The sequence below is a fragment of the Paraburkholderia piptadeniae genome (assembly GCF_900007165.1).
Lineage (GTDB): Bacteria > Pseudomonadota > Gammaproteobacteria > Burkholderiales > Burkholderiaceae > Paraburkholderia > Paraburkholderia piptadeniae.
In genome coordinates this window covers 1-41,250 of sequence record NZ_CYGY02000031.1, presented here as the reverse complement: position 1 = coordinate 41,250, position 41,250 = coordinate 1, and the positions used below count along the sequence as shown (strand labels likewise).

The window sequence follows — 41,250 nt, the reverse complement described above, 5'->3', positions numbered from 1 at the left end:
GAAACACCTGAAACACCTGAAACGCAGAACGGCGACGCTGCGCGCAAGCCCGCGCCGCGCACCCCGAACGGCGCGATCGTTCCGCCGCCCCCCGCCGACAGCATCGGCCTGCCGAGCACGCTGCTCGACATCACGCCGCAGCAGGCGGGCACGCAGACACTGCTGCGCGGCCTCGCGATTCTCGAAGCCGCCGCAGCGGGCGTGCGCGACCTGCGCACCTTCGGCGCCGCGCTCGGCACGACGCGCAGTACGACACACCGGCTCGTCAGCAGTCTCGTGCAGGCGCGTTATCTGCGCCAGGTGCAGGGCGGCTACCTGCTCGGTCCGAAGCTGATCGAGCTCGGCACGATCGCGCTCGAACAGATGCCGCTCACGACGGTCGCACGTCCGCATCTGGAGTCGCTCGCCGAACTGACGCACGACACCATCCATCTCGGCGTGCGCGACGGCGACGACGTGCTGTACATCGACAAGATTCCCGGCACGCGCGGCCTCGAAATGCGCTCGCGCGTCGGCCACCGGATGCCGCTCGCGTCGACGGGCATCGGCAAGGCGATGATGCTCGACCTCGTGCCCGATCAATGGCAGTCGCTGTTCGACGCGTCGCGCCGCGCGCTCGCGGGCGTCAGCTTCAAGCCCGACAACCGGCCCGACCAGCAGACCTTCATGCAGCGCATGACGAACTACGCGGCGGGCGGCTTCACGTTCGATCTCGAAGAGAACGAAGCATCGATCCGTTGCGTGGCCGCGCCCGTGCGCGACGCGTCGGGTTCGATCGTCGCGGCGCTGTCGGTGGCGAGCACGATTCCGTACATGTCGCTCGAGCGCATGGACGAGCTGATTCCCGTCGTGCAGCGCGAAGCGCGCGCAATCTCCGAAGAACTGGGCTGGCGTGTTCCGCAACCGACTACGCGCAGGATCAAACGATGACTCAGACGGGTTCGCCCCTGTCCACGCAACGCGCCGAGCCAGCCCAGCCGGTAAGCGACGCCGCGCTGATCGCGCTCGACTGGGGCACGACCTCGCTGCGCGCTTATCTGTTCGACGCAAACGGCGCGGTGCTGGAGACGCGCGCATCGACGGCCGGCATCATGAATCTGCCGCGTCCCGCTGCGGAAGGCGGCTTCGATGCCGCGTTCGACGCCGCCGTCGGCGCGTGGCTGGACCGCTCGCCTGAACTGCCCGTGATCGCGGCGGGCATGGTCGGCAGCGCGCAGGGCTGGAAGGAAGCGCCGTATGTGAATACGCCAGCGAGCGCCGATGCGCTCGTCGACGGCATCGTGCGCGTGCAGACGGCGCGCGGCGTGCCGCTCAACATCGTGCCCGGCGTGCTGCAGAACGGCGAGTTGCCGAACGTGATGCGCGGCGAGGAAACGCAGATTTTCGGCGCGCTCGCCTGCGCGGATGCGTCGGGCGCCGATGCGTCGGGCACCGCTGCGTCGGCAGCCAACAAGGGCGTGCTGATCGGCCTGCCCGGCACGCACGCGAAATGGGTGATGGTGCGCGACGCGAAGATCGAGCGCTTTCACACGTTCATGACGGGCGAGGTGTTCGCGGCGCTCACCGAGCACACGATTCTCGGCCGCACGATGGTCACGCCCGATCGTCCCGACACGGATGCATTTCTGCGCGGCGTACGAGTCGCGCGTGACAGGGGCCAGGCCGGCGTGCTCGCGACGATCTTCAGCACGCGCACGCTCGGCCTGACAGCTCAGCTGACGCGCGAGCAGCAGCCCGACTATCTGTCCGGTCTCCTGATCGGCCACGAACTGGGCGGCCTCGAAGCCGCGCTCGCGCAACGGCAATCGACGCTCGCCGGCCGCTCGTTGCAACTGATCGGCAACGAAGCGCTGTGCGAACGCTATCGGCTCGCGCTCGAACGGTTCGGCTGCCATCGGGCGGAACTCGTCAGGCACGCGACGGAGCGCGGCTTGTGGCGCATCGCGGCGCAAGCGGGCCTCGTCAGCGCGGCGTCGGGGGCCGCGCGGGCGACCTGAAGCAACCTGAAGCGGCGCGCGACAAACAGCAACTGACACAGCAAGCGACATAGGAACCGACATGCAACTCGATCTGAATCTGCCCGCACCCTATCAGCCGCACGCCGGCCTGATGGCCGCTTTCGAAGCGTGTCCGCTGATCGCGATCATGCGCGGCATCACGCCCGCCGACGCCGCCGATCACGGCCGCGCGCTCTACGAAGCCGGTTTCCGGATCATCGAAGTGCCGCTGAATTCCCCGAATCCGTTCGACAGCATTTCGGCAATTCGCCAGGCCATTCCCGTCGATGCGATCGTCGGCGCGGGTACGGTGCTGCGCGGCGAACTCGTGCACGACGTGAAGGCGGCGGGTGGCGAGCTGATCGTGATGCCGCACAGCGACCCTGAAGTGGTGACGACGGCGAAGTCGCTGGCGATGGCCTGCGCGCCCGGCGTCGCGACGCCGACGGAAGCCTTCCTCGCGCTGAAGAACGGCGCCGACGTGCTGAAGATGTTCCCGGCCGAACAGCTCGGCTGCCAGGTCGTGAAGGCGTGGCGCGCGGTGATTCACAACGACGTGCCGTTGCTTCCCGTGGGCGGCATCGCGCCGGACAACATGGGCCCGTTCCTGAGCGCGGGCGCGAACGGTTTCGGGCTGGGCTCGGCGCTGTACAAGCCGGGCCAGCCGGCGACCGCGACGGCTTCGAACGCGAAGGCGTTCATCAACGGCCTGCGCATCGCGCGCGCGGGCGTGAAGAAATGAACCGGCTTGCAGGCAAAGTCGCGCTGGTGACGGGCGCGGGACGCGGCATCGGCGCGGCGATCGCGGCGGCGTTCGCGCGCGAAGGCGCGGCCGTCGTGCTGGCGGAACTCGATATCGAAACAGCACGAAAAACGGCCGCCGACATCGCGGCACAAACGGGCGGCAAGACGCTCGTCGTGCAGACGGACGTCACGCAACCGGCTTCCGTGCAGCGCGCAGTGAGCGAGGGCGAAAAGGCGTTCGGCCCGATCGGCGTGCTCGTGAACAACGCGGGCATCAACGTCTTCTGCGACCCGCTGACGATGACGGACGACGACTGGCGTCGCTGTTTCGCCGTCGATCTGGACGGCGTGTGGAACGGTTGCCGCGCGGTGCTGCCGGGGATGGTCGAGCGCGGCGAGGGCAGCATCGTGAACATCGCGTCGACGCACGCGTTCAAGATCATTCCGGGCTGCTTTCCGTACCCGGTCGCGAAGCACGGCGTGATCGGCCTCACGCGCGCGCTCGGCATCGAATACGCGCCGCGCAACGTGCGCGTGAATGCGATCGCGCCCGGCTACATCGAAACGCAGCTGACGCACGACTGGTGGAATACGCAGTCCGATCCCGCCGCCGCGCGCCAGGCGACCCTCGACCTGCAGCCGATGGGACGCATCGGCAAGCCGGAGGAAGTCGCGATGACCGCCGTTTTTCTCGCGTCGGATGAAGCGCCATTCATCAACGCGAGTTGCATCACGGTCGATGGCGGGCGCTCGGCGCTCTATCACGACTGAGCAGTACCGAAGAAAGCGGAACGAAGCAGTAGCGAAGGAACAGAAGAAAAGCAGCAAAGCCGCCTCGCAAGAAGAGGCGACGGTGTCGACCGCTTGACGCGCTGGCCGCGTGTGTCAAAGCCGGTACAAGAAGACGCGGCCAATACCTTCTCGTTACTCACTAGTCAGGAGACACGCATTATGAAACGCAGAATTTTCCTCACGCTGGCAGCGGCGGCGACGGCGGTGCTCTTCAACGCACCCGTCGCGCAAGCCGCCGACCCGGTCAAGATCGGCTTTCTCGTGAAGCAGCCGGAAGAGCCGTGGTTCCAGGACGAGTGGAAGTTCGCCGAAACGGCCGCCAAGGAAAAGGGCTTCACGCTGGTGAAGATCGGCGCGCCGTCGGGCGAGAAGGTGATGAGCGCAATCGACAACCTCGCTGCGCAAAAGGCGCAGGGCTTCGTGATCTGCACGCCGGACGTGAAGCTCGGACCGGGCATCGTCGCGAAGGCGAAGGCTGACGGCCTGAAGATGATGACGGTGGACGACCGTCTCGTCGACGGCGCGGGCAAGCCGATCGAATCGGTGCCGCACATGGGCATCTCGGCTTACAACATCGGCAAGCAGGTCGGCGAAGGCATCGCGGCTGAAATCAAGAAGCGCGGCTGGGACATGAAGGACGTCGGCGCGATCGACGTGACCTACGAGCAGCTGCCGACGGCGCACGACCGCACGACGGGCGCAACCGATGCGCTCGTCGCAGCGGGCTTCCCGAAGGCCAACGTGATCGCCGCGCCGCAAGCGAAGACCGACACGGAAAACGCGTTCAACGCGGCGAACATCGCGCTGACGAAGAACCCGCAGTTCAAGCACTGGGTCGCCTACGGCCTGAACGACGAAGCCGTGCTCGGCGCGGTGCGCGCAGCGGAAGGCCGCGGCTTCAAGGCCGACAACATGATCGGCGTCGGCATCGGCGGCGCGGACTCGGCATTGAACGAGTTCAAGAAGCCGAACCCGACGGGCTTCTTCGGCACCGTGATCATCAGCCCGAAACGCCACGGCGAAGAGACGTCGGAACTGATGTACGCATGGATCACGCAAGGCAAGGAACCGCCGAAGCTCACGCTGACGCAGGGCATGCTCGCCACGCGCGACAACGTCGGCGAAGTGCGTGAAAAGATGGGCCTCGCAGCGAAGTAAGCGGGCAGCGGGACGCAGGCGCGTGAATGCCGCCGAGGGCATTCACGCGCCGCGCGCGGGACGGAACGGATCGGAAGCAGGCGAAGGCAAGCCGCCGTGCGGGCGAACAAGAGACGACTGCGCAGACGACTACGGCCAGCACGAAGGATCAATCGAAGCAACAGGGGGCAAAGTGTCAGCGACGCTGCGTTTTGACAATATCGGCAAGGTGTTTCCAGGCGTGCGTGCGCTCGACGGAATTTCTTTCGACGTGCACGCCGGCCAGGTGCATGGCCTGATGGGCGAAAACGGCGCAGGGAAATCGACCCTGCTGAAGATTCTCGGCGGTGAATATCAGCCGGATTCCGGCCGCGTGCTGATCGACGGCAACGAAGTGCATTTCGCGAATGCCGGCGCGTCGATTGCCGCGGGGATCGCGGTGATCCACCAGGAACTGCAGTATGTGCCGGACCTGACGGTATCGGAAAACCTGCTGCTGGGCCGTTTGCCCAGCACGATCGGCTTCGTGAAGAAGGCCGATGCGAAGCGCTACGTGCGCGAGCGGCTCAAGGCGATGGGCGTCGATCTCGATCCGAACGCGAAGCTGCGCAAGCTCTCGATCGCGCAACGGCAGATGGTCGAAATCTGCAAGGCGCTGATGCGCAACGCTCGCGTGATCGCGCTCGACGAACCAACGAGTTCGCTGTCGCACCGCGAGACGGAAGTGCTGTTCAAGCTGGTGCGCGATCTGCGCGCCGACAACCGCGCGCTGATCTACATCTCGCACCGGATGGACGAGATCTATCAACTGTGCGATGCGTGCACGATCTTCCGCGACGGCCGCAAGGTCGCGTCGCATCCGACGCTCGAAGGCGTGAGCCGCGACACGATCGTCAGCGAAATGGTCGGCCGCGAAATCTCGGACATTTACGGCTACCGGCCGCGCGAGCTGGGCGAAGTGCGCTTCTCGGCGAAGAACATCGAAGGCCATCCGCTCGCCGAGCCTGCGAGCTTCGACGTGCGGCGCGGCGAGATCGTCGGCTTCTTCGGGCTGGTCGGCGCGGGCCGTAGCGAACTGATGCACCTCGTCTATGGCGACGATCCGAAGAAGGGCGGCGAACTCGTGCTCGACGGCAAGCCGATCAAGGTGAAGAGCGCCGGCGAAGCGATCCGCCAGGGCATCGTGCTGTGCCCGGAAGACCGCAAGGAAGAAGGCATCGTGGCGATTGCGTCGGTCGCGGAGAACATCAACATCAGCTGCCGCCGCCACTATCTGAAGGCGGGGATCTTTCTCGACCGCAAGAAGGAAGCCGAAACGGCCGACCGCTTCATCAAGCTCCTGAAGATCAAGACGCCGAGCCGCCGTCAGAAGATTCGCTTCCTGTCGGGCGGCAACCAGCAGAAAACGATTCTGTCGCGCTGGCTGGCCGAGCCCGATCTGAAGGTGGTGATTCTCGACGAGCCGACGCGCGGCATCGACGTCGGCGCAAAGCACGAGATCTACAACGTGATTTATCAGCTGGCGGAGCGCGGCTGCGCGATCGTGATGATTTCGTCGGAGCTGCCTGAAGTGCTGGGTGTGTCCGACCGTATCGTCGTGATGCGGCAAGGGCGCATTTCCGGCGAGCTGCCGCGCGGCGCCGCGACCGAGCAATCGGTACTGAGCCTCGCGTTGCCGAAGAGTTCGTCGACGGCGCAAGCGGCGTGAGTTTGCGCAGGACGTTTGCGCGCGTCGCGAACGAATACTGCGAACGAGCACTGAACGAGATCTGAATCCGACCGGGACGACAGCCCCGATAGACCGATAGCCCGTGGGGAACGGGAGGAGTGAACCAAATGCAAGCCAGAGAAAACCTCGCGCAACAGGCCGCCAAGAGCGCCGCCGAAGCGCTGATTCCGCAAGCCAGCGACAAGCAGAAGTGGTGGCAGCAGATCACCGAGTACAGCCTGATCGTGATCTTCGCGGTGATGTTCATCACGATGTCGCTGACCGTCGATCACTTCTTCTCGATCGAGAACATGCTCGGCCTCGCGCTGTCGATTTCGCAGATCGGCATGGTCGCGTGCACGATGATGTTCTGTCTCGCGTCGCGCGACTTCGACCTGTCCGTCGGCTCGACGGTGGCGTTCGCGGGCGTGCTGTGCGCAATGGTGCTGAACGCGACGGGCAACACGTTCATCGCGATCTTCGCGGCTGTCGTGGCCGGCGCGGTCATCGGCTTCGTGAACGGCGCGGTGATCGCATACCTGCGCATCAATGCGCTGATCACGACGCTCGCGACGATGGAAATCGTTCGCGGCCTCGGCTTCATCGTGTCGCATGGCCAGGCAGTGGGCGTGTCGTCGGATACGTTCATCGCGCTCGGCAGCCTGTCGTTCTTCGGCGTGTCGCTGCCGATCTGGGTGACGCTGGTCTGCTTCATCGCGTTTGGCGTCATGCTCAACTCGACGGTGTACGGCCGCAATACGCTCGCCATCGGCGGCAATCCGGAGGCATCGCGTCTCGCCGGCATCAACGTCGAACGCACGCGCGTCTTCATCTTCCTGATTCAAGGCGCGGTGACGGCGCTGGCAGGCGTGATTCTCGCGTCTCGCATCACGTCGGGTCAGCCGAACGCGGCAGAAGGCTTCGAGCTGAACGTGATCTCCGCGTGCGTGCTGGGCGGCGTGTCGCTGCTCGGCGGCCGCGCGACGATTTCGGGCGTCGTGATCGGCGTGCTGATCATGGGCACTGTCGAAAACGTGATGAACCTGCTGAACATCGATGCGTTCTATCAGTACCTCGTGCGCGGCGCGATCCTGCTCGCGGCCGTGCTGCTGGACCAGTTGAAGAATCGCGGCTCGCGCGACTGATCGCGTGCAACAACCAACGTCAGAAGGAAACCGAACGATGTCGTCTCCGGCCAACGCGAACGCGCGCGACGAACACAGCGTCTACGCGCGCTATCCAAGCCTCGTGGACCGCACGGTGCTGATCACGGGCGGCGCGACGGGTATCGGCGCGTCGTTCGTCGAGCACTTCGTCGCGCAGGGCGCGCGTGTCGCGTTCTTCGATATCGACGAAACAGCGGGCGATGCGCTCGCCGACCAGCTCGGCGATTCGCGCCACAAGCCGCTCTTTCTGTACGTCGATCTGACGGATATCGACGCGCTGAAGAAAGCGATCGCCGACGTGCGCGCCGCGATGGGTCCCATCGCGGTGCTCGTCAACAATGCGGCGAACGATCAACGCCACAAGATCGAGAACGTCACGCCCGAATCGTTCGACGCGGGCATCGCCGTGAACATCCGTCATCAGTTCTTCGCGGCGCAGGCCGTCGCCGACGACATGAAGGCGGCGAAAAGCGGCTCGATCATCAACCTCGGCTCGATCAGCTGGATGCTGAAGAACGGCGGCTATCCCGTGTACACGATGGCGAAGTCGGCCGTGCAAGGGCTCACACGCGGTCTCGCGCGCGATCTCGGTCCGTACAGCGTCCGCGTCAATTCGCTGGTGCCCGGCTGGGTGATGACGGAAAAGCAGAAGCGCTTGTGGCTCGACGATGCGGGGCGGCTCGCGATCAAGCAGGGCCAGTGCATCGACGCCGAACTGCTGCCCGAAGACCTCGCGCGGATGGCCCTCTTCCTCGCCGCCGACGACAGCCGCATGATCACCGCGCAGGACGTGATCGTCGATGGAGGCTGGGCATGAGCGACAGGACGCTAAACGCGACGAAAAGCGCGACGGAAAGCGCGGCGAACGACGCGGCGGTGAACGTGCAGGCGTCGCCGCTCATCGATTCGCAATGCGCGCTCGGCGAAGGCGCGACGTGGGACGCGCGCGGCGGCTTCTTCTACTGGACCGATATTGAAGGCGCGCGTCTATGGCGGTACGATCCGCGCGATGGACGCAGCACGTTCTGGAACATGCCCGAGCGGCTTTCGACGTTCGCGCTGTGCGCCGATCCGCATTACATGCTGTTGGGTCTCGCGTCGCGGCTTGCTTTCTTCGACCTTGCAACGGGACAGATCGAGCACATCGCCGATGTCGAAGCGGGCATGAACACGCGCGTCAACGACGGACGCTGCGATCGCCAGGGACGCTTCGTGTTCGGCACGAAGGACGAAGCGTCGCCTGTGCAGCCGATCGGCGGGTTTTACCGGCTGAATCACGATCTGTCGCTGGAGCGTTTGGCGTTGCCATCGCCGGCGATTTCGAACAGTATCGCGTTCAGCCCCGACGGCGCGACGATGTACTTCTGCGATTCGCCGACGCGCGAAATTCGCGCGTGCGATTACCACGCGGACGATCGCGTTTCGAACGAGCGCCTGTTCGCGAAGCTGACCGACGAGACGGGCGAGCCGGATGGCTCGACAGTCGATAGCGAAGGTGGCCTGTGGAACGCGCAATGGGGCGGACGACGCGTCGTGCGCTATGACGCGAGCGGCGTCGAGACGGAACGCATCGATGTGCCGACCGCGCAGCCCAGTTGCGTCGCGTTGGGCGGCGCGCAGCTCGGCACGCTGTATGTGACGAGCGCGCGTGTCGGGCTCGAAGAGCAGGCGCTCGCCGCCGATCCGCGCGCCGGCGGCGTGTATGTCGCGACGCAGGGCCGGCGCGGCTTGCCGGAGCCGCTGTTCAACGGCTCGCCGTCGGCGCTCGCGGCAAGACGGGGCGCGTAGCCGGTTGGAGTGCGATGCGCGCTGCGCGCGTCAGAGTGGTAGCCGGTAGTCGAAGCAAACACGCGTAGCAAGCACGCAAAGCACGTGATCGAACGAAGCATTCTGGAGCAGGGCAGTCCGCGCCCCGAAGGAAGTCCGCGCGAGGGGCAGCATGCAGCAAAGACCCAAGAGGCGGCCGCTACGCCGCGCCGCCCGCATAAGCCGCCATCTGCCGTCCGAAGCGCCGATGGCGATGTTCGATGCCTCTCATGGGAGCCTGATATGACTGTCGCGAATTCCGCTGTTCCGTCATCTCCTCAGTCTCGCGCGCGGCGAGCGCGGCTTGCGGCCGCCGTGCAGCAGCCGGTGCTGGCCGGGCCGAGCACGTCCGCGGTGGCGGTCGGCGCGGCGAGCGCCGGCGACGTCGCGTGCGTGACGCTCGCCAATTCCCTGTTGCGGCTCGACGTGGCGCCAACGCTCGGCGGCGGCGTCACGCGCTTCGACTTCCGCAACGAAGGCACGCTCGTGCCCGTGTTCAGGCGCTGCCGCCATCTCGATGCGGACACCGACGCGAACGATCTCGCATGTTATTCGCTGTTGCCGTATTCGAACCGGATCGGCGGTGGACAATTCACGCTGGGCGAGCGTGTGATCGACGTGCCGTGCAATCGCGCCGGCGAGCCGCTCCCCATCCACGGCGACGGCTGGCTCGCGAAGTGGGACGTCGCAGCCGCCGATCACGACAGCGTCACGCTGACGCTCGACCGGCGCGACGGCAAGCCCTACGCTTATCGCGCGAAGCAGACTTACGCGCTCGAAGGCGCGACGCTTGTCATTACGCTCGAAGTCGAAAACACGGGACGCGAAGCGATGCCGTTCGGCGTCGGCGTGCATCCGTTTCTCGTGCGCGACGGCGACACGCAACTGTCGGCGGCGGCGGCGGGCCTGTGGCTTTCCGGTGATGACTGGCTTCCCGTGCGCCACGTGCCCGTGCCGCCCGCGTGGCAGTTCGGCGTTGCGTATCCGCTGCCGCGCTCGATCGTCAATCACGCGTTCACCGGCTGGAGCGGACACGCGACGGTGGTATGGCCGAAGCGCCGGCTGTCGCTGACGATGTCGACGAGCACCGAGTACTACATTCTCTACACGCCGACATCGAAGGACTTTTTCTGCTTCGAACCCGTCGATCATCCGATCAACGCAATGAACCTGCCGGGCGGCGCGGCCGCCAACGGTATGACGATGCTCGCGCGCGGCGAGCGGCTCGCGCGCTCGTTCAGCTTCACCGTCGAGCGAACGGGACTGCGCGCGATGGCGGGCGGACGCGGCGCGAAGCGCGGGCAATGAGCGCGGGCTCTTTCGTGATTGCCATGTGACCGCTGCGTGGTCGCTTTGCAATGGCTGCGCGCGGAGCTGCTGCGTCTGCATCCGGCGGCGCGAGTAAAATACGCGGCTCATCAGTCATTGACGCGCCGCGAGATTTTCTATGTCCACATTCATCCAGACGCTCGACCACGCATGGCAGACCACGAACTCGCTGCTGTGCGTCGGGCTCGACCCTGAGCCGTCGAAATTTCCAGGCGCGTATGCCAACCGCTCGGACGCGATCTTCGATTTCTGCAAGAAGATCGTCGACGCGACGGCACCTTACGCATCGTCGTTCAAGCCGCAGATCGCGTACTTCGCCGCGCATCGCGCCGAAGAGCAACTGGAGCAGCTGATCGCGCACATCCATCTGAAGCATCCGGGCCTGCCCGTGATTCTCGACGCGAAGCGCGGCGACATCGGCAGCACGGCAGAGCAATATGCGCGCGAAGCGTTCGACCGTTATCGCGCCGATGCTGTCACGGTGAATCCCTATATGGGTTTCGATTCGATCGAGCCCTACCTGGAGCACGAGGGCAAGGGTGTGATCGTGCTGTGCCGCACGTCGAATCCTGGCGGCTCGGACCTGCAGTTCCTGGAGACGGGCGGCCGTCCGCTGTATCAGACCGTCGCGCGCCTCGCGGCGGAAAAGTGGAACGCAAACGGCCAACTGGGCCTCGTCGTGGGCGCGACGTTCCCGAAGGAAATCGAAGTGGTGCGCGGGATCGTCGGCGAGATGCCGCTGCTGATTCCGGGCATCGGCGCGCAAGGCGGCGACGTCGAGGCGACGGTGAAGGCCGGCCGCACTGCGGCGGGCACGGGGATGCTGATCAACTCGTCGCGCGCGATCCTTTACGCGGGCAAGGGCGACGACTGGGCGGACGCGGCGGCGCAGGCGGCGAAGGATACGCGCGATCGTATCAACGCGTTCCGGCACGCGTAGGCGAAAGCAGTGCCTTTGATGGGGCGGCCGGTCAACCCTGGCCGGTCGTCGGACCCAGCTTCACAATCAGATCGCGATGCTGCGGAAACTCGATTAGCAACGCCTCGACGCTGGCGATTTCGAATTCGCTGAACTCGAATCCCGGCGCGACTGTACAACCGACGAGCGCAACGCTCGTCGCATCGTCGCACTGGGCGGCGAACCAGCGGCCGGATCGAACGACGGCCTGAAACACGCAATCGGCGTTGGCGAGCGCATTGCCAAGCCGATGAACGGTGAGCGCGCCGTCGTCTTCGAGCACGTACACATTGAGCGGATCGCCGGCGTAGAAGTGCCAGAGTTCGTCGGACTTGATCCGGTGCCACGCGGAGTGCGCGCCATCGCAGAGAAGGTAGTAGATCGCGGTCGATGCCGAGCGGCGCGCCGTCGAGTTGTCGCGACGAACGGAGTCGACCGCCCGGTAGGTCTCGCGGAAGAAGCCGCCTTCGGGATGCGGCTGGAGATCGAAGCGGCGGATCAGTTCATCGCGGTCAATATTCGAGGCCATGATCTTCCGAAGAGCGCAAGGCGTGGACTGCGTGTGGATGATGTGACGGGGAGACGGCGCGAGAACCAAAAAGAAGCTAGCGATTCAGTCCGCTTGTCTCGCAAGGAACCAGGAAAGAAAAAATCAACGCTCGCGCTCGTCGAGCAAAATCAAAAGCCCGCGCAGCGCATGCGTTGCGGCCTGCACTCTGACCCGTTCCCGATCGCCTTTGAAAACCAGCGTTTCGACGACGGTATGCAGCCGGTTGCTCCAGCCGAAACACACCATGCCGACAGGCTTGGACTCCGTTCCCCCGCCGGGCCCCGCCACGCCCGTAATCGACAGCGCGACCTGCGCGCGGGAATTCCTCAACGCGCCTTCGACCATCGCCCGCGCAACGGGCTCGGACACCGCGCCATGCTTGTCGATCAGGTCTGACGGCACGCCGATCATTTCGATCTTCGCCTGGTTCGAGTAGGTCACGAAGCCGCGCTCGAACCATCCGCTGCTGCCCGAAATGTCGGTGATGGCCGTCGCGACCATCCCGCCCGTGCAGGATTCAGCCGTGGCAAGCATCAGCCGCTCGTCACGCAGACGATTGCCGGCGCGAATCGCGAGTTGATGAACGACGGAATCGGTAGCCATGCTGGACTCCGGTAAGAGGGACGCCAGATGCGTCAGGAGCACAAGGAGAAATTCAGACCGACATCCGCCAGAGCGCAATCACCAGCAACGTGAAAAACGCCGCGACGAGATCGTCGAACATGATGCCAAAGCCGCCTTTCAGTCTGCGGTCGAAATACCGGATGGGCGGCGGCTTCACCATGTCGAAGAAACGGAAGACGATGAACGCCCACAACTGGCCGGTGAAAGTGGCAGGCGTGACCATCAGCAGCACGAGCCAGAACGCGACGATCTCATCCCACACGACCGACGACGGATCGTCGACGCCGAGCCTGTTGGCCGTAAAGCCGCAGATCCCGATGCCGGCGATGAAGCCGCCGACGATCAGAATGCCCCATTCGATGACCGTGAGCTGCGCGCTGAACGCCGCGAACGACGCCCACGCGAACAACGTTCCGAAAGTGCCCGGCGCGATGGGCGACAGGCCGCTGCCGAAACCCAGTGACAAGATATGCAGCGGATGTGACAGCATGAAGCGCGCATTCGCGCGTCGCGGCCTGGGCGCGCGCGGCTCGCCCTGGTCGGAGCCGTTCGGCGATCCGCCCGGTCGTCCGTTCGTTGGCGCGTCGGAAAAATGGCCGGCGGAGCCAAGCGAGGTTTCATTCTGCATGGAAATGGTCGAAGCCTTGCAACGTCAAAGTGAGGGGGGCGCCCGACGCGTCGTGCCAGGAGATGGTGGGCACCGCGCCGGCTGAGTCGAGTGGAGTTATTGTACCGACGCGCGTCACGGGTACACTCGCCTGTTGACCCGCTGCAACGACTGCGCCACGCGCGGACGCCGGCGCGGTGAAGCACAGCTCGTAATCGTCGCCACCCGCGATCGTGCAGCGGCGCTGGATGTCGGTGGAAAGGCGGCGCAGCGCATCCGAGCGCGGCAGCGCATCGGCGTCGACCGTTGCGTTCAGGTGCGAGCGTTCCAGAATGTGCATCAGGTCGCCCGCGAGACCATCCGAAATGTCGAGCGCCGCGCGCGCCACGCCGCGCAGCGCGAGGCCGAGCGCGATGCGCGGCTCGGGCAGCTCCATCGCGCGGCGGAATGTTGCGGTGTCGCTTGCATCGGCGGACCACTCGCCGCGCTGCACGCCAAGACTCGCGCGCGCGTCGCCCAATGTGCCCGACACCCAGATGTCGTCGCCGCGCTGCGCGGCATCGCGGCGCAGCGCGCTCTGCGTAGGCACCGAGCCGAACACGGTGATGCACAAATTCAGCGGCCCGCCCGTCGTATCGCCGCCGATCAATTCGCAGCCGTGGCGTTCGGCCAGATCGAAGAGCCCGTCGCTGAACGCGGATAGCCAGTCGGCGTCGGCCTTAGGCAACGAAAACGCCAGCGTGAACGCCAGAGGTTTCGCGCCCATCGCGGCGAGATCAGACAGATTCACCGCGAGCGCCTTGTGACCGAGCGCTTTCGGATCGACATCGGGAAGGAAGTGACGGCCTTCGACCAGCATGTCCGTCGAAATGGCGAGCATCTCGCCGGCGGGCGGGGCGAGCAGCGCGCAATCGTCGCCGATTCCAAGCGCGGCGCGCTGCGGGTAAGTCGAATCTGACGCGCGGCGCGCGAAGAAGCGTTCGATGAGCGAAAACTCTGAAAGCATAAATGGGCGTGGCAGTGCGAAAGGGCGGCCGAAGGGGATGAATCGACAGGCTCAAGAAACGCGAACAGGAAGCGAACACGACGCTAAACGCGCGCATTGTAGTCGCCGTGAGACCCGGGACGAAACCGCGCGCTTTTCCTTTCACGCTGTTTCAGTCGCGGCACCTGCACCCGGATTGCAGGCTTCGATTTGTGGGATTGGCGCTACAATGCCGTCGAACATCTATTCTAATCCGCACTTTCACGTCCGCTTATGTCGACTCCCGTCAATACCAAACTCCGTGAAGCCGCTCTCGATTATCACGAATTCCCGACCCCCGGGAAAATCGCGATCGCCCCGACGAAGCAGATGATCAACCAGCGCGATCTGGCGCTGGCGTACTCGCCGGGCGTTGCGTTCGCGTGTGAAGCGATCGTCGAGAATCCGCTCAATGCCGCACGATTCACGGCACGCAGCAACCTGGTCGGCGTCGTGTCGAACGGCACCGCGGTGCTCGGCCTCGGCAATATCGGGCCGCTCGCGTCGAAGCCCGTGATGGAAGGCAAGGCCGTCCTCTTTAAGAAGTTTGCCGGGATCGACGTGTTCGACATCGAATTGAACGAGACGGACCCGCACAAACTGGTCGAGGTGATCGCCGCGCTGGAGCCGACTTTCGGCGGCATCAACCTGGAAGACATCAAGGCGCCCGACTGCTTCATCGTCGAGCGCGAGTGCCGCAAGCGCATGAAGATTCCCGTCTTCCACGACGACCAGCACGGCACGGCGATCGTAGTCGCGGCGGCGTTCACGAACGGGCTGAAGGTGATCGGCAAGGACATCCGCGAAGTGAAGCTGGTCGCGTCGGGTGCGGGCGCGGCGGCGCTCGCGTGTCTGAACCTGCTCGTCGATCTCGGCCTGCCGCTCGAAAACATCTTCGTGACCGACCTGGCCGGCGTCGTCTACAAGGGCCGCGTGGAACTGATGGACCCGGACAAGGAGCGCTTCGCGCGTGAAACCGACGCGCGCACGCTGTCGGACGTGATCGCCGGCGCGGACGTGTTCCTCGGACTGTCGGCGGGCGGCGTGCTGAAGCAGGAAATGGTCAAGCAGATGGCGGACAAGCCGCTCATTCTCGCGCTCGCCAATCCGACGCCGGAAATCCTGCCGGAACTCGCGCTGGAAGTGCGCCCTGATGCCGTGATCGCGACGGGCCGCACCGACTATCCGAATCAGGTCAACAACGTCCTGTGCTTCCCGTTCATTTTCCGTGGCGCGCTCGACGTGGGCGCGACGGTCATTACGAAGGAAATGGAAATCGCCGCGGTCAACGCGATCGCGGAACTGGCGCGCCAGGAGCAGTCTGACATCGTCGCGACGGCGTACGGCATTCAGGACCTGTCGTTCGGTCCGGAATATCTGATTCCGAAGCCTTTCGATCCGCGCCTGATCGTCAAGATCGCGCCCGCAGTCGCGCAGGCCGCGATGGATTCGGGCGTCGCCACGCGTCCGATCGAGGACATGGAGGCTTACACGCAGCATCTGCAGCAGTTCGTCTACCACAGCGGAACGACGATGAAGCCGATCTTCCAGCTCGCGCGCGGCGTCGAGCCGGAGAAGAAGCGCATCGTGTTCGCGGAGGGCGAAGAAGAGCGCGTGCTGCGGGCGGTGCAGATCGTCGTCGACGAGAAGCTCGCGAAGCCGATCCTGATCGGCCGTCCCGCCGTCATCGAGCAGCGCATTGCGAAGTACGGCCTGCGCCTCGTCAACGGCCAGGATTACACCGTGGTCAACACCGATCACGACGAGCGCTATCGCGACTTCTGGCAGGCGTACCACAAGATGATGTGCCGCAAGGGCTTCACCCAGCAGATGGCGAAGCTCGAAATGCGCCGCCGCACGACGCTGATCGGCTCGATGCTGGTGAAGAAGGGTCACGCCGACGGCATGATCTGCGGCACGGTCAGCACGACGCACCGCCATCTGCACTTCATCGACCAGGTGATCGGCAAGAAGGAGGGCGCGAAGGTCTACGCGGCGATGAACGCGCTGGTGCTGCCGGGCCGGCAGATTTTCCTCGTGGATACGCACGTGAACGTCGATCCGACGGCGGAAGAACTGGCCGAAATCACGATCATGGCGGCGGAAGAAGTGCGCCGCTTCGGCATCGAGCCGAAGATCGCGCTGGTGTCGCATTCCAATTTCGGTTCGAGCAATGCGCCTTCTGCGCAGAAAATGCGCGATGTACTCGCTATCTTGCAGGAACGCGCGCCGCAACTTCAGGTGGATGGCGAAATGCACGGCGACCTCGCGCTGGATGCGAACCTGCGCCGCGAAGTGCTGGCGGATTCGACGCTGGAAGGGGACGCGAACCTGCTCGTGATGCCCAACATCGACGCCGCGAATATCTCGTACAACCTGCTGAAGACGGCGGCGGGCAACAACATCGCCATCGGGCCGATGCTGCTGGGCGCGGCGCAGCCGGTGCACGTGCTGACGCCTTCCGCGACGGTGCGCCGGATCGTCAACATGACGGCGCTGCTGGTCGCCGACGTGAACGCGTCGCGTTAAGTCTGTCGTTTGTCTCGCGCGGGCTGGCGTTTGTTAGCCTGCGCAGGCAAAAAAAGAGGCGTGCCCGCAATGGGCACGCCTTCGAGCAGTGGCTGGGGATTAGCCATCCCGCAAAAGGTCGACGCATGACATGATTCCGGCGTGCAGACTGTCGGGACGACGAGGCATGAGAGTCGTCCAACATCGAACCTCAAAGATAAGCTTATCTCGATCGAGATAAAGTGTGCGTCAAGATTTGTCAAATCTGGCGTCGGCGGCCGGCGTGTGCCACCTGGACGACCTTTCGTCCGACCAATGAACATTGATTCCAAAAGACATTAGCGATACCCTTACGACTTTCATGGTCGTCAAACTCGTTATTCAACAGCGGGAATCCTGATTCATGGCACGCAAGTGGCTCCGCGACGGCGTGCTGATCGCCGCCTTGACGGTCGGCGGTCTTGTCGGCAGCAGCTACCAGACGGGCGTCTTCGCCCGTGAAGCGCAACAGGCGCAGGCAGGCGGCATCGTCGCGTTGGCGCAATTGCCGCCGGAAGCTGTCAGGACATTGAACTCGATTGCGGCTGGCGGGCCTTACCCGTATGAAAAGGACGGCGTCGTATTCGGCAATCGTGAACGGTTGCTGCCGCCGCACCGTCGCGGGTATTACCACGAATACACCGTCCCCACGCCACACGCCCGCGATCGCGGCGCACGCCGCATCGTCTGTGGAGGACCGCTCAGGCGGACCGACAATTGTTATTACTCAGACGACCACTACGCCAGTTTTAATCGCATTATTGATTGACATCGGGATAATCGGCATGAGCGACAACGTCTACGCGCACGACTCGAAAGTCGCGACGGATTTTTTCGCGGCCGGCGACGGCAATATGTTCCAGCGCGTCATGCAGATGCGCGATGCCGGCCAGGCCCGTGACGTCCAGAACGAAGCGAGCACGGGACCTTCATCGGAAGAGGGACGCATGAGTCTTTTCCAGACCGTACGACCGAACATCGTACAGTCGATCCGCGCATTCCGCGTGCAGGATCTCGCTGACGAAGCGAATCGGCTCGGTCAGCATTTTCTCTACGCTTTTGTCGGCAATGCGCAGTCCAAACAAGAAGTGATGGAGACGATTGCCACGTCGTTCCTGTTTCCCAAGCACTTCGGCAAGAACTACGACGCGCTGTACGACTCGCTGACCGATCTCGTCCACAAGGCTGGCGCCCAGCCGGGCTTCGTCATCGTGCTCGAAGCACTACCGATCGCAACCAAATTCGACAAGGATGCGCGTGAGACGCTGCTCGACGTGTTCCGCGAGGCCGCGGAATTCTGGGCCGAGCGCAAGGTCGCGTTCCGCGTGTTCTACTCGTTTGCTTGAAATGTTCGAGGTCAGGAGAGCGTCGCCAGGGATCGTTCGACGCGGATCGGTTCAGCACTCAAAATAGGACCAACAAAAAGGCCCGCCGTCCGGCGGGCCTTTTCATTTTCAACGGACGTTTCCTGTTTTCTAAACGTCGTTTGTCGTAAGCGCCTACCAGCCGCCCCAGCGCGCCGCGAGTGCTGACAGCACCGCGATCCCGGCCGTTTCGGTGCGCAGCACGCGCGGTCCGAGGCCGACGGCCATAAATCCGTGGCTTGCGGCGGCGGCCTCTTCGGCAGCCGAGAAGCCGCCCTCAGGGCCGACCAGCACCAGCGCGCGGACTTTCGGCGGCTCGGCCGGCAGCGCGGAGAACGGCACGCTCGCCCGTGGCGACAGCAAAAGCCGCAATTCGCCTTCGATCGGTTCCTTCGGCATCGAGCCGAGCCACGTCGCAAGCTCACGAGTCGGCATCACTTCCGGCAGGCGGTTGCGCCCGCACTGCTCGCACGACGCCTGCACGATCCGCTGCCAGTGAATCTGGCGGCGCTGCGCGCGCTCGCCGGCAAGACGGACGACGCTGCGCGTCGTCGTCAGCGGCACGAATTCTGATGCACCCAGTTCCGTCGCCTTTTCGATCAGCCAGTCCATCTTGTCGCTGCCGGCGATGCCTTGCGCAAGCGTGAGCTGGTAAGGCGGCTCTGCCTCGATGTCGCGATGTGCGCCGATCCGGGCGATGGTCCCATGCCGATCCATATCGACGATTTCGGCGCTGTACTCGCCGCCATTTCCGTTGAACAGGCTGACAGTGTCGCCCGGCTGCAAACGCAGGACGCGGACGTGCCGGTTGACTTCGTCCGGCAGGGAAACGATGTCGTCGGTCTTGAACGGGGTGCCGACGAAAAAGCGAGGCATAAGGAAAGTTCTCATTCACTCAAGACAGATGGCAGGCCAACGCCCAGCGGTAGCCGTCGAGATCTTCGATCTGGGCGAAACGATCGCCCCAAAACTGATCTTGCGGTTCGCTCAGCGACCTGGCGCCGGCCGCGATGGCCCGCGCATAAACCGCGTCGACATCGTCGACATAGAGATAAAACGATTGGGGGGCCATCGCGCCCGCGCTTTTCGGCGTTTTGGCCGTCGAGCCGAACGCGCCTTCCGGCGCGAACATGACAATCAACTGGTCCTGATACGTCATCTCGACATGCATCACGACGCCCTCGTCGTGCACGCTGTCGCGGACGCGGAAACCAAACGCCGCCTCGAAGAACGCGATCGCAGTGCGCGCATCGCGAACCGTCAGATACGGTGTCAGCCACGGCACTCCGGCTGGGCGTGGGGCAGTCATCGAACTCTCCTGAACCAATGTGTCGCTTATGCCATCGCCGCCGCGACCAGCCTTGCCTTGCGGCAGACGGCCGGTGCCAAAGAGGCGATGCATTTTGCAGCAGTCTCAAAGCCAACGCTTTAAGAATCGGCTTAGTTTACCGCCTGATGCGCGATGAACGGCGAACTATGGATCGTGCGGCGATATTTCCGTGCGTCACGTGCCGGCGAATTTGCCTCGCACGACGAGACGAAAATCCGACTGTTCGCGTTCAATTTGCGGCTTCGTCGATGGTCGCGCGCAAATTCGGTAGATCGCGTGCGGCATCTGCACGGAAAGATCCATTCGACGTCCCAAAAGTTCTTTGAGTTTGCGCGTCATCAAACGCGGAAACGAGGGATCAATGGAAACTGCGGGCCTTACTGACGACCTCGCCTGATCGTCAGCGGACGGCGCGAAAACCACGGCAAATGACGCGAACATGCGCGCCGGATCTCCCCGAAACGCCCGCCGATGGCGGAAGCCGCGTCCGGCTATCTGTTAGAATATCCCGCTTTGCAGCCCTGTCCGTTTGTTCAGCCCGCCTCGCGTCTTCCGGCGCCGCACCGTGCGCCAAAGCAGACCGGCCGCCGCGCTTCCGGACCATCAACGGCGCCCCCGCTTTTTGGACCAATCCCCGGACCCGACATGACGATCTCGTCTCCCGCCCCCACTTCTCTGATGGCCAACGCGATTCGCGCGCTTGCCATGGATGCCGTTCAACAAGCGAATTCCGGACACCCCGGCATGCCGATGGGCATGGCCGAAATCGGCGTTGCACTGTGGTCGCGCCATCTGCGCCACAACCCGAGGAATCCGCATTGGGCGGATCGCGACCGCTTTGTGCTGTCGAACGGCCACGGCTCGATGCTGCTGTACTCGCTGCTGCATCTGACGGGCTACGATCTGCCGATGGAAGAACTGAAGAACTTCCGTCAACTGCATTCGAAGACGCCGGGACACCCGGAACACGGCATCACGCCGGGCGTCGAGACGACGACGGGCCCGTTGGGTCAAGGCCTTGCGAACGCGGTCGGCATGGCGCTCGCCGAGTCGCTGCTCGCGAACGAATTCAACAAGCCTGACGCGAAAATCGTCGATCACCACACGTATGTGTTCCTCGGCGACGGCTGCCTGATGGAAGGCATTTCGCACGAAGCCTGCTCGCTCGCCGGCGTGCTGAAGCTGAACAAGCTGATCGCGTTCTACGACGACAACGGCATCTCGATCGACGGCGACGTCGTTCACTGGTTCCACGACGACACGCCGAAGCGCTTCGAAGCGTACGGCTGGAACGTGATTCCGGGCGTGATCGGCCACGACGTCGAGGCCGTCGACGCCGCCATCAAGAAGGCCAAGCAGTCCGACAAGCCGACGCTGATCTGCTGCAAGACCGTGATCGGCGAAGGCTCGCCGAACAAGGCGGGCACTCACGACGTTCACGGCGCGGCGCTGGGCGACAAGGAAGTCGCGGCCACGCGCGAGAAGCTCGGCTGGAACTACCCGCCGTTCGTGATTCCGCAGGAAGTCTACGCAGCGTGGGACGCGAAGGAGCTGGGCGCGAAGATCGAAGGCGACTGGAACCACGCGTTCGCCGCGTATCGCGCGAAGTATCCGCAAGAAGCCGCCGAATTCGAGCGCCGCATGGCGAACAAGCTCCCCGCCGACTGGGCGGAAAAGGCGCAGGCGATCATCGCCGGCGCGAACGAGCGCGCCGAAACCGTCGCGACCCGCAAGGCGTCGCAGCAGGCAATCGAAGGTCTCGCGGCCGTGCTGCCCGAACTGTGCGGCGGCTCCGCTGACCTGACGGGCTCGAACCTCACGAACTGGAAGGCGGCGAAGTACGTGCGCGTCGGCGAGACGGGCGCGGCGGGCAGCTACGTGAACTACGGCGTGCGCGAATTCGGCATGAGCGCGATCATCAACGGCCTCGCGCTGCACGGCGGCCACAAGGCATTCGGCGGCACGTTCCTGACGTTCTCGGACTACAGCCGAAACGCGCTGCGCGTCGCCGCGCTGATGAAATCGCCGTCCATCTTCGTGTTCACGCACGATTCGATCGGCCTTGGCGAAGACGGTCCGACGCACCAGTCGATCGAACATGTCGCGAGCCTGCGTCTGATTCCGCACATGCAGGTGTGGCGTCCGGCGGATACCGTCGAGACGGCCGTCGCATGGACGCAAGCCGTCGAGCATCAGGGCCCGTCGTGCCTGATCTTCAGCCGCCAGAACCTCGCGTTCAACCCGCGCACCGATGCGCAGATCGCCAACATCGCGAAGGGCGGTTACGTGCTGCAAGACTGGAACGACGAGATCGTCGCACGCAAGATCATCCTGATCGCGACGGGCTCCGAAGTCGAACTGGCGATGAAGTCGGTCGAGGCGCTCGCGCGTGAAGGCATCGCGGCACGCGTCGTGTCGATGCCGTCCACCACGACCTTCGACAAGCAGGACGCCGAGTTCCGCGAGCGCGTGCTGCCGCACGGCGTGCGCCGCGTCGCGATCGAAGCGGGTGTGACGGATTTCTGGCGCAAGTACGTGGGTCTGGAAGGCGGCGTCGTCGGTATCGACGTGTTCGGCGAGTCGGCCCCGGCAGGCGTGCTGTTCAAGCATTTCGGCTTTACCGTCGAGCATGTGGTCGCGACGGCCAAGGCGGCGCTCGGCTGACGCGAATCGCCCGCCGCGCGCTGCCGCCATCAAGTGCGCGCAGCGGGCTTCGTGTCGCAGCCGGTGCATCAGGGAAGAATTTTTTCAGCCATCAGGAGATAGAACATGACGATTCGTGTCGCAATCAACGGCTATGGCCGGATCGGCCGCAATACACTGCGCGCCTTTTATGAGAACGGCAAGAAGCACGACCTCGAGATCGTCGCGATCAACGACCTTGGCGACGCCAAGACCAACGCGCATCTGACGCAGTACGACACGGCGCACGGCAAGTTCCCGGGCGAAGTGACCGTCGACGGCGAGAACCTCATCGTCAACGGCGACAAGATCCGCGTGCTGGCCAACCGCAACCCGGCTGAACTGCCGTGGGGCGAGCTGGGTGTCGATGTCGTGATGGAATGCACGGGCTTCTTCACGACGAAGGAAAAGGCAAGCGCCCACCTGAAGGGCGGCGCGAAGAAGGTGATCATCTCGGCGCCGGGCGGCAAGGACGTCGATGCGACGATCGTCTACGGCGTGAACCACCAGACGCTGAAGGCCGATCACACGGTCATCTCGAACGCATCGTGCACGACGAACTGCCTCGCGCCGCTCGTCAAGCCGCTCAACGACAAGATCGGTCTGGAAACGGGTCTGATGACCACGATCCACGCGTACACGAACGACCAGGTTCTGACCGACGTGTACCACGAAGACCTGCGCCGCGCGCGCTCGGCCACGCACAGCCAGATCCCGACGAAGACGGGCGCGGCATCGGCTGTCGGCCTCGTGCTGCCGGAACTGAACGGCAAGCTGGACGGCTACGCGATCCGCGTCCCGACCATCAACGTGTCGATCGTCGACCTGTCGTTCATCGCCAAGCGCGACACGACCGTCGATGAAGTCAACGCGATCATGAAGGAAGCGTCGGAAGGCGCGCTGAAGGGCATCCTCGGCTACAACTCGGCGCCGCTGGTCTCGATCGACTTCAACCACAACCCGGCTTCGTCGACGTTCGACGCGACCCTGACCAAGGTGTCGGGCCGTCTGGTGAAGGTGTCGAGCTGGTACGACAACGAGTGGGGCTTCTCGAACCGCATGCTGGACACGGCGGTTGCTCTCGCGAACGCGAAGTAAGCGCTCCTCGCTGCGTTCATGACGCGAAAAAGCCGCTCTTCGGAGCGGCTTTTTTCATGCTTGCGGCTTTGAGAGCGAGCTGTTCAGGCGCGTTTCACGCTCACGCATGCGGCGTCGGAAAATACACGCCCGCGCGCTGCGCAGCGTTCGCGATGTGCTTCTCGATGGCCTTGCCGGCCGCATGCGGATCGCGTGCCTTCAGCGCATCGAGAATCGCGCGATGCTCGTGATAGGTCGAAAGCACCAGTTCGCGCCGATAAAACGGCATGCGCTGACTCTCCTTCATGATGTCGGCGCTGCTGCGCAGAATCGATTCGATGGCCGCATTGCCGGCGATATTCACGATGCGCATGTGAAAGTCGAAGTCGAGCTGCGCGGCCTCGTCCAGTTCGCCGTTGGTGAGCGCGGCGTGCAGCGCGGCGATGTTGTCCTCGAACCATTCGACGTCGTCGTCGCCGATCGCGAGCGCCGCCATGCGCGCGACGAAGCCTTCCAGCGCGAAACGCATCTGATAGGTGTCCGGCAGCGACGACTGATCCGCGAAACGCCACGGATGCGCGGACGATGCTTTCGTCGACTGCACATACACGCCTTTGCCTGGGCGGATCGTCAGCATGCCGAGCGCTTCGAGCGTCGACAGCGCCTCACGTAGCGAAGCACGGCTGATGTCCAGTTCCTCCGACAATTGCCGCTGCGCCGGCAACAGGCTCCCAACGGGATAAGCGCCGCCTTCGATCCTCTCGCGGATCGTCGCGATGGCGGCGTCGGTGACGGTGTGCGGGACGTTCTTCATGATGGCGTCGGCGGTTCGATGCGGTCTGACCAGCATTGTAGAACGGATACGAGAAATCGTCGCAAACCGCTGCATCGATGCAAGTTCCGGGCGAGAAGGCCGGTCCGACCAGATCGGGTAAACACCGGCCTCAGAATCCTTGACCCGACTATATCGGTTTCCTACTATTCGCCATAACAGTACTGGTCGGACCAGTATGAACAGGTGATGGAAGATCGTACTGTAGACCCAACTCGTGATCGGGAGAAAGCCGTGTTGAAGTTCTTCAATTCGCTGTTTGGCCGGGTGGTGATCGCTCTTGTGGCGGGCATCGTGATCGGCGCGCTGTTTCCGCATTTCGCGCAGTCGCTGCGTCCATTGGGCGACGGCTTTCTCAAGCTGATCAAGATGGTGATCGGCCCCATCGTGTTCTGCGTCGTCGTCAGCGGGATGGCGCACGCGGGCGATCTGAAGAAGGTGGGGCGCGTCGGCCTGAAGGCCGTCGTCTACTTCGAAATCATGACGACGATCGCGCTCGTGATCGGCGCGGTGCTCGCTTACGTGACGCGGCCGGGCGTCGGCATGAACATCGATCTGCACTCGCTCGATGCCGCATCGCTCGCCACCTACACCGAGCACGCGAAGAGCCTGAAGGATACGGCGGCCTTTCTGCTGAAGATCATCCCCGACACGGCGATCGACGCGTTCGCGAAGGGCGACATCCTGCAGATCCTCGTGTTCTCCGTGCTGGTCGGCTCCGCGCTGTCGCTGCTCGGGCCGCGCGTGCAGCGCGTCAACGGCCTGATCGACGAGCTCGCGCAGGTGTTCTTCCGCGTGATGAGCTTCATCATCAAGCTGGCGCCGCTCGGCGTGCTGGGCGCAATCGCGTTCACGACGGGCACGTATGGCGTCGCGTCGCTGAAGCAGCTGGGCATGCTCGTCGTCGTGTTCTACGCGAGCTGCATCGTGTTCGTCACGGTCGTGCTCGGCGTCGTGATGCGCCTCGCCGGCTTCAGCATCTTCAAGCTGATCCGCTACTTGCGCGAGGAACTGTCGATCGTGCTCGGCACCGCTTCGTCGGACGCCGTGCTGCCGCAGATCATGCGCAAGCTCGAATGGATGGGCGTGAAGGATTCGACCGTCGGCCTCGTGATTCCGACCGGCTACTCGTTCAACCTCGACGGCTTCTCGATCTATCTGACGCTTGCCGTCATCTTCATCGCACAGGCGACGAATACGCCGCTGTCGATGCACGATCTGATCGTCGTCGTGCTGGTGTCGCTGATTACGTCGAAGGGCGCGCACGGTATTCCTGGCTCCGCGATCGTGATTCTCGCCGCGACGCTCTCCGCGATTCCCGCGATTCCCGTGCTCGGCCTCGTGCTGATCCTGCCCGTCGACTGGTTTGTCGGCATCGCCCGCGCGCTGACGAATCTGATCGGCAACTGCGTCGCCACGGTGATCGTCGGTGTATGGGAGAACGATATCGACAAGGCGCGCGCCCGCCGCGTGCTGAACCTCGACAGCGACTACCGCTTCGTGCCGACCGTCACGGACCTCGGCGAAGACGCGGGCCACGTGAATCCCGCGCACGCCGTGTGACAACGCTTTCCGCCATCTGACCGACCACCAATGGCAGCGGCGGCGGGCTTCCAGGGCCCGCCGCCCACTCACTCACCCGATTGAAGACTGAACGAACCGATCATGGCCAATCCGATTCTCGATCCGAACGCACCCGCTTTCACGCGCCGCTACATGAATCTTGCCGATCCGCGTCTGGGCGCCAAGGCGCTCTTCGCGAGCGACGAATTCTTCGCGCCGAAGGAGCGCATGCTCGACCCGCAGCCGGCGGTGTTCATCCCCGGCGAGTACGACGACCACGGCAAATGGATGGACGGCTGGGAGACGCGCCGCAAGCGCACGACGGGCCACGACTACTGCGTCGTGCGGCTGGCGCGGCCGGGCGTCGTGCACGGCGTCGATCTCGACACGAGTCACTTCACGGGCAATTTCCCGCCGGCCGCGTCAATCGAGGCCTGCTACTCCGATGGCGACGTGCCCGCCGATCACGCCGACTGGCAAACCATCGTCCCGGCGACGACGCTGCAGGGCAATCAGCATCACTACGTCGAAGTCAGCGATGCGCGCGCGTTCACGCATCTGCGCGTGAATCTGTATCCGGACGGCGGTCTCGCGCGGCTGCGCGTCTATGGGCAGCCGAAGCGCGACTGGGAGCGGATCGATCGCGGCACGCTCGTCGATCTGGCCGCGACCGAAAACGGCGCGTATCTGGTTGCGGCGAACAACCAGCACTTCGGGCCGGCGTCGCAGATGCTGATGCCGGGGCGCGGCGTGAACATGGGCGACGGCTGGGAAACGCGGCGCCGCCGCGAGCCGGGCAACGACTGGGCGATCGTTGCGCTCGCCCGTCCTGGCGTGATCCGCAAAGTCGAGGTGGATACGGCGCACTTCAAGGGCAATTTCCCGGACCGCTGCTCGCTGCAGGCGGCATCCGTCACGGGTGGCACCGACGATTCGCTCGTCACGCAGGCGATGTTCTGGCCGGTCCTGCTGCCGGAGCAGAAGCTGCAGATGGACAGCGTCCACACGTTCAGCGCCGAACTGGCCGCGCTCGGGCCTGTTACGCACGTGCGCTTCAACATCTACCCGGACGGCGGCGTGTCGCGTCTGCGTCTGTGGGGCGAGATCGAATAAGGCACACTGAACAGGTCGGCGGGACTCACGGAGAAGGCCATGAACACACTGCGCATCGAGCGCCTGACGCGCGAAGCGTTCGCCCCTTTCGGCGACGTGATCGAACTGGAAGGCGCGCGGCATTATCCGATCAACGAAGGCACGACAGAGCGGTATCACGATCTCGCGAAAGTGGACGTGAGCACGCAGGGCGGCCGTCCGCTGATCAACGTGTTTCGCGCGCAGCCGCGCTCATGGCCGATCGATATCGTGATGATGGAGCGGCATCCTCTGGGCAGCCAGGCGTTCGTGCCGCTCTCGGATGCGCCGTATCTGATCGTCGTCGCGCCCGCTGGTGAGCTCGACCCGACAAAGCTCAGAGCGTTCTTGACGCGCGGCTGGCAGGGCGTGAACTACGCGAAGGGCGTCTGGCATCATCCGCTGCTGGCGCTGGAGCGCGTGAGCGATTTCCTGGTTGTCGATCGCGGCGGTGAGGGGCAAAACTGCGACGAAGTGCCGTTGCCGCAAGCGTGGCGTCTCGAACGGGAGTCGCTCGAGGCCGTTGCCGTTTAAGGCGTTCGCTTGCGTCGCCCGCTTCCCCGTAAGAGGTGGAAAGCAAAAGGCCCAGCCGATTTTTATCGGCCGGGCCTTTCTGCGTATTACCTTTCACGTCGACCGGGCCGCGCCCCGAATCGCGGCCCGAAGCCCATCAATGCTTGCGATGCGGGCACTTGTCCTTCGTGCACGCGCCGTACAGCGCGAGCGCGTGTTCCTGCAGCTTGAAGCCCCGTTCCTTCGCGATCGCCTGCTGGCGGCTCTCGATTTCAGGGTCGAAAAACTCTTCGACCAGGCCGCAGTCGATGCACACCAGATGGTCGTGATGCGTCCCTTCGTTCAGCTCAAAAACGGCTTTACCCGACTCGAAATTGCTGCGCGTCAGCAGTCCCGCCTGCTCGAACTGCGTGAGCACGCGGTATACCGTGGCGAGCCCGATATCCAGTTCTTCATGCAGCAGGTTGCGGTAGACATCTTCGGCGGTCAGATGGCGCACCGGGCTGTGCTGAAAGATCTCCAGAATCTTGAGGCGCGGTAGGGTCGCCTTGAGTCCGATATTTTTCAGATCGGTTGGATTGGTCATGGCAAGGGATCCCTAGAGTACAATGCAAGGTTCTAATAGTAATGTGAATTGCTGTTGAGGTCATCTTCGACGGAAACTCGCGCGGCTCGGGAAGCCCGCACGGTGAGGGAAATGATTCCAAAAGCTCTATTGATCAACCGGGGGAGCCGCATGCGGGGCACCTTGATCGTCGCTGCGGCTGTGGCGCTTCTTGCTGGATGCTCCACGTACGACAGCCTGACGCAGCGCGTTGCCCAAAGCATCACGCCGTACCGCATTACTGTGGTTCAGGGCAACTTCGTGTCGAAGGAAATGGCCTCGCAGATGCAGGTCGGCATGTCGCGCGCGCAGGTGAAACAGGCGCTCGGCACGCCGCTTCTGACGGACATGTTCCACGCCGACCGCTGGGACTACGTCTTCTACTTCAAGCGCGGTTCGACATCGGTCGTCCAGCAGCGTGATTTCATCGTGAACTTCTCAGGTGATCGCGTCGCGAGCTGGTCGGGCGGTGAAGATCTGCCGTCGAACCTCGAACTGCTCGCAGATATCGACGGCGACCGCACGGGCAAGAAAGTGGCGGTAGCGCCGGCCGCCGCGAGCGCAGCGGGTGCGGCGAGCGCGCCCGTTGCGGCGGCGTCCGCGCCCGTCTCGACGCCCGATACGGCGCGCTCGTCCACGTCCGACGCCGCGCAGGCCGGCAATCTGCCCGCCGTCGATCCGAACGCGCAGGCAGCACAGGCTGCTAACCGCCTGACCAATGCGGTGCAGGCGCCGGCGCCCGGCACAACGCCGTCGGTGCGCGCGGGTACGCCGCCGTCGAATGGCGGCGTGCCGCAGAACGCGACGGAGCCTGGCCAGCCGCAGTTCCGCTTCACGCGTCCGCCGCCTCCGCAGATCCAGGGTGTGCCGAAGGAAAACCCCGTCGGTCCGACCGGCCCGCAAAGCAACAATGGGCAGGGGAAAGGCGCGCCCGTCGCGTCGTCGCCGGGTTCGTCCCAGACCAACCCGGGAACGGGCGGCTGATTCCACTGTCCGTAACGTAATGGGCTTGATGGGCGGCTTCTTCGCCCGTCATGCGTCTCGCCGCGATGCACGGCGGCTTTGGCACATCGCATGGTGTCGCCGAGCTATATTCCGGCGCATGCGCGAGTGTCCGTTGCTCGCTTCGTTTCCTTGATCGTCGGCCGGCGCGCTGCCTTTCGGATCAACTGAGAGCGCGACTGTCGGCCCAACCCGATGGCGCCGTTCGACGGCGCTGTTTGCTGGATTACCCATGAAAATTGCCATCGCTGGCGCATCGGGCCGCATGGGCCGGATGCTCATCGAAACCGTCCTCAACGATCCCGACGCGACGCTTTCCGGCGCACTCGATCGCAAGGGCGCGCCGCAACTCGGTCAGGATGCCGGAGCGTTTCTGGGCAAGCAGACGGGCGTGCCGATCTCGGACGATATCGACGCCGTGCTCGCGCAATCCGACTATCTGATCGATTTCACGCGCCCCGAAGGCACGATCGCGCACATCGACGCGGCGCTGCGCACGAACACGAAGCTCGTGATCGGCACGACGGGGTTCGACGACGCGCAAAAGGCGCACATCCGCGCCGCGGCGGAAAAAATCGCCATCGTGTTCGCGTCGAACTTCAGCGTCGGCGTTAATGTGACGATGAAGCTGCTCGAATTCGCCGCGCCTCATTTCTCGCAGGGCTACGACATCGAAATCATCGAGGCGCATCACCGTCACAAGGTGGACGCGCCGTCCGGCACCGCTTTGACGATGGGCGAAGTGGTGGCGAAAGCGCTCGGCCGCAAGCTCGAAGATTGTGCCGTGTACGCGCGCGAAGGCGTGACGGGCGAACGCGATCCGTCGACGATCGGCTTTTCGGCGATTCGCGGCGGCGACATCGTCGGCGATCACACGGTGCTGTTCGCGGGAATCGGCGAGCGCATCGAGATCACGCACAAATCGGCAAGCCGTCTGTCGTATGCACAAGGCGCGCTGCGCGCGGTACGTTTCCTCCAGGGCCATCAGAAGGGCCTGTTCGACATGCAGGACGTGCTCGGCCTTCGCTAGGCACCCATAGCCTGTTCTCACGCGCCGGGGCACTCGTGGCCGAGGCGAACGGCGAGGTCCGATGGCAAACTCCGGCATCATCCACTACCTGCAATCCAGCGACGCCATCACGCATGGCGTCGCGTACGTGCTGCTGGCGATGTCGATTGCGAGCTGGTGTTTCCTGATCGTCAAAAGCTGGATGCTCGGGCGCGCGAAGCGCCAGGGGCCGCGCGCCATTGCGCTTTTCTGGCAGGCGCCGACGCTCGCCGACGGCGTCGCCGCGCTGCGTCTCGCCGACCGCGAGCACATCTTTTCTCCGTTGGCGGAAGCGGCGCTGCAGGCGTCGGAAGTCGAGATGCCGGGCGCGCTGCTCGCGCGCGTCGAGCGCAGCGAACGCGTGCTGCGTGCGCTGCGCCAGGCGCTGCATCGCTCGCAGCGGCGGCTGGAGTTCGGGCAGGTGCTGCTGGCGTCGGTGGGCAGCACGGCGCCGTTCGTCGGGCTGCTCGGCACCGTGTGGGGCATCTATCACGCGCTCGGCAGCATCGCGTCGAGCGGGCAGGCGATGATCGAAAACGTCGCGGGGCCCGTCGGCGAAGCGCTCATCATGACGGCGTTCGGTCTCGTCGTCGCGATTCCCGCCGTGCTCGCCTATAACGTGCTTGGAAGGATGGTGCGGCAGTTGTCGGAGGAACTCGACGGCTTCGCGCACGATTTGCACGCATATGTCTGCTCGCCGGCTGACGAGACGCATGACGCCGCGCGCGCCGACATCCGCGACGGCCGCCAGGGCAGGCGCTCGCCCGCGCGGACGCAGGCATAACCGGCAAGAGCGCGGCAAAAGCGCAGCAAGGCGAGGCACGACACATGGCATTCGGCGGACTCGACAGACACAAGACGGCCGCGCCGATGGCGGATATCAACATGACGCCGCTGATCGACGTGATGCTCGTGTTGCTCGTCATTTTCATCATCACGGCGCCGCTGTTTACGCACGCGATCCGGCTCGATCTGCCGCGCGTAGCGTCCGCCGAGGCGCGCGAGACGCCACAGACCATCACGCTGTCGATCGACGCGGCAGGCAAGCTCTACTGGAACGACAATCCCATCACGCTCGAGCGGATGCGCGCGCAGTTCAACGATGCCGGCAAGCAAAAGGAGCAACCCGAAATCCATCTGCGCGCCGAGCGCTCGACGCGCTATGAGGTGATCGCGCAAGTGATGGGCGCGGCGCAGCAGGCGGGTCTGGAGCGGATCGGCTTCGTGACGGAGCCGCCGTCGGCCAAGGCCAAAGCCGGCGCGGCAACGACAGGCGGCGCGAACGTGAGCCAGCCAGCGCCTTCGACAGCGGGAGCATCCGCCGCGCAGTAGCGCCAAGCCGCCGCTTGCCGGGCCAAAAGCCCGCTTTCACCGTGAATCGGGATCGAATCGGGATCAATCGGCGCGCAAAACGCGCTGAATACGCCGCATCGCGTGCGGCGTCGTCCCGCCCGGACGGTATAATCAGCCTTTTCCCCTTGACGCAAGGGGAATCGACGAGACATTTCTTCACGCAGAGCACCGGCCGGTGCCGAAGCACTGAAAAGCGGCACCGAACCAGCGATCCCATCACACCATGCACGAAAAATACGTTCCCTCCGACGTCGAATCCGCCGCGCAAGGACAATGGCGCGCCAGCGACGCGTACAAAACGACGGAAAAGACCGACAAGCCGAAGTTCTATTGCGTTTCGATGCTGCCGTATCCGTCGGGCAAGCTGCATATGGGGCACGTACGCAACTACACGATCAACGACGTGATGTACCGCTATCTGCGGATGAACGGCTACAACACGCTGATGCCGATGGGCTGGGACGCGTTCGGCATGCCCGCCGAGAACGCCGCGATGGCCAACGGCGTGCCCCCCGCGAAGTGGACGTACGACAACATCGCGTACATGAAGAAGCAGATGCAGTCGATGGGTCTCGCCATCGACTGGTCGCGCGAAGTCGCCACGTGCAGCCCGGACTACTACAAGTGGAACCAGTGGATCTTCCTGAAGATGCTGGAGAAGGGCATCGCGTACAAGAAGACGGGCACCGTGAACTGGGACCCCGTCGATCAGACCGTGCTCGCGAACGAGCAGGTGATCGACGGCCGCGGCTGGCGCTCGGGCGCGCTCGTCGAAAAGCGCGAAATCCCGATGTACTACATGCGCATCACGCAGTACGCGGATGAACTGCTGAACGATCTCGACGGCCTTGGCTGGCCCGAGCGTGTGAAGATCATGCAGCAGAACTGGATCGGCAAGAGCTATGGCGTGAACTTTGGCTTCCCGTACGAAATCGACGGCGAGCAGAAGCTCTTGCGCGTGTTCACGACGCGCGCCGACACGATCATGGGCGTGACGTTCTGCGCGGTTGCCGCCGAGCACCCGCTCGCGACGCGTCTCGCGCAGGACAAGCCCGAACTGCTGCCGTTCATCGACGAATGCAAGCACGGCGGCGTCGCCGAAGCCGACATGGCGACGATGGAAAAGAAGGGCATGCCGACCGGTTTTTACGTCACGCATCCGCTGACACAGGAAAAGGTCGAGGTGTGGATCGGCAACTATGTGCTGATGAGCTACGGCGAAGGCGCGGTGATGGGCGTGCCGGCGCACGACGAGCGCGACTTCGCGTTCGTGAAGAAGTACGGCATTCCCGTCAAGCAGGTGGTGGCCGTCGAAGGCCACCCGTTTTCGACGGACGCATGGCAGGAGTCGTACAGCGACAAGGAAAACGGCGTGCTGGTCAACAGCGGCAAGTACGACGGCCTGAAGTACCAGGAAGCCGTCGATGCGATCGCCGCCGATCTCCAATCGCTTGGCCTCGGCGAGAAGCAGGTCACGTGGCGTCTGCGCGACTGGGGCATTTCGCGCCAGCGCTACTGGGGCACGCCGATTCCGATCATCCACTGCCCGTCGTGCGGCGACGTGCCTGTGCCCGAGAAGGATCTGCCCGTCGTGCTGCCCGAAGACCTCGTGCCGGATGGCACGGGCAATCCGCTCGCGAAGTCCGAAGCGTTCCTGAACTGCATGTGTCCGAAGTGCGGCGCGGCGGCGAAGCGCGAAACCGACACGATGGATACGTTCGTCGATTCGTCCTGGTACTTCTATCGCTACGCGGCACCGGACGCAAAGACGATGGTCGACGAGCGCACCGATCACTGGATGCCGATGGACCAGTACATCGGCGGCATCGAGCACGCCATTCTTCACCTGTTGTACTCGCGTTTCTGGGCGAAGGTCTGCCGCGATCTGGGCATCGTGAAGTTCGGCGAGCCGGCGAAGAACCTGCTCACGCAGGGCATGGTGCTCAACGAAACGTACTACCGCGAAAACGTCGCGGGCAAGAAGACCTGGTACAACCCCGCTGACGTCACCGTCACGCACGACGACAAGGGCCGCCCGATCGGCGCGACGCTGAACGCCGACGGCCAACCCGTCGAGCTGGGCGGCGTCGAGAAGATGTCGAAGTCGAAGAACAACGGCGTCGATCCGCAAGTGCTGATCGACCAGTACGGCGCCGACACCGCGCGTCTCTTCACGATGTTCGCCGCGCCGCCGGAGCAGCAGCTCGAGTGGTCGGGCGCGGGCGTCGAAGGCGCGAGCCGCTTCCTGCGCCGCGTTTGGGTGTTCGGCCAGTCGAACGAAGCGGCGCTGCGCGAGCGCGCATCGTTTGATGCCGCGAAGCTCGCCGATACCGACAAGACGCTGCGCCGCGAAATCTACGGCGTGCTGAAGCAGGCCGATTTCGACTATCAGCGTTTGCAGTACAACACGGTCGTGTCGGCGGCGATGAAGATGCTCAACGCGCTCGAAGGCGCAAAGGGAGCGAGCCCCGCCGTGCTGCGCGAAACCTACGGCGTGCTGCTGCGCGTGCTGTACCCGGTCGTGCCGCACATCACCTTCCAGCTCTGGCAGGAACTCGGCTATGCGGCCGAATTCGGCACGCTGCTCGATGCGCCGTGGCCGAAGGTCGACGAAAAGGCGCTGGAGCAAAGCGAGATCGAGCTCGTGCTGCAGGTGAACGGCAAGGTGCGTGGCGCCGTGACGGTCGCCAGGGACGCGTCGCGCGAAGCGATCGAAGCGGCAGCCCTCGCGCACGAGATGTTCGCGAAGTTCAGCGAAGGCAAGCCGGCGAAGAAGGTCATCGTCGTGCCCGGCCGCCTCGTGAACGTCGTCGTCTGACGGGCGCGCCGAATGTGCCGGTCGGTGCCGATCGATGGCGATTGCGCTTTAACTGCGAACCAGGAGCCCATGTGAACCGCAGATCGTTTTTGACCCTGGCGTGCAGCGCGGTGCTGCTGTCCGCGTGCGGCTTCCAGTTGCGCGGCCAGCAGAACTATGCGTTCAAGCGCCTCGCCATCACGGGCGCGACGCCGCCTGTCGCTGCGCGCCTGACGCGCATGGTGCAGGGCGGCAGCGACACGGTGATCGTGAATTCGTCCGCCAACGCGGACGCGGTCCTGGTGGTTTCGGAGTCGCGTGGAACGGGTGTGCTGACGCTGAACTCGCTCGGCGTAGTCGAGGAATACGCGCTGAACTATTCGCTGAACTACACGCTGCGCGGTTCGGACGGTACTTTGTTGATTCCTCCAAGCTCGATTGCGTTGAATCGCGCAATGACGTATAGCGATCAGTTCTCGCAGGCGAAGACTTCCGAAACGGATATCCTCTACGCCGACATGCAGAACGACGCCGTCGATCAGCTGATGAGGCGCCTCGCGGTCGTGCGCTCGCTGCATCCGGCGCCGGGCCAGGAAGTGCCGGGCGTCGCGCCGCGCGCGCCGCTCCCGCCGCCGCCGCTCTGATCCGCCGACTGCACAGACCCGCTTTCACTCTCGTTCATCCGTAGCCATGCAACTGCGTCTTGACGCGCTCGAAGCGCACCTCGCGAAAGGACTCGCCGGCCTGTACGTCGTGTACGGCGACGAGCATCTGCTCGCGCAGGAAGCGTGCGACCGCATCCGCGCGGCGGCGCGCGCGAGCGGCTTTACGGACCGCACGGTGTTCACGGTGGAGCGCGGTTTCGACTGGAGCTCGCTGCTCGGCGCGAGTCAGTCGATGTCGCTGTTCGGCGACCGGCAGCTCGTCGAGCTGCGCATCCCGACGGGCAAGCCCGGCAAGGAAGGCGCCGACGCGCTGAAGACACTCGCGGCAGCGGCGAACCCTGACGTTCTCACGCTGGTCACGCTGCCGCGCCTCGACGCCGCGACGCAAAAGGCCGCGTGGTTCACGGCTTTGGCGGACGCCGGCGTCGCGCTGAAAATCGATCCCGTCGAGCGCGCGCAGTTGCCGAACTGGGTCGGGCAGCGGCTTGCGCAGCAGGGTCAGCGTGTGGCGGCGGGCGAAGACGGCAAGCGCGCGTTGCAGTTCATCGCGGAGCGGGTCGAAGGCAATCTGCTCGCGGCGCACCAGGAGATCCAGAAGCTCGGGCTGCTGTATCCGTCCGGCGTGCTGACATTCGAACAGGTCCACGATGCGGTGCTCAACGTCGCGCGCTACGACGTGTTCAAGCTCAACGAAGCGATGCTGGCAGGCGACGTCGGCCGGCTGTCGCGGATGCTCGACGGTCTGAAGGGCGAAGGCGAGGCGGCCGTGCTCGTGCTGTGGGCCGTCGTCGAAGAGATTCGCACGCTGCTGCGGATCAAGCGCGGCGTCGAAGCAGGCAAGCCGCTCGCGATGCTGCTGCGCGAGAACCGCGTATGGGGCCCGCGTGAGCGGCTCGTCGGGCCGGCGCTGTCGCGCGTGACGGAAGCCTCGCTCGAAAAGGCGCTCGCGCTGGCGGCGAAGCTCGACCGGCAGGTGAAGGGCTTGTCGGGCGGCACGCCAGGCAATCATCGCAATGACCCGCCGCCCGATCCATGGGCCGGCCTCTTCGAACTCGCGATGGCTGTCGCCGGCGCGCAGGCTTCACACCCGCAGCACGCCGCGCCGACGCGGTCCGCGCCTGGTCGAACGGCTCCCGCGCGACCAGCGCCAATGCGCCGACCGTCGTAGGCTGTCGCACGCCTGACGGTTCGCCACGCAGAGCCCGCGCGCCAGCGGCGCTCGCGTGGTTTCCAGATTCCTCGTCAGGCCGTCCGACAGCCTTTCCCGGTCAGTGACACGGCGCCGCCGCGCCAAGCACGCTGTAGTCACACGTCTTACAATCGTCGCATCGTTCCGCTTGCAGAAATTGTCCGCCGCGCTTCGTGCAGAACGCGGCACAACGGGAATCACCATGGATATCGACCAGTACATGACCGACCTCGGCCGCCGCGCGCGTCACGCATCGCGCGCAATGGCGCGGGCGTCGACGGCCGCGAAGAACGCGGCGCTCGAAGCCGTCGCAGTCGCCATCGAGCGTGAAACGGGCGCGCTGAAGGAAGCGAATGCGCGCGATCTCGCGCGTGCTCGCGACAAGGGACACGACGCCGCCTTCATCGATCGCCTGACGCTTTCGGACAAGGCGCTGAAGACGATGGTCGAAGGCTTGCGGCAAGTGGCCGCGCTGCCTGATCCGATCGGCGAGATCAGCAACATGAAGTACCGGCCGAGCGGTATTCAGGTCGGGCAGATGCGCGTGCCGCTGGGCGTCATCGGGATCATCTACGAATCGCGGCCGAACGTGACCATCGATGCGGCCGCGCTGTGCCTCAAATCCGGCAACGCGACGATTCTGCGCGGCGGCTCCGAGGCGCTCGAATGCAACGCCGCGCTGGCGAAACTGATCGGCGAAGGGCTGGAAAAAGCGGGCTTGCCGCAAGAGGCCGTGCAGGTGGTCGAAACGTCGGATCGCGCGGCCGTCGGCAAGCTGATCACGATGACCGAATACGTCGACGTGATCGTGCCGCGCGGCGGCAAGAGCCTGATCGCGCGCCTGATCGAAGAAGGCCGCGTGCCGATGATCAAGCATCTCGACGGCATCTGCCATGTGTACGTCGACGATCGCGCGGATATCGCGAAGGCGATGAACGTCTGCGACAACGCGAAGACGCACCGCTACGGCACGTGCAACACGATGGAGACGCTGCTGGTCGCGCGCGGCGTGGTGGCAGAGGTGCTGCCGCCGCTCGGCAAGCTGTATCGCGGCAAGGACGTGGAACTGCGCGTCGACCCGGCGGCGCGTAAGGTGCTCGAAGCGGCTGGCGTTGGTCCGCTCGTCGATGCGACGGAAGAGGACTGGCGCACCGAATATCTCGCGCCTGTGCTCGCTGTTAAGGTGGTTGATGGCATCGACGACGCGATCGGGCACATCAACGAATACGGCTCGCATCACACGGACGCGATCGTCACCGAAGACCACGACCGCGCGATGCGCTTCCTGCGCGAAGTGGACTCGGCGAGCGTGATGGTCAACGCATCGACGCGTTTTGCCGACGGCTTCGAATTCGGCCTCGGCGCGGAGATCGGCATTTCGAACGACAAGCTGCATGCGCGCGGACCCGTCGGGCTGGAAGGGCTGACGTCGATGAAATATGTCGTGCTCGGACACGGCGAAGGTCGCCAGTAATTTCGAACATCGAAATAACAGGAAAAAATGTCGATGCTTTGGGTCAAGACATTTCACATCGTTCTCGTCGCTTCGTGGTTCGCGGGGCTCTTTTATCTGCCGCGGATTTTCGTCAATCTCGCGATGGAGACCGATCCGAACGCGGTGAAACGTCTGTTGATCATGGCCCGCAAGCTGTTTCGCTTCATGACGCTTATCGCGGTGCCCGCGCTGGCGTGCGGGCTGTGGCTGTGGCTGGTGATCGGGATCGGCAGCGGTGAGGGCTGGATACACGCGAAGGTCGGCGTGGTCGTGCTGCTCGTCATCTATCACGCGTATTGCGGCGTGCTGCTGCGCACGTTCGAGCGCGGTGAAAACCGGCGCTCGGATAAGTGGTATCGGATGTTCAATGAGCTGCCTGTTCTGGGCATGCTCGCGGCGGTTGCGCTGGTGGTGATCAAGCCGTTCTGATTTTCAAGTCTGTCCGATTCGCGGCGTCGATAAAAAAGCCCGGTTTGCTGGAAACAGCAAACCGGGCTTTTTGCTTTTTGAGGCCGCGTGTGCCGGACGTTTCCGGCGCCAGCTTCGTACGAGCGGAACTCATAGCCGATCTGACCACCATCCGGCGGCGCCGCCGTGTTCATGGCGATCCGGTCGACCTTCGCATTTTCCGACTGCGCCCGGCTCAAAGTGACGGCCGCTGTCGCGACACCTCAGGCCGCTCCGGCCGCTACGCGTTCCCATGCGGCGCTCGACGTTCACGACATCACGCCAGTTCATGTTCCGGCACACACCGTTCGATTCTTTCCGTATGCCTAAGCATCCGCACTTTTCAACCTTTACCCCTAGGTGTGGGCGTTCGGCTCGTGATTTCGTTCGATATTTCTAGTGGAAGCACTCGGGGCCATATCGAGTATGTAGGTCAGAACTCTTTCGATGTCAGGTGAACGGATGGTTTGAAGCATGAATTAAGACTGATCTTATTCATGACGCAGTTTGGCATCTCTAAAGTTCATCCTCAGGATGACGGGAAATTTGAGATAGCGCGCCAACTTCGTTGCGTACATCAAATCAGCCTGCAGCGTCGACAGTCGGACGGCTGACCATCGGCGAAGACACGACCTCATTCGGGTTGCGGAACGGTGAACCAGTACTCGTCCGCGCGATTGTTTCTATCAAAGACCACCACGACAGATTCGAGGCAGATGATTGCCTCATATGAATAGGATAGCGAAATGAATAAGACGTACCGATCAGTCTGGAATGAATCGACTGGAACTTGGGTTGCGGTGCAGGAGAATGCCAGAGGCCAAGGCAAGAAGAAAACGAAGGCACCCAGTGTGGTGGGCACTTGTGCAAGGCTGATGGCTGTTTCGGCCATGCTTGGGCTAAGCGGCATCATTACCTTGTTCCCTGGTCAGGCAAAGGCGTCCGAGGTATGTGTGACCAATGGGACCGGGTCCGCAGAAAGCTCTATCTCCATGGGGAGCACTAGTGTCATTAGCGGGTGTGGCGCAAACGCCTATCTTCCGGCTGGGCACGACATGGCAGAACTTGAAGCAAGCAGCACGATCGTGTTCACAGACGGCACTGCTGGTCTCGTGGGTTTCCGTGCAACCTCGACGGGGCAGGTTGTCACCATTAACTCCGCTGGCCTTCTCCAGAACATTGCTCCTGGTGGTTTGACCGCATCCAGCCGGGACGCAGTCAACGGTTCACAGCTGTATGCGTTAGGTACATCCACCGCTCAGGCGTTAGGTGCCGTGTTCAATGCTGCGACAGGCGCTATCAGTCCGCCGAGCTATGCGCTCACGAACGCGAACGCCATCGACGGCACGTCGGGCGCGAAGACGGACGTTGGTTCGGCGTTCAGCACCGTCGATACGGCGCTGGGCAAGCTGAACAACAACATCAGCAATGTTTCGAACAACGTGTCGAACGTTGCGAACAATCTTGCCAACACCAACAACAACGTCGCCAACCTCAGCAACAACGTGACGAACATCGTCAACGGTGGCGGCATCAAGTACTTCCATGCGAACTCGACGCTGGCGGATTCGGTGGCGACGGGCACGGACGCAGTGGCGATCGGCGGTAGTGCGAGCGCTACGACGGCGAACTCGGTGGCGCTGGGCTCGAACTCGACGACGACGGCGAACCTGTCGGCTGCGGGTTACAACCCGGGCAACGGCACGCTGTCGGGCACGGCCTCGGCGGCCAATGGTGAAGTGTCGGTGGGCGCATCGGGCAAGGAGCGCCGCGTGACGAACGTCGCAGCGGGCAGCGCGGCTACGGACGCGGTGAACGTGAGCCAGTTGCAATCGGAAAATGCAAAGGTCGATCAGATAGGCGCGAATACGGCAGCGGCGCTGGGCGGCAGCTCGGGGTACAACTCGACCACTGGTGCGATCAGCGCGCCGAGCTATGCGCTCACGAACGCGAACGCGATCGACGGCACGTCGGGCGCGAAGACGGACGTTGGTACGGCGTTCACGACTGTCGATACGGCGCTGGGCAAGCTGAACAACAACATCAGCAATGTTTCGAATAACGTTTCGAACGTTGCAAACAATCTTGCCAACACCGACAACAACGTCGCCAACATCAACAGCACGGTGACGAACATCGTGAACGGTGGCGGCATCAAGTACTTCCACGCGAACTCGTCGCTGGCGGACTCGGTGGCGACGGGCACGGATGCGGTGGCGATCGGCGGCAACGCGAGCGCGACGACGGCCAACTCGGTGGCGCTGGGCTCGAACTCGCTGGCGAACTCGACGACGCTCACGACGGCAGGCTTCCAGCCGACGGGCGGCACGGCCATCGCCGGTGCAACGGCTGCCGGTGAAGTGTCGGTGGGAAAGGCAGGTGCGGAACGTCGCATCACGAACGTCGCAGCCGGTCTGAACCCGACCGACGCGGTGAACGTGAGCCAGCTGACGTCGGAAGACGCGAAGGTGAACAACGTCTCGAACAACGTTTCGAACGTGGCGAACAACCTGGCCAACACCAACAACAACGTCACCAACATCAACAACACGGTGACGAACATCGTGAACGGTGGTGGCATCAAGTACTTCCATGCGAACTCGTCGCTGGCGGACTCGGTGGCGACGGGCACGGATGCGGTGGCGATCGGCGGCAACGCGAGCGCGACGGCGGCGAATTCGGTGGCGCTGGGCTCGAACTCGCTGGCGAACTCGACGACGCTGTCGACAGCAGGCTTCACGCCGGTGGGCGGCACGGCCATCGCCGGTGCGACGGCTGCGGGCGAAGTGTCGGTGGGCAAGGCCGGTGCGGAACGTCGCATCACGAACGTCGCATCCGGTCTGAACCCGACCGACGCGGTGAACGTGAGCCAGCTGACGTCGGAAGACGCGAAGGTGAACAACGTCTCGAACAACGTTTCGAACGTGGCGAACAACCTGGCCAGCCTGGGTAACAACGTCACCAACATCAACAACACGGTGACGAACATCGTGAACGGTGGCGGCATCAAGTACTTCCATGCGAACTCGTCGCTGGCGGACTCGGTGGCGACGGGCACGGACGCAGTGGCGATCGGCGGCAATGCGAGCGCGACGGCGGCGAACTCGGTGGCGCTCGGTTCGGGCTCGACGACGACGGCGAACCTGTCGGCAGCGGGTTACAACCCGGG

Annotated in this window: 36 protein-coding genes and 2 pseudogenes; 30 read left to right on the top strand and 8 right to left on the bottom strand. The window is 64.0% G+C overall.

Annotation, left to right across the window (positions count from 1 at the left end; translation table 11 throughout):
* The 11 genes from BN2476_RS16170 to pyrF form a co-directional block, all read left to right on the top strand.
* The coding region (locus BN2476_RS16170; protein WP_087735251.1) for an IclR family transcriptional regulator at nucleotides 1-930 on the top strand (930 nt) is incomplete at its 5' end.
* Nucleotides 927-1,997 carry a 2-dehydro-3-deoxygalactonokinase gene (locus tag BN2476_RS16165; RefSeq protein WP_087735184.1) on the top strand — a complete coding sequence of 357 codons (1,071 nt, stop codon included), beginning with the start codon at nucleotides 927-929 and terminating at the stop codon, nucleotides 1,995-1,997. The genes BN2476_RS16170 and BN2476_RS16165, both read left to right, overlap by 4 nt.
* Before the next feature lie 61 nt (nucleotides 1,998-2,058).
* Nucleotides 2,059-2,739 carry a 2-dehydro-3-deoxy-6-phosphogalactonate aldolase gene (locus BN2476_RS16160; RefSeq protein ID WP_087735183.1) on the top strand — a complete coding sequence of 227 codons (681 nt, stop codon included), beginning with the start codon at nucleotides 2,059-2,061 and terminating at the stop codon, nucleotides 2,737-2,739.
* On the top strand, nucleotides 2,736-3,512 hold the full coding sequence (locus BN2476_RS16155; protein WP_087735182.1) for an SDR family oxidoreductase: 777 nt from the start codon (nucleotides 2,736-2,738) through the stop codon (nucleotides 3,510-3,512). The genes BN2476_RS16160 and BN2476_RS16155 overlap by 4 nt, the downstream gene beginning before the upstream one ends.
* A 180-nt stretch (nucleotides 3,513-3,692) precedes the next feature.
* Complete coding sequence (locus BN2476_RS16150; protein WP_087735181.1) at nucleotides 3,693-4,691, top strand: arabinose ABC transporter substrate-binding protein; 999 nt, start codon at nucleotides 3,693-3,695, stop codon at nucleotides 4,689-4,691.
* Nucleotides 4,692-4,863: 172 nt separating this feature from the next.
* Nucleotides 4,864-6,378, top strand: coding sequence for an L-arabinose ABC transporter ATP-binding protein AraG (gene araG / locus BN2476_RS16145; RefSeq protein WP_087735250.1), 1,515 nt, complete (start codon nucleotides 4,864-4,866; stop codon nucleotides 6,376-6,378).
* A 128-nt stretch (nucleotides 6,379-6,506) separates the two neighbouring features.
* On the top strand, nucleotides 6,507-7,523 hold the full coding sequence (araH, locus tag BN2476_RS16140; protein ID WP_087735180.1) for an L-arabinose ABC transporter permease AraH: 1,017 nt from the start codon (nucleotides 6,507-6,509) through the stop codon (nucleotides 7,521-7,523).
* A gap of 37 nt (nucleotides 7,524-7,560) precedes the next feature.
* Complete coding sequence (locus BN2476_RS16135; protein WP_087735179.1) at nucleotides 7,561-8,361, top strand: SDR family NAD(P)-dependent oxidoreductase; 801 nt, start codon at nucleotides 7,561-7,563, stop codon at nucleotides 8,359-8,361.
* A complete protein-coding gene (locus BN2476_RS16130; protein ID WP_087735178.1) occupies nucleotides 8,358-9,332 on the top strand; it encodes an SMP-30/gluconolactonase/LRE family protein in 975 nt (324 codons plus the stop codon). Before BN2476_RS16135 ends, BN2476_RS16130 begins: the two co-directional genes overlap by 4 nt.
* A 261-nt stretch (nucleotides 9,333-9,593) precedes the next feature.
* Nucleotides 9,594-10,658, top strand: a complete 1,065-nt coding sequence (locus BN2476_RS16125; RefSeq protein ID WP_087735177.1) for an aldose 1-epimerase — start codon at nucleotides 9,594-9,596, stop codon at nucleotides 10,656-10,658.
* 139 nt (nucleotides 10,659-10,797) lie between these two features.
* Nucleotides 10,798-11,619, top strand: a complete 822-nt coding sequence (gene pyrF / locus BN2476_RS16120; protein WP_087735176.1) for an orotidine-5'-phosphate decarboxylase — start codon at nucleotides 10,798-10,800, stop codon at nucleotides 11,617-11,619.
* A 31-nt stretch (nucleotides 11,620-11,650) separates the two neighbouring features.
* Here the strand turns inward: pyrF and BN2476_RS16115 are convergent, their stop codons facing one another.
* From BN2476_RS16115 to thiL, 4 genes are all read right to left on the bottom strand, one after another.
* Nucleotides 11,651-12,166, bottom strand: a complete 516-nt coding sequence (locus BN2476_RS16115; RefSeq protein WP_087735175.1) for a cupin domain-containing protein — start codon at nucleotides 12,164-12,166, stop codon at nucleotides 11,651-11,653.
* Nucleotides 12,167-12,289: 123 nt separating this feature from the next.
* Entirely contained in the window at nucleotides 12,290-12,790 is a 501-nt protein-coding gene (locus tag BN2476_RS16110) for a CinA family protein (protein WP_087735174.1), read from the bottom strand.
* A 52-nt stretch (nucleotides 12,791-12,842) separates the two neighbouring features.
* Entirely contained in the window at nucleotides 12,843-13,439 is a 597-nt protein-coding gene (locus BN2476_RS16105; protein WP_173819628.1) for a phosphatidylglycerophosphatase A family protein, read from the bottom strand.
* Complete coding sequence (gene thiL, locus BN2476_RS16100) at nucleotides 13,429-14,424, bottom strand: thiamine-phosphate kinase (RefSeq protein WP_087735173.1); 996 nt, start codon at nucleotides 14,422-14,424, stop codon at nucleotides 13,429-13,431. The genes BN2476_RS16105 and thiL overlap by 11 nt, the downstream gene beginning before the upstream one ends.
* Before the next feature lie 252 nt (nucleotides 14,425-14,676).
* On the opposite strand from thiL, the gene BN2476_RS16095 reads away from it, so the two are divergent.
* The 3 genes from BN2476_RS16095 to BN2476_RS16085 all read left to right on the top strand — a co-directional run bounded on the left by BN2476_RS16095 (nucleotide 14,677) and on the right by BN2476_RS16085 (nucleotide 18,335).
* Nucleotides 14,677-16,971, top strand: coding sequence for an NADP-dependent malic enzyme (locus BN2476_RS16095; RefSeq protein WP_087735172.1), 2,295 nt, complete (start codon nucleotides 14,677-14,679; stop codon nucleotides 16,969-16,971).
* 382 nt (nucleotides 16,972-17,353) lie between these two features.
* Nucleotides 17,354-17,758 (top strand): ribonuclease, encoded by a 405-nt coding sequence (locus BN2476_RS16090; RefSeq protein ID WP_087735171.1) that lies wholly within the window; start codon nucleotides 17,354-17,356, stop codon nucleotides 17,756-17,758.
* 16 nt (nucleotides 17,759-17,774) lie between these two features.
* Nucleotides 17,775-18,335 carry a barstar family protein gene (locus tag BN2476_RS16085; protein WP_087735170.1) on the top strand — a complete coding sequence of 187 codons (561 nt, stop codon included), beginning with the start codon at nucleotides 17,775-17,777 and terminating at the stop codon, nucleotides 18,333-18,335.
* A 153-nt stretch (nucleotides 18,336-18,488) separates the two neighbouring features.
* Here the strand turns inward: BN2476_RS16085 and BN2476_RS16080 are convergent, their stop codons facing one another.
* The gene (locus tag BN2476_RS16080; protein WP_087735169.1) at nucleotides 18,489-19,229 is read right to left on the bottom strand and encodes a 16S rRNA (uracil(1498)-N(3))-methyltransferase; all 741 of its coding nucleotides are present in this window, start codon (nucleotides 19,227-19,229) and stop codon (nucleotides 18,489-18,491) included.
* Between the two features lie 19 nt (nucleotides 19,230-19,248).
* A complete protein-coding gene (locus tag BN2476_RS16075) occupies nucleotides 19,249-19,662 on the bottom strand; it encodes a VOC family protein (protein ID WP_087735248.1) in 414 nt (137 codons plus the stop codon).
* A 666-nt stretch (nucleotides 19,663-20,328) separates the two neighbouring features.
* On the opposite strand from BN2476_RS16075, the gene tkt reads away from it, so the two are divergent.
* Together tkt and gap are read left to right on the top strand one after the other, a co-directional pair.
* Nucleotides 20,329-22,347 (top strand): transketolase, encoded by a 2,019-nt coding sequence (tkt, locus tag BN2476_RS16070; protein WP_087735168.1) that lies wholly within the window; start codon nucleotides 20,329-20,331, stop codon nucleotides 22,345-22,347.
* Nucleotides 22,348-22,452: 105 nt separating this feature from the next.
* The gene (gap, locus tag BN2476_RS16065; RefSeq protein WP_087735167.1) at nucleotides 22,453-23,463 is read left to right on the top strand and encodes a type I glyceraldehyde-3-phosphate dehydrogenase; all 1,011 of its coding nucleotides are present in this window, start codon (nucleotides 22,453-22,455) and stop codon (nucleotides 23,461-23,463) included.
* 100 nt (nucleotides 23,464-23,563) lie between these two features.
* Here the strand turns inward: gap and BN2476_RS16060 are convergent, their stop codons facing one another.
* Complete coding sequence (locus BN2476_RS16060) at nucleotides 23,564-24,256, bottom strand: FadR/GntR family transcriptional regulator (protein ID WP_087735166.1); 693 nt, start codon at nucleotides 24,254-24,256, stop codon at nucleotides 23,564-23,566.
* Nucleotides 24,257-24,508: 252 nt separating this feature from the next.
* Here BN2476_RS16060 and BN2476_RS16055 point away from each other — a divergent pair, with 252 nt between their 5' ends.
* From BN2476_RS16055 to BN2476_RS16045, 3 genes are all read left to right on the top strand, one after another.
* On the top strand, nucleotides 24,509-25,837 hold the full coding sequence (locus BN2476_RS16055; RefSeq protein WP_087735165.1) for a C4-dicarboxylate transporter DctA: 1,329 nt from the start codon (nucleotides 24,509-24,511) through the stop codon (nucleotides 25,835-25,837).
* Between the two features lie 102 nt (nucleotides 25,838-25,939).
* A complete protein-coding gene (alc, locus tag BN2476_RS16050) occupies nucleotides 25,940-26,950 on the top strand; it encodes an allantoicase (protein WP_087735164.1) in 1,011 nt (336 codons plus the stop codon).
* A 39-nt stretch (nucleotides 26,951-26,989) separates the two neighbouring features.
* Entirely contained in the window at nucleotides 26,990-27,502 is a 513-nt protein-coding gene (locus BN2476_RS16045) for an ureidoglycolate lyase (RefSeq protein WP_087735163.1), read from the top strand.
* 136 nt (nucleotides 27,503-27,638) lie between these two features.
* Here BN2476_RS16045 and fur read toward each other — a convergent pair whose 3' ends face one another.
* Nucleotides 27,639-28,067, bottom strand: coding sequence for a ferric iron uptake transcriptional regulator (fur, locus tag BN2476_RS16040; RefSeq protein ID WP_087735162.1), 429 nt, complete (start codon nucleotides 28,065-28,067; stop codon nucleotides 27,639-27,641).
* A gap of 150 nt (nucleotides 28,068-28,217) precedes the next feature.
* Here fur and BN2476_RS16035 point away from each other — a divergent pair, with 150 nt between their 5' ends.
* From BN2476_RS16035 to BN2476_RS15985, 11 genes and pseudogenes are all read left to right on the top strand, one after another.
* Nucleotides 28,218-29,069: an outer membrane protein assembly factor BamE gene (locus BN2476_RS16035; RefSeq protein WP_160111725.1), complete on the top strand. Its 852-nt coding sequence runs from the start codon at nucleotides 28,218-28,220 to the stop codon at nucleotides 29,067-29,069.
* 250 nt (nucleotides 29,070-29,319) lie between these two features.
* The gene (gene dapB, locus BN2476_RS16030; protein ID WP_087735160.1) at nucleotides 29,320-30,117 is read left to right on the top strand and encodes a 4-hydroxy-tetrahydrodipicolinate reductase; all 798 of its coding nucleotides are present in this window, start codon (nucleotides 29,320-29,322) and stop codon (nucleotides 30,115-30,117) included.
* Between the two features lie 61 nt (nucleotides 30,118-30,178).
* Nucleotides 30,179-30,919 (top strand): MotA/TolQ/ExbB proton channel family protein, encoded by a 741-nt coding sequence (locus BN2476_RS16025; RefSeq protein ID WP_087735159.1) that lies wholly within the window; start codon nucleotides 30,179-30,181, stop codon nucleotides 30,917-30,919.
* A gap of 44 nt (nucleotides 30,920-30,963) precedes the next feature.
* Complete coding sequence (locus BN2476_RS16020) at nucleotides 30,964-31,467, top strand: ExbD/TolR family protein (protein ID WP_235850861.1); 504 nt, start codon at nucleotides 30,964-30,966, stop codon at nucleotides 31,465-31,467.
* A 244-nt stretch (nucleotides 31,468-31,711) separates the two neighbouring features.
* A complete protein-coding gene (gene leuS, locus BN2476_RS16015) occupies nucleotides 31,712-34,306 on the top strand; it encodes a leucine--tRNA ligase (RefSeq protein WP_087735158.1) in 2,595 nt (864 codons plus the stop codon).
* 71 nt (nucleotides 34,307-34,377) lie between these two features.
* A complete protein-coding gene (locus tag BN2476_RS16010) occupies nucleotides 34,378-34,929 on the top strand; it encodes an LPS-assembly lipoprotein LptE (protein ID WP_087735157.1) in 552 nt (183 codons plus the stop codon).
* Between the two features lie 46 nt (nucleotides 34,930-34,975).
* On the top strand, nucleotides 34,976-36,118 hold the full coding sequence (holA, locus tag BN2476_RS16005; RefSeq protein WP_087735156.1) for a DNA polymerase III subunit delta: 1,143 nt from the start codon (nucleotides 34,976-34,978) through the stop codon (nucleotides 36,116-36,118).
* Between the two features lie 223 nt (nucleotides 36,119-36,341).
* Nucleotides 36,342-37,613, top strand: coding sequence for a glutamate-5-semialdehyde dehydrogenase (locus BN2476_RS16000; protein ID WP_087735155.1), 1,272 nt, complete (start codon nucleotides 36,342-36,344; stop codon nucleotides 37,611-37,613).
* A gap of 27 nt (nucleotides 37,614-37,640) precedes the next feature.
* A complete protein-coding gene (locus BN2476_RS15995) occupies nucleotides 37,641-38,063 on the top strand; it encodes a CopD family protein (protein WP_087735154.1) in 423 nt (140 codons plus the stop codon).
* 764 nt (nucleotides 38,064-38,827) lie between these two features.
* A pseudogene (locus tag BN2476_RS49925) lies at nucleotides 38,828-38,950 on the top strand (ESPR domain-containing protein); the annotation flags it as partial.
* A gap of 309 nt (nucleotides 38,951-39,259) precedes the next feature.
* A pseudogene (locus tag BN2476_RS15985) lies at nucleotides 39,260-41,250 on the top strand (YadA family autotransporter adhesin); the annotation flags it as partial.

Coding starts and splice junctions, on each gene's coding strand:
- BN2476_RS16000 (WP_087735155.1), top strand. CDS start 36,342: ATGGATATCGACCAGTACATGACCGACCTCGGCCGCCGCGCGCGTCAC.
- BN2476_RS16160 (WP_087735183.1), top strand. CDS start 2,059: ATGCAACTCGATCTGAATCTGCCCGCACCCTATCAGCCGCACGCCGGC.
- alc (WP_087735164.1), top strand. CDS start 25,940: ATGGCCAATCCGATTCTCGATCCGAACGCACCCGCTTTCACGCGCCGC.
- BN2476_RS16020 (WP_235850861.1), top strand. CDS start 30,964: ATGGCATTCGGCGGACTCGACAGACACAAGACGGCCGCGCCGATGGCG.
- dapB (WP_087735160.1), top strand. CDS start 29,320: ATGAAAATTGCCATCGCTGGCGCATCGGGCCGCATGGGCCGGATGCTC.
- BN2476_RS16095 (WP_087735172.1), top strand. CDS start 14,677: ATGTCGACTCCCGTCAATACCAAACTCCGTGAAGCCGCTCTCGATTAT.
- BN2476_RS16110 (WP_087735174.1), bottom strand. CDS start 12,790: ATGGCTACCGATTCCGTCGTTCATCAACTCGCGATTCGCGCCGGCAAT.
- BN2476_RS16115 (WP_087735175.1), bottom strand. CDS start 12,166: ATGGCCTCGAATATTGACCGCGATGAACTGATCCGCCGCTTCGATCTC.
- leuS (WP_087735158.1), top strand. CDS start 31,712: ATGCACGAAAAATACGTTCCCTCCGACGTCGAATCCGCCGCGCAAGGA.
- thiL (WP_087735173.1), bottom strand. CDS start 14,424: ATGCTTTCAGAGTTTTCGCTCATCGAACGCTTCTTCGCGCGCCGCGCG.
- BN2476_RS16075 (WP_087735248.1), bottom strand. CDS start 19,662: ATGACTGCCCCACGCCCAGCCGGAGTGCCGTGGCTGACACCGTATCTG.
- fur (WP_087735162.1), bottom strand. CDS start 28,067: ATGACCAATCCAACCGATCTGAAAAATATCGGACTCAAGGCGACCCTA.
- BN2476_RS16035 (WP_160111725.1), top strand. CDS start 28,218: ATGCGGGGCACCTTGATCGTCGCTGCGGCTGTGGCGCTTCTTGCTGGA.
- BN2476_RS16155 (WP_087735182.1), top strand. CDS start 2,736: ATGAACCGGCTTGCAGGCAAAGTCGCGCTGGTGACGGGCGCGGGACGC.
- tkt (WP_087735168.1), top strand. CDS start 20,329: ATGACGATCTCGTCTCCCGCCCCCACTTCTCTGATGGCCAACGCGATT.
- gap (WP_087735167.1), top strand. CDS start 22,453: ATGACGATTCGTGTCGCAATCAACGGCTATGGCCGGATCGGCCGCAAT.
- BN2476_RS15995 (WP_087735154.1), top strand. CDS start 37,641: ATGTCGATGCTTTGGGTCAAGACATTTCACATCGTTCTCGTCGCTTCG.
- BN2476_RS16025 (WP_087735159.1), top strand. CDS start 30,179: ATGGCAAACTCCGGCATCATCCACTACCTGCAATCCAGCGACGCCATC.
- BN2476_RS16045 (WP_087735163.1), top strand. CDS start 26,990: ATGAACACACTGCGCATCGAGCGCCTGACGCGCGAAGCGTTCGCCCCT.
- BN2476_RS16130 (WP_087735178.1), top strand. CDS start 8,358: ATGAGCGACAGGACGCTAAACGCGACGAAAAGCGCGACGGAAAGCGCG.
- BN2476_RS16060 (WP_087735166.1), bottom strand. CDS start 24,256: ATGAAGAACGTCCCGCACACCGTCACCGACGCCGCCATCGCGACGATC.
- holA (WP_087735156.1), top strand. CDS start 34,976: ATGCAACTGCGTCTTGACGCGCTCGAAGCGCACCTCGCGAAAGGACTC.
- BN2476_RS16085 (WP_087735170.1), top strand. CDS start 17,775: ATGAGCGACAACGTCTACGCGCACGACTCGAAAGTCGCGACGGATTTT.
- BN2476_RS16150 (WP_087735181.1), top strand. CDS start 3,693: ATGAAACGCAGAATTTTCCTCACGCTGGCAGCGGCGGCGACGGCGGTG.
- BN2476_RS16165 (WP_087735184.1), top strand. CDS start 927: ATGACTCAGACGGGTTCGCCCCTGTCCACGCAACGCGCCGAGCCAGCC.
- araH (WP_087735180.1), top strand. CDS start 6,507: ATGCAAGCCAGAGAAAACCTCGCGCAACAGGCCGCCAAGAGCGCCGCC.
- BN2476_RS16135 (WP_087735179.1), top strand. CDS start 7,561: ATGTCGTCTCCGGCCAACGCGAACGCGCGCGACGAACACAGCGTCTAC.
- BN2476_RS16105 (WP_173819628.1), bottom strand. CDS start 13,439: ATGCAGAATGAAACCTCGCTTGGCTCCGCCGGCCATTTTTCCGACGCG.
- BN2476_RS16080 (WP_087735169.1), bottom strand. CDS start 19,229: ATGCCTCGCTTTTTCGTCGGCACCCCGTTCAAGACCGACGACATCGTT.
- BN2476_RS16125 (WP_087735177.1), top strand. CDS start 9,594: ATGACTGTCGCGAATTCCGCTGTTCCGTCATCTCCTCAGTCTCGCGCG.
- pyrF (WP_087735176.1), top strand. CDS start 10,798: ATGTCCACATTCATCCAGACGCTCGACCACGCATGGCAGACCACGAAC.
- BN2476_RS16090 (WP_087735171.1), top strand. CDS start 17,354: ATGGCACGCAAGTGGCTCCGCGACGGCGTGCTGATCGCCGCCTTGACG.